The following is a 51543-nucleotide window of genomic DNA, read 5'->3' as shown; positions in this document are numbered from 1 at the left end:
CATTATGTTTGAACGGCATCGCTCGGATCAGACTGATTGGGGTCCAACAGGCCTACTTCCAAACCATTGAAAAAGGATCGATGCACCAAAGCCCATCAATGCGCGTCTTCGATATTGTCGCGCTCAAACCCAGAATCAGGGCCACCGTCGAATGAACCTCGGTGGGCGCCTCGACCTGGAACTCGATCGGCGCACTGTCGTTCTGCCACTTCCATGTCGCCGGCTCTCTGTGTCGTTGATGAACCTGGGCGGGCAGAATGTCGCAAAGCTGCCTTCCCAGTTCGATCAGGAGCGGCTGGAGCGCAAGCGCGAAGACGCATGCATGCGTGATCTGCTGCCGTTCGATCCGGCCCCGGACCTTTTCGGCAAACTGCCGCTGGAGGTTGCTCTGCTGAACCTGCCAATACTGTTCGTCAGCATCATCGAGCGAAAGACCAAGCATCTCCAGATCGATAGTGTCGAAGGACGCCGGCGAGCGATCAGGCTGCATGGCAGCGAAAATGTCCTCCCTTGCAACGAGCGCCTCATTTATGCCGATATTCGCGCCGAAACGGATTACATGAGATGTCCGGTCCGGCTGAATACCAGCTGCGATACGCACCCGCCGCTCATGGTCGTCCTTCATCCGCAGGAGAAGTTCCTTCGGATGATCATCGGGTGCTTCGTCATCGATGAGACGATGGTGTTTCGCGCAGAGCAACATGAGATTTGAAATATCTTTCGCGAGAAAAGCGGACCGGGTCGGATGTCCTCGCGCGCGTTCGGTGAGTCGGCAACAATGTGTGCGACGAAGCCGAACATCTTATCCTCCTTGCCAGACAGCAGCTCCCCAACAAGTTCGCAGTTGCAGCCACGATATTGGCAGCGGCCGGCGGCACGCGCCCAAAGCGCCCGTTGCGTCTTCTGATCGACTTTCGTCTTCGCCATTTACTCAATCCTTTCGCGAAGGGGATGCCGGCGCTGCAAACGGCCCCGGCTAATGCGGCGCTCGACGTCTTGTGGCTCGGGATGCTCTCCTCCACCTCGCCATTCGCCCTCACTTAGCCAGTCCTCGAAGTAAAACAGCCACAGCGACGTCCAGGGGACGATGGTCTGATCCAACCTCATCCAGGGCTGCCATTCATATGTTCGAGGCAGATAAAGACATAGGCGCGTGGGGCTCTGCTCGTAGACGTGAGGAAGTTTCTTTCCACCTGCCAGCAGCACCAGGTCCGGAGTTTCAATGTAAACCCGGGGCGATCGGTCAGACGCAAATTCCAGGCGTGCCCCGTATATACGGGACAATGGAGTCGGCGTGGCGCGGAAGCGCCATTCAAAGCAGCCTGAGCCAAGGGTGCCGTCGCCAGCCGACAGCAGGTTCTTCCTGAGAAGAAGGAACGGTGTTGTCACATAACCCCGCTGTCAGTAAGTGGGGCGTAGAGATAGCGGAATGAAGAATTCAGCTATCAGCTACAAGCGCCACCGTTTCCCGCAACATATCATCGCCCATTCGGTCTGGTTGTACTTTCGGTTCCCGCTGAGCCTGCGCCTCGGCCAGGAATTGCTGCTGGCGCGCATAGTCGTTTCGTATGAAATGATCCGCCGATGGGGTCGGAAATTCGGACCGGCTTACGCGAAGCAAATCCGTCGCCGGCCGCCGTCGCAGCGGGACGTCTGGCGTCTGGATGAGGTGGTGGTTTCGACCGCTGGCCGCAAACACTGGCTTTGGCGTGCCGTTGACCAAGACGGTTATGTTCTCGACGAGATCGTTTAAAGCCGACGCGATACGAAAGCCGCGAGGCGACTGCTGATCAGGCTACTAACGAAAGCAGGCATGCCGCCCAAGCGGATCGTCACCGACAAACTCCGTTCGTATGGCGCGGCCGAGCGTGACGTTATGCCGGCTGTCGAGCACCGGTCCTACCAGGGTCTCAACAATCGAGCGGAAAATTCTCATCTGCCGCTCCGAAAACGAGAACGTACGATGCAGGGTTTCCGATCAGCCGGCAGCTTGCAGCGGCTCATCTCGATCTTCTCGGCGCTCCGAAATCTCTTCGTCACCCCGCATCACAAACGATCCGCCCTGGCCACACACATTCACCGCATCCGCGCAATAGCGCATTGGTTGGAAGGCCGTGACGGGCGCGGTTGCCTGATCTCAGAGAGCCGTGGGCGTAGTTCGATCACCGCTCTATAACGTGACAACTCCGATAGGACACCTGACCGGTGTGCCAGCGGCGGCAACGCGTGAAAGGTTGTTCGGTTCCCGACTGATCGTCGCCCCCAGCGCAGAGGCGATCAGTGTCGCGAAGACCTACGACGGCGCAGGTCGCATCAGAATAAAATCCCCCCGTCTTGAAGCTGACGAGGCTGTCAACGTGGAGGGCGAGTCTGCATTCCCGTCGCCAGCTGTCGGCAAATAGCAGGGCGATGCGGGAGGAATAGCCGGCTTGACGAAACGTAGCGAAACATAAAGAGCTGCCTCGAAGGACCTTGGATGAATAGTCGTGTTGAGGGCCGGAGGAAACGCGAACGAGAATCGCTCCATCCATGAATCTGCCTCAAAACCGTTAGCTGGTCGGGAGACCTTCCGGGCGGTCAGCTTGAGACGGCGGCGATGCAGACACGGCTGCTCTACGCCGGCAAGAACCGTATGACTGCCATGCGGTTGGCAACGCTGGATTTGCCGGAAGGCAACGCCATGCGCGCGCCTGGGGAGGCTCCCGGCATGATGGCGCTCGAGATCGCCATGGACGAGATGGCTGAGAAGCTCGATATCGATCCCGTCGAATTCAGGATCATCAACGATACACAGGTCGACCCGGAAAAACCGGAGCGGCCGTTCTCCCATCGCGATCTTGTCGGCTGCCTCAGGCTCGGAGCTGAACGTTTCGGGTGGAGCGACCGGGGCAGGCCCGCGTCGCGGAGAGAAGGGAATTGGCTCATCGGGCTCGGAGTCGCCGCCGCGTTCCGAAACAACCTGCTCGTTCCATCAGGTGCGCGGGTTCGGCTCGATCGCGAGGGTGTTATCACCGTCGAAACCGATATGACGGACATCGGAACCGGGAGTTACACAATAATTGCCCAGACGGCGGCCGAAATGATGGGCGTCCCCATTGAAAAAGTCGTCGTCCGCCTGGGGGATTCCCGGTTTCCGGTGTCGGCAGGTTCAGGCGGTCAGTTCGGCGCCAACTGTTCTACCGCCGGCGTCTACGCGGCGTGTGTCAAACTCCGGGAAGCCATCGCGCAGACGCTGGGCTTCAATTCAGAGGACGCCATGTTCGAAAATGGGGAGGTCCGGTCAGGCAACAGGTCTGTGCCGCTTGCCGAGGCTGCGGGTTCCGAGGGTCTTGCCGGGGAGGACACTGTCGAATGGGAAGAGCTTGCGGACAGCCACCAGCAGTCGACGTTCGGTGCCCACTTCGTAGAGGTGGGCGTTGATATCGCAACGGGCGAAAGCCGCATTCGTAGGATGCTCGCGGTTTGCGCCGCCGGGCGCATCCTCAATCCGATCACCGCGCGCAGCCAGGTTATCGGTGCGATGACCATGGGCGTTGGCGGTGCACTTTCGGAGGAACTTGCGGTCGATCTCAGGCGCGGCTTTTTCGTCAATCACGATATGGCGGGTTACGAAGTCCCGGTACACGCCGACATTCCGCATCAGGAGGTGATCTTCATGGACGAAACCGATCCGTATTCGTCGCCCATGAAGGCCAAGGGTATTGCGGAGCTCGGTCTGTGCGGAGTTTCGGCCGCCATCGCGAACGCTATCTATAACGCCACGGGTGTCAGGGTTCGAGAATGTCCCATCACCCTCGACAAGCTGATTGGCAGTCTACCTGAGGTGACATGACAACACTGGCGACGCGTCGGTGGGGGCTGGGAGCTCCACGCGGTCTTCCTGCCAAACGGAGAGCTTCCCATTCCACCGGACCCGGTGTTGGCCGCTTTGGATCCGGCTGCGACTTCGTTCGTCAGTTGCTTGATGCGCGCGACGCCCGCGTCACGAAAAAAAGTCGGCTGCGGCGGCCGGCAGTTGCGAGAGTTTCATAATAATGATCACGCCGGAAACGGTGATTTCAGAATTTCGCGGATCTCTTTAACCGCCGACAGCAGCGTACGCACCTTGGCCCCGCCCCTCGCCGGATAGTCCTCCGCCCCTGCGCCAACAATGATTCTGTTCTCTATTTCAAGATCGTCACAGGCGACAAAGAAGCCGCGCTCGGCCTGCGGAGCACTGGCGCGTTTGACCTCGATCGCCACCTTTGGCTTGCCCGCCTGTTCAAACACCAAGTCGATCTCTGCACCGTCGGCGGTTCTGTAGAACAAGGGAGCCACATCAGGCCCAGCCGCTTCGATGAGCGTCTCAATCACAAACCCCTCCCAGCTTGGCCCGACCACGGGGTGTCCCAACAATTGATTGAGCGTGCCGATTTCCAGGAGGGCATGGACGAGGCCGCTGTCGCGGACGTAAATCTTGGGGGACTTCACTAGGCGCTTGCCGAGATTGCCGCTCCATGGCTGGAGGCGGCGAACCAGCATGAGATCAACAAGAAGATCAATGTACCGGCCAATCATGGGAGCGGACACGCCCAGACCCTGGCCGAGCCGCGCGCTGTTAAGTGTATTTCCTTGTCCGTTGGCCAACATCGTCCACAGACGACCAATCATTGCGGCCGGCATGCGCGGAGCAAACATCGGGACATCGCGCTCGAGGTAGCTCCGGACAAAAGCCTGCCGCCAGAGGTAGCTGTCCTCATCCGTTACCGCCGTCAGGCTATCGGGAAAGCCGCCGCGCAGCCACAGCCGGTCGATATCGATAGAAGCCGCTGCAGCCTCTTCCGCGCCAATCGGTGGCATCTCGAGATAAATAATTCGCCCTGCCAGGGTTTCCGATACCTGCTGGATCAGGTCTAAAGATGCTGAGCCTAGCAACAGAAACTGCATGGACCGCTCGCCCCCGGCGCGCCGATCGTCAACGATCCCGCGCAGTTCGGCAAACAGTTCAGGCAGCCGCTGCACCTCGTCCAGCACCGTCAGATGTCCGGCCTGGGCTTGAAGGAATGCTTCCGCATCTTCCAGTTTTCGGCGGTCCGCTATACGTTCCAGATCCAGATAGAGTGTGCCTTTCGCCCGATCTGCGAGTTTGCGGGCAAGCGTGGTCTTACCAACCTGTCGTGCGCCAATTAGCGCGACGACGGGCGCGCGTTCCAGGGCTCGCTCAAGGGCAGCTTCGATACGAGGTCGCGGTATAATCATTGCCGTAAATCGTAAATCATGGTTTTGATTTGCGGTCAATACTTGAGCCGGTTCCCTTGGGCAGGGACCGCTCTACATGAGCCAGGCTTCCCGCCTGCGAAGAGATCGACGACAAGGCTAAGGCCTTTCTCGACAGGCTCATTGAAGGCGACAGGTCCTATCTGTGGATCGACGCCAACCATCTAAAAGTCTGACGCGGCGGGCGTTTCGTCTCGGTGATCTGAGCCCTTCAAACTGGACCGATTTTGGCTGGAGCTTTCCGGGGGTTTTCCTGGCTGGAAAAGCAACGGAAGACGATGAAGGCATCGCAGTTTTCGGACGCTCAGAAAGGCGTTCATCCTGAAGCAGGGTGATGAGGGTGTGTCGGTCGCAGAAATCTGCCGTAAGGCGGGCATCAGCCAGGCGACCTATTTCAATTGGAAGAAGAAGTATGCCGGCCTCCCGACGAGGCGACCTGCGGTGCCGATTGCAGCCCATCCGCGACCGCAGGCGCTGTCGTTCTCGTCGTGTCCTTCCCATGAGAACTCGGCGCAGGGCGATCCGTCGCGTGCACCATAGCGGACTCGAGGAGGCCCTTGAGTGCCCCGAAGGCGTTTTCGGCGTCCGCGGCACCGTCGATGCGCCTCCTCGACGAGATCAAGGAAGCCACTGTCCCAATTGTCCATTTCGACGACGCGCCAGCCGCCGGCGAAGGCGGGCCATTAACCGGTCTCCGCCACCAGTTTCGGCAGCCGAATCAGGTCATAGGCGGCAGCTGCAAAAGTGAAGGCCCAACCGACGCCGCCGGCCTAGCCTTGATCCAGCCGTCGGCGCGGGGCTCGATCATGCAGCGCCGCAATCCTTCCGGCGTGGCCGCGTGCCTCGGTCCGGCAGGCATCTACCAGTAGGCCACGCCGATTCTCCATCAGGCCATGCCCCATGAAACACAGCTTCGTCTCCTTGCCGTTGCCTTTCTTGCAAAGCCGGGCGTCCGGGTCGGTCGTCGAAATGGAAATCTGCCTCTGCATTCCGGCCACCACGTCCGGTCGGCGGCGCGCCCGAACCATCCTTCGGCTTCATGGCCGCCCAAGCTTCAATCAGCGTGCCGTCAACTGAGAAGTGGTCGGTGGACAACAGGCGCCTGACCTTGGGCTGGGATAGGATCGCGCTCAGGAACTTCGCGGAGATGTCGCCTTCGAGCAGCCGGTCTCGGTTCTTCGAGAACACCGAATGGTCCCACGCCGCATCGTCGATGCCGATGCCGACGAACCAGCGAAACAGGAGGTCAGGCGCTCCCGTCAAGCGTATCAAATAGAAGGCCTGCAGCAGCATCGGCGAAGCAACTTCTCAGGCGCGATCGACGGCCGACCGATTGGCGAATCCGCCGCGCATACTCCGTCCACTCTAAAGCGGTCGGCCGCCCCGCCGAGTCGTACGAAGCCTGGGGCACCCAGACGGATAGCCATTGTCGTTTGTCGCGTTCGACATCATTTCCGGGTTGCGAAATGCTCGAGCAACTCGGTGTCGCGGACGCCGTAGCTGTAGAACCGGAGCAACTCCCGTCCGAGGGTCATCGCCCGCTCGCTGTGGGGTTCAATGCGGTGGTGAACTGTCGCCCGGCGAAAGACATGGCGCAGCACGCGCACGTCACTGCGATCGTAGACCGTCGGTTGATGATGGGAATGCCGGTTCATTTGGGCGAAAGTCATGGTTTCCTCCCTGCCTACAGGCGGAAGAAGCCAACTCCCTACCGTCGATGCCTGTTGTCGGAATTATCAATGGTAGATTAATTGTACGCAGTTTCACACAGAAGTCGAGTCGCGCGACGGCTATCTATCTTATTTGCGACGCGCAGTTCAGTCGGCGACTGTTCGAAAACGGCGGCTGGCTGCCTCGCGAGGTGCTATTGGTAGCTATGCCTCCCGAAGCCGACAATAAGGACTGATTTCAGAGCTGCCTCGTTGTGTTCTCCGCTGAGCTGTATGAGCCCTCGGCCCAGCGAACGCGCGCGTTCGCTCTCAAGGGGAAAACGGCAGGCTCGGTCCGCCGCGCTGGGCTAGGCGCCCGCGGCGCTAGGCTTTGAAGAACAGCCCCGCCAGTCGGGGTGCAAGGAAGCTTGGCAACGCCAGACGGCCTCGGCTTGACTAGCGTTTCGGTGGTGCTTCAAGGCAATCCGAGTGCGTCACTTGCATCGACTATGGCGAGGGGCGTGCCCAGGCTATCGGTGATATTGATGCTCAAATATTTTGTGCGCTTGCCAACCGCTAAGTCGTCCCCCATCATTTCGAACAAGCTAGCTCTAGCGTCGGCTACGGCGGCGTCTAGGTCCACAAACGTAAGTTCTCAGAATCAGCTTCCATGCCTTCAGTCGTCCGGATGTGAAAGAAAAAGCGTGGCATTTGAATTGCTCCGATCGGCGACGGCTGATCGGATTGCGCAATCCTCCTCCGCAGTTCGCCTGGTCATCAATTCTAATCCCGGGGTTTGTTCCTGTCCTGTAGAGAAAGCCTTGCTCGATGCTCTGATCGCCAATCTGCGTGCCCGTGACATTGTATCTGCCCGAGAGGTCGATCTAATGCGCTCGACAATCATGCGTGGAGCAGGCGCCCGCCGAGCCGTCCTCGCCGTCGACCGAAGCAAGCGCACGGTCGCAGCGATCCGGCAAACTCCGCACCAACGGAGACGGGGACCCGACCCCCGCCCTCCGGCACTGGCGGCGAAAGCCAGCGCGTGACGCCCCATGGCACGCGACGGCCCCGGCACAACAGCAGTAGGGATAGAGGAGCTGACCCGGCTGGTTACGCTGGGCTGTATACCTGACGGAAAACGCTGCTCTTCCCGGATCGCTCAGGCGGTTCGCAGCGCTCTCATTCAATGCTTTCGCGCAGGTCTCGACCCTGGCCTAGCCGTCCCCGCAGGTCAGCGCAGCAGTCCCTGCCCGCCGTCGATCCACAGCGGCGTTCCGGTGATGTGGCGCGAGGCTGGGGAGACGAGGAAGGCGATCGCCCCGGCCACGTCGCCGGCGGTGCCGGGTGCGCCATCGGTGATCGGAATGTCGCCTTCCGGCCAGATCACCGGGATCTCCGTCTCGTCCGTGTACCGCCGGTCGGTGTTGTCGTCGATGTTGGTCTCGATCGCTCCGGGGCAGACGGCATTGATGCGGATATGGGCCTTGCCGAGCTCGAGCGCGAGTTGCTGCACCATGGCGACCTGCGCCGCCTTGGTCGCGGAATAGGCGGTTGCGCCGGGGGTCGTGAAAGTCCGGGTGCCGTTGATGGAGCCGACGACGACGATGGAGCCGCCGCCGGTCTTCTTCAGGTGCGGCACCGCCACATGCAGGGTCAGGTAGGTGCCGCGCAGGTTGACGGCGATCGTCTCGTCCCATTCGGCAGGCTTCAAATCGTCGATCGGCGCCCACACGCCGTTGATGCCGGCATTGGCGACCACGATGTCGAGCCTGCCTTCCGCCCCGACCAGCCGCTCGACGGCCGCAACCATCTCGTCCTGCCGGGACACATCCGCCTTCAGCACATGGCAGCGCCCGCCCGCGGCCTCGATCTGCCTTCCCGCCGCTTCCAGTTCGTCTGCGGATCGCCCGAGTGCCCCGATGACGGCGCCCTGTTGCGCGAGCAGGATCGCCGTCGCCCGGCCGATGCCCGATCCGGCTCCCGTTACGAGTGCGACACGGCCCGCCAGCTGCATTCCGATTTCTCCCTCACAGTTTGCGGCGGGGCCGGCGCGAGAGGAAGGCGAGAAGCCGACCCTCCTCTGCCCTCAAGCCTTGGGGCGAAGCCGCCTGCCGCCTGCCCGACGAAAGGGGTGCGGCGCGTCCGGAGAGCGCAAGCACGTCGGGATGGATGTAGCTCGAACGGCAAATCGCGGGCGTATTGTGCAGGACCGCGGCGGCGGCTTCGCTCATCCGGCGGATCGTCGGGCGCTCGTTTGCCTCCAACATCCGGCGCGCCTCGGCAAAGGCCGCAAGCGTGCCCGCCCAGGTGCGGAATGTCTTGGCGGTGACCGGCAGGTCCATGTGTTCGGCGAGGTAGGCATTCAGCCGTCCGGAATCGACCGGTCGAACGGCTCCGTCCTCTCCCATCCAGACGAACAGCTGCCGCCCCGGCAGGTCCGAGACCGCCTCGAGGATGCGGTGCAGGCGCGGATTGCGCAGGACACGGCGCACCCGCTTGCCGCCCTTGGCGGTGAACCGCAGTTCGATGCCGTCCTCGGCCAGCCGCACGTGCCGCTTCAGCAGCGTGGTGGCGCCATAGGTGCGGTTTTCGGCGGCATAGGCTGAATTGCCGACTCGCAGGTGCACCTCGTCCAGGAGCGTCACGAGACCGGCCAGGATCGTGTCGGGATCGCTGATCGGTCCCTCGATATGCCGGCGCAGGATGCGGCGCAGCTTCGGCACGGCGAACGCGAACGGCACCAACTGCTGGAACTTGTCGGCACTCCGCAGCGCCTTCCAGTCGCTGTGGTAGCGGTATTGCTTGCGACCGCGCCCATCCAAGCCAGTCGCCTGCAAGTGTCCGTTCTCCAGCATGCAGATCCAGACGTCGCGATAGGCCGGTGGCAATCCGAGTGCTGCGATGCGCATTTTGACGTCTGGATCGTCCACGAGCGTGCCGCACGGAAGGCGATAGCAGAAGCCGCGGCCGCGTTGCTCGCGCCGGATGCCCGGCTCGCTGTCGTTGACGTAGGTCAACCCGATCTTCTGCAGCGTGCGATCGAGCATCGCCGGCGCTCCCGTCTCAGGACGCCGACTGGAATGCAAGGACGCATTCGCCGGGGACCTTTACCGTCTCCTCTGCCGCGACCGGCTCGAAGGGAGCCTGCGCCCCGGTGTCGAGCACGCGCGTCCATGCCTGAGCGCCGTTGACGGCGGGCAGTCGTAGTTCGCATTCGCCGCCGGCGTTGAAGACGATCAGCAACTGGTCGAGGATCTTGCCGGTGTCCCCGTTGGTCCCGACTTTCGCGAGATAGAGGACCACCATGCGGCGGCCGGCCTGGCCCCATGCCTCCTCGTCCATTGGCGCGCCGTCCTCGCCGAACCAGGCGATCTCCCTCGGACCCTCGTTGTCGCCGTTCAGGAACCGCTCCGGCCGCAGGCAGCCGTGCTGCTTGCGGAAGGCGATCATCCGCCCGCAGAAATCGACGAAAGGATCGTCGCGGCCGCTCCAGTCGGTCCAGCCAATCTCGTTGTCCTGGCAATAGGCGTTGTTGTTGCCGCCCTGGCTGTTTGCGAGTTCGTCGCCGCCGAGGATCATCGGTACGCCCTGGCTTAGAAGCAGCGTCGCCATCATGTTGCGGCGCCGCCGGGCGCGGGCGGTGTTGATGCCGTCGTCGTCGGTCGGCCCCTCCCATCCCATGTTGTGGGAATGGTTGGCGGAGTGGCCGTCCTGGTTGTCCTCACCGTTCGCCTCGTTGTGCTTGCCGTCATAGGAGACGGTGTCGGCGAGCGTGAAGCCGTCATGCGCGCTGAGCAGGTTGATGGAGGTGGTCGCGCCGCGGTCGGAATGGTTGAACTGCACGGCCGAGCCGGTCAGCCGCTGCGAGACGCAGGCGATCATCCCCTCGTCGCCCTTCCAGTAGCGGCGCACGTCGTCACGGTACTTGTCGTTCCACTCGCGGAACGGATGCGGGAAGCCGCCCACCTGGTAGCCGCCGTCGCCGACGTCCCAGGGCTCGGCGATCAGCTTGACGCCGGCCAGCACCGGGTCCTGCCGGATCGCATCGAAAAAGCCGCCGTCCCTGTCGAACTCGACATGCCGGGTGCGGCCGAGCGTGGAGGCAAGGTCGAAGCGGAAACCATCGACATGCATGACCCCGACCCAATAGCGCAGGCTGTCGAGCACCATGCGCAGGACCATGGGATGAGCGACATTGAGGGTGTTGCCAGTGCCGGTCGTGTCGTAGCTGTGGCGCTTGTCGTCGGGCGAGAGGCGGTAGTAGCTGAGATTGTCCAGGCCGCGGAAGCTCAGCGTCGGGCCGCGTTCGGACCCCTCGGCGGTGTGGTTGTAGACCACGTCCATGATGACCTCGATGCCCGCGGCATGAAACCGCTTCACCATCGTCTTGAACTCGGTGATCCGGTCGCCCGCCATGAACCGGGGCTGCGGCGCGAAGAAGCCGAGCGTCTGGTAACCCCAGTAGTTTCGCAGACCCTTTTCGAGGAGGTAGCGGTCGTCGGGGAAATACTGGATCGGCAGCACTTCGACCGCCGTGATGCCGAGCTTGGTCAGATGGTCGATGATCGGATCGGAGCACATGCCGAGGAAGGTGCCGCGCAGGTTCTCGGGCACGTCGGGATGCAGCATGGTCATGCCGCGCACATGGGCCTCGTAGATGATCGTGTCGGTCCAGGGGCGGCGGATCGCCAGGTCGCCGTCCCAGTCGAAGTTCGGGTCCTGGACGACGCCCTTGACCATGAAGGGCGCGCTGTCACGCTCGTCGAAGGACATGTCCTCCTCCGCCGCACCGATCCGGTAGCCGTAGAGCGCGTCGTCCCAGGCAAGCTCGCCCATCACCTGCTTGGCGTAGGGATCGAGCAACAGCTTGTTGGGATTGAAGCGGTGGCCGGCGGATGGATCATAGGGGCCGTGGGCGCGGTAGCCATAGACCGTCCCTGGCCTGAGGCCTGCGACATAGCCCGACCAGATGTCGCCCTCGCGCTTCGGCAGCGGCATGCGCGCCGTCTCTTCCTTGCCGTCGGGCGAGAACAGGCACAGGTCGACCTGCTCCGCATGGGCGGAAAAGACCGCGAAATGCACGCCGTCGCCCGTGAACTCGGCGCCTAGCTCGGGCTTGAGAAAGTCGAGTTCGGAAAAGGAAATGGTCATCTTGGTCCCGCCCCATCGTTGCTTGAGTTTGGTGTCCGGCCCCAGGAGTGGAGGCGGCCAGCTGCGGTGCCGGGCACGGGACGTCATCTCTCGGCAGTCCCCTCAGGCCCGGCTGGCCTGCTGGCGCGTCAGCAACGCGACACCGCCGCGAAAGTTCCGCGACCGGACGTTTGCGATGCGGAACCTTTGCGGCAGTGCACCGTTCCGGGACCGATGCGGACATCCGGGGGAGATGGCATGGACTGGTCGGAACTGCCCAGAAGCTGGGGCGCAACCTTTCTGGGCGACGGCCGGGTCCGGTTTCGCCTGTGGGCGCCCGCGCAGGCTTTCGTTTCCGTGGCGTTCGACGACCGCGATGTGGACATGCGCCCCGTCGCCGATGGATGGTTCGAGGTGGACGTCACCGGCCTGACGCACGGCACGGCCTACCGGTATCGGCTCGCCGACGGGACCTGCGTCGCAGATCCCGCCTCCGCCGCCCAGAAAGACGATGTGTTCGGCTGCTCGCTCGTGATCGACCAGCAGCGCTACCGGTGGCAGGACGACGGCTGGCGCGGCCGGCCCTGGCACGAGGCGGTCATCTACGAGGTCCATATCGGCACGTTCACGCCGGAGGGCACCTTCCGCGGCGCGATCGCGAGGCTCGACAGCCTCAAGGCACTCGGCATCACCGCCATCGAGATCATGCCGGTGGCGCAGTTTTGCGGCCGGCGCGGATGGGGATACGACGGCGTGCTCCACTATGCGCCGCACAACGCCTATGGCGGGGTCGAGGATCTGAAGGCGCTCGTGGACGCAGCCCACGCCCGCGGCATCATGGTGTTCCTCGACGTCGTCTACAACCACTTCGGCCCGCAGGGCAATTTGCTTTCGCAATACGCTCCTCAGTTCTTTCATCCGGAGCGGCAGACGCCCTGGGGCGCGGCCATCGCCTTCGAGGAACCGGCCGTCAGGCGCTATTTCATCGAGAACGCGCTGTACTGGGTCGGAACATTCCATCTTGACGGCCTACGCCTGGACGCGACCGGGCAGATGGTCGACCCGAACGACCGGCACATCCTGGAGGACATGGCGCTCACGCTCCGCCATGCCTTTCCTGACCGCCACATTCATCTCGTCACGGAGGATCCCGCCCATCCGGCGCTGTTGCGCCGGGGCAGGGATGGCCGCCCGCCGCTCTACACCGCCGCATGGAACCATGACCTGCACCATGTCCTGCACGTCGTGGCGACCGGCGAGGAAGCCGGTTACTTCGCGCCCTTCGCCCGGGAACGGTGGAGCGCGCTGGAGGCTGCAATCACCGGCCGGGTCCGCGCTTCCTCCACCGGCTCAAGCGATCATGGCCTTGCGGTGCCGCTGGAGCCTTCGATGCAGGTCGTCTTCCTGCAGACGCACGACCAGGTCGGCAACAGGGCGTTCGGGGAGCGGCTCGCTGCGCTGACGGACCAATGCGTGCTTCGCCAGATGACGGCTCTGCTGCTCCTGTCGCCCCAGGTGCCGCTGCTCTTCATGGGCGAGGAGTTTGGCGAAGCCGGCCCCTTCCACTTCTTCCTGGACCAGGACAAAGCGACGTCGCAGGACCTGCGCGAGAGCCGCCTGCGCGAGGCGGAGAACTTCGGCGGCGTGGCCGCGGGCATCATGGCCGCGGACCTGCCGGATCCGCGCGATCCTGCCACCTTCGAGCGCTCCCGACCCGACTGGTCGCGCGCCGATCATCCCGAGGGCCGGCGGCAGGCAGAACTGGTACGGGCGCTCATCGCCTTGCGACAGGCCCATGTTGCACCGCTCATCGCAGACCCCGGAGGCATCGACGCGGAGGTGATACCAACGGCTCCGGGCGTGCTGGCGGTCGACTGGCGGGCCGGCACGACGGTCCTCCGGCTCCGCGCGAACTTCCTGGATGGCGACTGCATAGCGCCGGACGCGCCGGGAACCATCATCTTCGCAACGCCGGGCAGAAGGGGCGACAGCGGCGAATTGCCCGCGCATGGCCTGCTCTTCGCCCTCAAACGGGAGGCTTCGGAATGAGGCCGGAGAAACGCGGATTTCGCGACACGAGCCGGGAACTTTCCTTTCCCCGCGCCATTGGTGGGGCGGAAAGGCAGGTTATCATGATCCCGTCCCATCAAAAACTGAACGTGCACTACGATCCGGCCAGCAGGACCGCGCTGCTTCAGTGCGGAATGCGCAGCAAAGTCCTTCGCGACCTGCACACCCTGCAGACGGCGGAAGATGCGGCGCGCGCATTCGCGATCACTCATTGGGGCTATGTCGACCGGGACGAGGCGGATCCCGGGCAGCCTCGCCCGGCCGGAACCGCTTGAACGAACAACTCGATGGTGCGCGCGTATCGTAAACGCAGTGACCGCTCCGAATTGATGCCGGGCATCGAGCATCGGTCACACAAGGGGCTCAACAATCGCGCCGAAAATTCCCATCTTCCCGTGCGGCGGCCGCGCTGTTCGGACCGCCGGAGCGGATGGGCTGATGAATTGCAGCATCAGTCCGCCAGCGCGGACCGGGGGGAGGAGCGGGGTGCCCGGCGGCGGTGCGAAGCCTGAAGACCGGTGAGCCTGTGGCGCTAGCCGGTGGAAAGACGGCTGCGGCGCTGTCGAACTCTTCAGCCGGCTAAATTTAGGCGCGCTGGAAAATCTTCCGCCCGATTATGCCGTCGCTCGTGCGGACGGACATCATCAGCGCGATCCTGTTCAGGAGGTTCGTCTCGCTCGACCACCTGCCGATTTCGCCGTACCTCGCAGGCTCAATCAGTGACCCCACCGTGGGGGGCTGGCGCTTCCCGGCCATCACGGCCCGCAAAGCGGAGAATGGAGCACGTCGGATGAGCCGCCATCGAATGAGCGGCTGGCGGTCCTGCAATCCGCGGAACGAAGCTGATCCCGCTGCAGCCGATACCGCCGCTCGTTGACTTCGTGTCGGATCAAGGCGCCGATGGTCGCACTTCCGCGGCGTGGGGGTCGTTCACCATTGCGTGCGCGAATGCCTTGGGCTTGTCGCCCGATCCATCGGCCTCCCGCTTGCGGGTCGTCCTGGATCGTGCCGTCCACGAGCGCGGCAAGCTCGCTCCGCATGCCGCATTTCTCGCGGCCCCGTGCCGACCCTGCGCATGGAATGGCGACGATAATGTTCGGCCTCGAAGGTTTGGGTGCCTTCCGGCCAAACAACCATGACAGCGCAGAATTACGCCCTCGTTACAGCCGCATGCGGGGAGGTGGTCCCCGCCAGCGTGGCGGCGCCAATGCGTCCGATGTCTCCGTCGGCCTCGTCGCTTGCGCCCGAAACGCCGATGGCCCCTATGATCTCGTCGCCCACCTTCAGCAGCACTCCGCCATCGAGTGGAATGCCGTTGGGAATGCAAAGCAGGGCGAGGCGGCCGTCGCCTTCCACCACGTCCTGGAATTGCCGCGTGTGGCGGCGGAAAAGCACAGCGGTGCGTGCCTTGAGCGTAGCGATCTCGACGCTGCCGACCTGTGCGTCATCATCGCGATGCAACAGAACGAGATGTCCGCCGTCATCGACGATTGCAATGACGAGCCGCAGGCCCCGCTTCTTCGCCTCCGTTTCACAGATGGCAGCGACGGTCTTTGCAGCCTCAATCGTCAGCTTCGTCTTCGTGGCGAGCATCTTTTCCTCCATCTATGAAATTGCGGTACCGAGCGTCCGGGCCCAGCCAAGCCCGCTGTCCGTGGCGGCGCGGGGCTTGTATTCGCAGCCCACCCAGCCACGATAGCCGAGGCGGTCGAGTTCGCGGAAAACGTTGGCATAGTGAATCTCTCCTTCGTCGGGTTCGGCCCGGCTCGGGACAGCGGCAATCTGGACGTGACCTATGATGGGCAGGTGGGTTGCCAGCTTACCAAAGATGTCTCCTTCCGAAACTCCGACGTGGTAGACGTCAAACATGATTTTGACGTTCGGCGCGTCGACCTCGTTGATGATTTCCGCCTTTTCACCAATCGTGGAATAGAAATAGCCGGGCCTGTCACGTTGGTTGATGCCTTCGAGGACAAGCATCATCTCCGGCGCGCGGGAAGCCGCTTTTCGCAGGTTTTCGACGAGCACCGATCGGCCGGCGTGCTTTTCTTGCGGCGCCACGACACCAGCCATGACATGGATCACTGAGGCGCCAGCCGTGCGGCCCCATTCGAGAGCCTGTTGAAAGCCGACTTCGAAATCGGCCTGGCGGCCGGGGACGGCACCAAGGCCGAACTCGCCCTTCTCGGATTGACCGACCGGCGTATTTAGCCCGAGAAGGACAAGGCCGTGCTCTGCGCAACGGTCCTTTACCCTGTGAGCCGAAACGTCATAGGGCCAGTGCAGTTCGATGGCGCGAAATCCTGCAGCCGCAGCAGCGTCGATACGATCGAGCAGCGGGCGGTCGGGCCAGAGAAAACCGAGATTGGCAGAAAACCTGGGCATGATTCACCGCAACTTGAAGGTGGCGTCGAGGTCGGCGACGGCTTCGGGTGGCAGATGCCGAACCTGCATGCCCCGGGTCAGGAGTGCCAGTTTGGCGGCCTCTTCGAGCTCCTCTATGGCGAAGGCCGCAGCCTCGACAGTCAAGCCCGACACCACCGGACCATGGTTCTCGAGAAGAGCCGCGCTGCTGTTGGCGACGATGCTTGCTACCAGCGGCTTGATGGCCGTCGATCCTGGGCGCGTGTACGGCACGAGAGGAACCTTTCCGACACGCATCACGACATAGGGAGTTATCGGTGGCAGCGCGTCGCGCCGGTCGATGTCCGAAAGGCACGAAAGAGCTGTTGCGTACGTCGAGTGCAGGTGGATCACCGCCCCGCACTGGCGGCCCTCATAGAAAGCGAAATGCAGCGGTATTTCCTTCGTCGGAGGATCTCCGGAGATGTGGTTGCCCTCGACGTCGAGCTTCGACAGGCGTTCGGGCTTGAGGAATCCGAGACAGGAATTCGTCGGCGTCGTGATGAACCCATCTTCGACGCGCGCGGAAATGTTGCCGGACGAGCCGGCGGTGAGCCCGCGTTCGAAGAATGACTTGCCCCAACGGACGATGTCGGCGCGGATGGCGTCCTCGTTCATGCTTGTCCCACCTCGTGCAATGCTTTCTCGAAGAAATCGGGAGCGCCGAAATTGCCGCTTTTTAGCGCCAGGCCCAGCGGGCCGTTGCGATCACCAATGAGCACCGGCACCCCCGGGTCGATTTCGCGGCCAACGCGCATACTGGACAGTTCCAGCGCCTCGACGACCGCGCCCGATGTTTCGCCTCCGCCGACGACGATACGCCGCGTGCCGGTGTCGGCGAGGTGACGGGCAAGATCGGCGAAGAAGCGCTCAATCCGCTCGGCCACGGCGTCTCTGCCGAACCGCGTCTGTGTGTCCGCAATGGTATCGGGTGCCGCAGTGGAGTATACGATGGGAGTCTGCCGTCCCTGGTCACTGATCCATGCAGCGACATCGTGGAGAGGAAGGTCCCCCCGCATGAGCGCGTTTGTATCTACGGCGTAGGACGGATGACTAGCGGCGAAGGTGGCGACCTGTTGCTGCGAGGTGGCGGAGCAGGAGCCGCACAGCACAATTCCCGGGCCTTCCACAGTGGGAACGATTTCTGGCCTCGCGCCCAGCCTGCCTTTTGCGCGAAAATTCTGCGGTAGGCCCTGCGCTATGCCGGATCCGCCGGTGATTAGCTTGTGATCGGCAGCTGCGGCGCCGATCGTTAGAAGGTCCTCGTCGGCTATCGCGTCTGTGACGATGAGGCGGCGTCCGGCATCCCGTGCCGCTCTGAAGGCTCCGCGCAGTGCATCGGTGCCGGCGCGAACGGTATCGAGGGCAATGGCGCCCACCTCGCCCGAGGTCTGATGCGCCAGCCACCGCCGGATGTCGGGATCCGTCATCGGTGTCAGCGGGTGGTATCGCATCCCCGTTTCGGAAAGAAGCTGGTCCCCCACGAAGAGGTGCCCCATGAAGATCCGACGACCGGCACCGGGAAAGGCCGGACACACGATGGCGAGTTCCGTCCCGAGGAGGTCCAGCAGCGCCTCGGCGACAGGGCCGATATTGCCCTGCGGCGTGGAATCGAACGTGGAGCAGTACTTGAAGACAATCTGCTCGCAGCCCTGATTTAGAAGCCAGCGCGCCGCCGCTACAGACTGCGAAACGGCATCGCAAGCGGCGATGGAGCGCGTCTTGAGTGCCACCACACCTGCTTCGCAGTTCGGCACGGCTTGGCCGATGCCGGAAAACTGCACCGTCGACATGCCGCCTTTGGCGAGCGTGTTGGCAATGTCGCTCGCTCCGGTGAAGTCGTCCGCAATGACACCGAGCAACATGTCAGGCGTGCTCCCGGATGCGATTTCCCAGTTCATCCTCGATATGGACGCGGATGATCTCCTCGAACGATGCCTCGCCTTGAAAGCCCAGCGCTTCGGCGCGCCGGGTGTCGAAACCCTGTGGCCAGCCGGCTATGATGCTGGCGATCGCTTCGTTCGGCTCGCGGCGGATGAGTTGCGTGGCGCCATCGCCGGCAACCCGGCGCAGAGCCTCGATCTGGTCGCCGACCGTCGCCGACAGGCCCGGCATGGTGATCGTGCGCAGATGGCCGAGCGATCTCGTATCAATTTCCGCGGCATGCAACAGGAAGCGGGTGGCTGCGCGCGGGCTTGCAAACCAGTGGCGCACCGTCTCACTGACAGGAAGGATGGCCTCCTCTCCGATCAGAGGCTCGCGCAGGATCGACGAGAAAAAGCCAGAGGCGGCCCGGTTGGGCTTGCCCGGTCGGATCGAAATCGTCGGCAGGCGAATGCCGATGCCGTCGAGGATGCCCTTGCGCGAATAGTCGGCGAGGAGAAGTTCGCCGATAGCCTTCTGGGTGCCGTAGCTCGTCAGCGGCGTGACGCAATGGGTGTCGCTGATGATCGGGGGCAGGGGCTCGCCGAACACCACGATCGACGACGTGAAAACGACGCGTGGGGTGTAGGGGCGCTCCATGCCCTCGTGACGGATGGCTTCGAACAGTGAGAGGGTTCCGTCGAGATTGACCCGGTAGCCCTTCTCGAAATCGGCTTCTGCCTCGCCGGAGACGACGGCCGCCAAATGGAAGATTATGTCTGGCCGCAGCGAGATAAGGCGCTTCGCAGCGCCGGGGCGAGAGAGATCGCTCGCGATTGTCTCGATCTCGCCGTCGAAATCAGGTCGTTCAGGTGCGACGATATCGGCGAGCGTCAGATAGCGTATCGGCTTGCCATTGACCGTGCCGGCCTGCAACAGGGCGTGCACCAGCTTGCGGCCGATCATGCCGGCCGCGCCGATTACCAATATTCTCATGTAAGCGGGCTCCCTTACTTTCTGCCGATGGCGTTGAAGGGCACTGCGTCTGCGGGTTTCCTTGCCGCCTCCGCGAGGCCGCCTTCATCGATGGCGCGAGATGTGTCGTGAATTCGAAGGATATGTTCGGAAAAAGCCGCGGCCACCGCTTCCGGATTTCGCATTTTCAGCGCACGCACGATGAACCGGTGATCTTCCAGGCTTTTCTCGATTGCGCCCGGTTCGCCCATCGCAATCCGGCGATGATCGAGCATGTAGGTGTAGAGATCGACGACGAAGTCCGCGAGCAGCTTGTTCGTCGATGCATAGTAGATCGTCAGATGGAACTCGCGGTCGCAGATCAGGAAGCGGACGGGGTCGTCCAGAGCCTGCTCTTGTGCGGCGATCGAATCTTCAAGGCGCCGAATGTCGTCAGGTCCCAGGTTGCGGGCAGCATCGGCGGCGACCGCCGTTTCGACCAGCAGCCTCGCCGCATGCACCGCCGCAAGGCTATATCCGTTGATGGACGTCGGATTGGTAACGCCGATGCGCTGTGTGCTGACTGCGACGTCGATGCGCGAAACGCGGGTGCGTGCGCCCTGCGAGACTTGGACCACGCCCTCGCCAGCGAGAAGTTGTATCGCTCCGCGGACGGTCTCCCGGCTGACTGCCAGCATGGTGGACAACTCCCGCTCGCTCGGCAATTCGTCGCCTCGCTGCAGAATGCCCGACGCGATCATGGAAACGATCTTGTCTCGGATCATTTCCTTGGCTGTCTGCTTGTGCAGCGTCTCGTGTAGAGGGGACAACGGAAGGCTGGGCATTGGCACACCATTACTGGACTGATTTATAGTCCAGTTAAACTATTCGAGCGTGACTGTCACCTCCCGCCTCAAAAAAAATCTCGTGCCTTTCCCTTCGCCACTACCCGGCAGGCGCGGCAAGCAGGAAGGGAGAGGTCGGCCGGAAAGAAGGTGGTCTTGGTTGCAAAATATCCTGTTACAGCAGTTATTTATATTTGCTCGTCTCGTTGCTTCGATTTCGTGGTGGGTCGGCCAGAACGAAGAATCTCGGGCCGCAACGAAAATTCCGGATCTGTAAGATCCGCCGAATAACATTCAGCCTCATCAAAAAAACTTAACTGGCCTGCTGCCTCTACCAGTTGACAAGTTTGTGGACCAACACTAGCGTGCACCTCGTCAGTCGCGAACTCGGGGTTTGCGGTGGTTCGCCGAGGAGTGGCGAACCCTGGCGGGGAGGATTTGGAGAATGGTTTCGATGGTCTTCGGGCGGCCCGTCATGACGGGATCGCCGAGATGAGTGCTGTGCACGCGAATGCCGCTATCGAGCTTGCCGATGGCGAACGGCGGGAAGTCCTGGTGGCCCGTGGAGTGACCAAGTCGTTCCCGGGCGTCCTTGCCCTCGACAATGTCGATTTCGATGTGCGCGCCGGAGAGGTGACCGCGCTCCTGGGTGAGAACGGTGCAGGCAAGTCGACCCTGATCAAGCTGATGGCGGGTTTCTATACTCCGGACCGCGGCGAGATCACCGTTGATGGCGTGCCTCTGCAGGCAGATCCGGCGGCGGCGCACCGTATCGGCGTCGCGACAATTCATCAGGACGCCCATCTCGTGCCCGCTATGTCCGTCGCCGAAAACATCATGCTGGGTCGCTGGCCTGGGCGATATGGCTGGCTTTCCATCCAAAAGCAGAAGCGGAAGGCGCGGGCGGCTGTCGCGCGCGTCGCGCCGCACCTCAATATCGCAACGCCGGCCGGCCGCTTGTCTTCGGCAGACCAGCAACTGGTGGAGATCGCTCGGGCCATTTCGGAAGATTCGAAGATCCTTGTGATGGACGAGCCGACCACGTCGCTCTCGCCGCCGGAAATCGAGCGTCTATTTCGTGTGGTGGACGACTTGAAGGCCAATGGCCTTGGGATCGTGTTCGTGTCGCACTGGCTGGAGGAAGTGTTTGCCATTGCTGACCGCGTCACTGTTCTCAGGGATGGGCGGCTGATAGGAACGAAGCCGATTTCGGAGCTGGATCACGACAAGGTCATCCGCATGATGGTCGGCCGTCAGGTGCATGTAACCAAACATAAGCCACGCCCGGTCGGTGAGGTGGTTTTGCGGGTCAGTAACCTGACGCGTGAAGGCGTGCTTGACAACGTTTCCTTCGATGTCAGGGCTGGTGAAATCGTCGGCATGTCGGGGCTTGTCGGTGCGGGCCGAAGCGAGCTTGCTTCCTGCGTCTTCGGCATCGATCCCTATGATGAAGGGAGCGTCGAGATCGCTGGGACGCGTGTACAACAAAACAATCCCAAGGCTGCGATTGACGCCGGCATCGGCCTTGTTCCCGAGGACCGGCGCCGGCAGGCCCTGGTCGGCCTGATGAGCGTGCGCAGCAACATGACGCTCAGCCTGTTCGACAAGGTTTCTCGCTATGGTTTCCTGTCGAATGCGTTGGAAGACGAGATTGCCGAACGTGAAATGCGCAGCCTCGCGGTGAAGGCGGCCTCCTCGAAGGTGCGCGTGTCCACATTGTCAGGCGGCAACCAGCAGAAGGTCGTCCTCGGGCGCTGGCTTGCGCGGCAGCCGAGACTGCTGATCCTCGATGAGCCAACCAAGGGCATCGACGTCGGCGCCAAGTCGGAAATCAGCGAGCTCATCCTTCGGCTTGCGGAAAGCGGAATGGCGATTTTGCTGATCAGTTCGGAGCTGCCGGAAATCCTATCGTTGTCGGATCGCGTCCTGGTGATGCGCTCTGGGAGGATATCCGCCGCGCTCACCCGTGAGCAGGCTACCAGCGAAACCATCATGAGCTATGCGACAACGGGCTGAACCGGGAGAAATTTGAATGGCACTGGAGAACACACCGATGAGCGATATCGCCCCGGACGCAGGTAACAAACTTCCCGCGCTTCGCGGCCGCATATCCTTCATCGACCTCATGCAGAGCGTCGGACTGCTTGCCGTCATTCTGCTTGGCGGCGGCATCATGAGTATTCTCAGCCCGGTTTTTGCAACCATGCGGAACATCGAGAACGTTCTGCAGTCGGCGACGATCATCGCGGTCGTGGCGATTGGCCAGACCTTCGTCATCCTCGTTGCCGGCATCGACCTCTCTGTGGCGTCCGTACTGGTGCTTTCTTCGGTGCTTTCGGTGGGGCTCGTACAGTTTCAGGGCTTCTCGCCGGAAATCGGCATCCTCGTTGCGTTGATGGCGGGGCTCGCAATCGGCCTGGTCAACGGGCTAGCCGTCACGAAGCTGCGCATCCCGGCGCTGATTGCGACACTTGCCACAATGACGATCGGTCGCGGCCTCGCCTACATCTACTCCGGCGGAACGAACATTGCGCCAGTGCCGGCCTTCTTCGTCGATCTTCAGGCCGCCCGCATTCTTGGAATTCCGGCGGTGATCGTTCTGACCCTTGCGCTGGCGCTCGTTGCCCAGATTGTCCTTTCCCGCACCTCGTTTGGCCGATCCGTCTATGCAACCGGCGGAAATCCACTGGCCGCGCGCCTCGCCGGGATCAATACCGAACGTGTCATCATCATCGCCTTCATGATCTCGGGGTTGATGTCGGCAATCGCGGGGCTCTTGATAACGGCACGGTTCGAGGCGGGTGCTGCGACGGCGGCCCAGGGGCTGGAACTTGCCGTCATCGCAGCGGTGGTCATCGGTGGCGTCAGCCTTTTCGGGGGGGAGGGCAACATGGGAAGCATGCTTCTCGGGGTGCTGCTGCTTGGCTTGGTCCAGAATGCCGTCAACTTGCTCAACGTGCCGCCGAACTGGGACTCCGTCGTCTCCGGATTGGTGATTGCTGCAGCCGCTGCGCTGGATGTTTATCGACGCAGCTATCTGGAAGCGGGAATGCGTAAAAAGGTGATCGCCACCAAAGCTGCCAAATCGCAGAGGGCCTGAAGGGGCGGAGCGGTGGCCGCCGCACCAAGGGCCAAATCAGCGTAACCAAATGAAATGACGCCCTTGCAGGCGAACGGGATCGCTTTGCCTGAAAGCGGGTAGGGCGGGAATGGCAAGCCACCAGAATGTGGTGGATCACGGGTCCAATTGGGAGGAAACAGGATGGACACCAAGACCAGAATGACAGCGACACGCCGTACCCTCTTGCAGCTTGCAGCCGGTACCGCCCTGATGCTGACGGGCGCCGTTGCGCTGCCGGGGCACGCGTCTGCGGAAGACAGCGCCCTGAAGGGCAAGAACCTCGCCTATATCGCCTTCGGACTGCAATACGAATACCAGGTCACGCTCGTCGAGCATGTGAAGAAACTGGCCGCCGAGAAGGGCATGAACATCTCCGTCTATGACGGAAAGGGGGATCCCTCGACGCAGACGACCCAGCTGCTGGACGTGCTTTCGAAGTCGCCGGACATCATTCTGCTCAACCCGGTAGATGCCAAACTTCTCCAGGGTGGCGTCCGCAAGGCCAACGAGGCGGGAATTCCGCTCTTCATGCTCGAAAACCTGCCGCCGGAAGGCGAGTGGGTGGCCTACAATACCTTCGACGACGTTGCCGGCGGCCGGGCCGCTGCCGATGCGGTGGCCAAGCTGACGGGCGGCAAGGGCCGCGTCCTGGAGATTCGCGGGGCGATCGGTTCGGGCCAATCCGAGAAGCGCTACCAGGGTTTTCATGAGCAGATGGAGGCGAAGTATCCCGATATTACGATTGAAACCCTGAAGGCAGAATGGACCGCGGACAACGCGCAGACCCTGACCGTCGACGCTTTTACACGTGATCCGAATGTCGCGGCCATCTGGGCCCACAATGACGAAATGATCCGCGGCGTCGTCTCGGCGCTTCGCCAGATCGACAGACTGAAGCTTGCGGGCGAAGAAGGCCACATCCCGGTGATCGGCTTCGACGGTACCCCGCTCGGCCTGCAGCGCATCCGCGAAGGAACGCAGACGGCCGACGTGGGCCAGAATCCGTTCTCCATGGGCTCCTCCATCATCCAGGAAATGGAGAACCATTTCAGCGGAAAACCGGTGAACAAGAACACCCTGATCCAGCCGGTCATGATCTGGAAGGAGAATGTCGACAGCGAGGAAAACTGGGGCAACATGGTCAAGGGTTGACCTTCTGGAGCAGGCGGGACGCGCGTCGCGTCCCGCCCGATGCAAAATTGAGCGAACGGATTGATGCATGACGACAGACATCATGAAACCCGACCATGCCCGGAACATGCGGCTCATCGGACATTCAGATCAGGGCGGTCGCCGCGATGGCATCCAGGTGATGGTGGAAGGCGGCTTTGCCTATATCGGCCATTTGTTCAGCCAGGGTTTTTCGATCGTTGATGTTCGCGATCCCGCCAATCCGAAACCGGCTGGCTACGTTCGGGCGCCGGCGAACACCTGGAATGTGCATCTGCAGGTGGCCGATGGCCTGCTGCTTGTCATTCACGGCAAGGATGTCTTCGCCGATGCGGCCTTTGCTGACGAAGCCTCCTACTACAAGGCGGCGGCAGGCACGGCGCTGGGGACAGCGGCGCCGACGTCGTCGCGGAATTGGGATGCCGGACTTGCGGTGTACGACATTGCAACCAGTCCCGGCGTGCCGCGCCGCATCGGCTTCATGCCAGTCTCAGGAGGTATTCATCGGATCTGGTGGACGGGAGGCAAGTGGGCCTACGTTTCCGCGCTGCTCGACGGCTATACCGACTTTATCTTCATGACGGTGGACATGTCCGATCCATCCAATCCGCGTGAAGCCGGCCGCTATGCGTTGCCGGGAATGCACCAGGCGGCGGGCGAGAAGCCGTCATGGCCGGCCAATGCGAAGTTCGGCCTGCACCATGCCATTGTCGATGGACATATTGCCTGGGGCGCATGGCGCGACGCCGGTCTTGTGGTGATGGATGTCGCGGACCGGGCGAACCCCTCACTGATCCGTCACGTCAACTGGTCGCCACCCTTTCAGGGCGGAACGCACAATTGCCTGCCGATCGCCGGCCGGGACTTGCTGGTGGTGCTTGATGAGGCGGTACTCGATGATTTCGAGGACGGGCTGAAGAACATCTGGATCTTCGATATCAAGGATCCCGCCAATCCGGTGCCGATCGCCACCATGCCGCCGCCCTCGGATCAGGACTATACCCACAAGGGCGCACACTACGGGCCGCACAACATTCACGAGAACCGGCCGGGAAGCTTCCAGAGTTCCTCGCTGATCTTTTCAACATGGCAGAACGCCGGCGTGCGAGTCTTCGACATTTCCAACGCATACCAGCCGAAGGAAGTGGGTGCTCTTGTGCCGCCCGCGCCTGTCGGACTCATGGACAAGCGGCCGGGCAAGAAACCGATCATCCAGTCCTGCGATATCTTCGTCGACAAGAGCGGTCTCACCTATGTGACCGACTACAACGCAGGTCTCTACATCATGGAATATACCGGCTGAGCTCCGCGCCGGATCAGTGATTTCTTGAAAGGAATAACGATGAACCTGTTTGGCTCTTATGATGTGGTGGTGACCGGCGCCGGTTCCTCCGGAATTGTCGCAGCCATCCGCGCGGCTCGCGAAGGGGCTAGGGTCTTGCTGCTGGAAGGCACCGGTTTCCTCGGCGGGCTGATTACCGGCGGACGGCTGACCAAGCCCACCGGTCTTATCAACTCGAAAATATTCGAGGAGATGCTGGATCGTTGTGTAGGCTATCGCGGCGCCGACGGGCGCATCCGCGAGTCCTATTGGGGCAAGTACACGGGCACTTTCGATGCGGAGGTGATGCAGCGCGTCATCATCGAAATGGTGGAGGAATCGGGGGTCGAGGTCCTGCTGCGTGCCAATGTCGTGCAGACCTTGACGAAGGAAGGCGCAGTCCATGGACTTCTGATCCGCACCAAGTCCGGCGAAAGCATCGTTCTTGCCAAGGCGTTCATCGATGCTTCAGGGGATGGTGACGTTGCAGCGCTCGCCGGCGTGGATTTCATGCTCGGGCGCGAGGGCGACGGGCTTACCCAGCCCATCACCTCCTATTTCCGGGTGCTGAATGTCAACGTGCCAGCCCTTGTCGCCGATTGCGAGGCCAATCGCGACGATATGTGGGAAGTCGTCTATCCGAAGGAGGCGGGCGACCGCAACGAAGACTACGCCATGGCCGTCTTGCTGACGGGCTTCCAGCAACGCATCAAGGACAAGGTGGCCGAGGGGTTCAACTGGATCATTCCCAAGGATCACATCACGATGAAGACCGGCCTGATCCCCGGTGAGATCAGCGTGAACGTCACCCGCTTCCAGGGTAACGGTCTCGACGAACGAGATCTCAGTCGAGCGGAGATCGAAATCCGCAAGCAGGCCTATTGCGCCTTCGACTTTCTGCAGCGGTATGTAGAGGGCTTCGAAAATGCCATCTTCCTCGAGGTCGCCCCGAAACTTGGCGTGCGAGAGACGCGCCGCGTGACGGGCCAGTATGTCTTGACCGAGGCGGACGTTCGCGGCAACCGCCGGTTCGAGGATGCCATCGGCCTGTGCAACTCGCCTGTCGACGTGCACGAGCCCGGCGGCAGCCGCGCCATCATGGATCACGTGGGTGTGGGTTACGGAATTCCCTACCGCAGCCTCGTGCCTATGAAGATCGATAACCTCCTGCTGGCCGGCCGGTGCATCTCCGTGGACGAGATCGCGTTCGGTTCAACGCGAAATGTGCCGGCCTGCACGATGACGGGCGAGGCGACGGCAATCGCCGCTGCCTTGGCCGCCAGGCGTGGCGTGCTGACGTCTGTGATTAGAGCCGAAGAGGTGCAGGCGCGCTTGCGCGAACTCGGCGTCTGGCTTGGGACGCCCGAGGAATCCGTGCCGGACGTCCTCCGCCAGGTGAGCTGAGCGGAGGCAGGCGAGGGCTAGCTGCACAGGAGCGTAACGCTCAGGTTGAATGGCTTGTCGCGCCGATGCATCGAGTCACGATCAAGATTGCGGCCGTGACCGCGCCCAGGAAAGCCTGCGACGTTGATATGCGCGGGGGCTCGCCCGCTTTTCATCGGCGGAAACAGCAGACCCTGGGAAAGCTCGATCCCGATCCCGAGCCCGACCGCTCGGCCCGGGCGAGAGGCGGATCTCGGCGAAAGAGTGCGCTGCGCCGGCCGGCCAAGCCTGACAGCCGCCGGTGGAACCACGCCCACATCGCGTACAGTTCCCGCATATGGCCGAAAAGCCCCAGCATCCGAGGTGATCGGTAGCGAGGCGACGCCCGCGCACGGTACCCCGGACTTTTGCGATCTTGCCACTGACGTACGGGCCGGCATTTAGTCTCCAAAGATTGAGCCGGCGAGAGCCCGGGCCTGGGGCGTGCCGATCGTGGCCAATCTTGCCCCAGGGATCCAGCGCCTGCTGGATGCGTCGATCCGTGCGGTGTTCATGGCGATGATCGCTGCCTCCCTTGCTGAAGGGCTGTCGCTGGAGATCAGCTAATCCGAACGCGCCTCATTGTTGTCGCTACCGTTCTCGGCACACCGGCCTCGTGAAGTGCGCAATTACTATTGTAAATTAAATAATACATGTGTATGGATCGCTGTGTGGGCTTTGGGTTTAGGGAGCAAGCCCCACACGGAGCCCTCGTTCCATCATTCGGGCGGGAAGGAATTTTCGCCTGCTCCAAGGGAGGTCATCATGAAGAAACTTGTCACGCTTCTGGCGTGCGCGGCATTTGCGCTGCCGGTCGCCGCCTGGGCACAGGACGCAATCGGAACCACCAAGAAGGACAGCTATCGCTTCGTCGTCGTGCCGAAAGTCGTGCATCCGTGGTTCGACAAGGTGAACGAAGGCGCGCAGGCGGCCGCTGCCGCGATCAAGGCGCAGACCGGCTCGAACGTCGAAGTCATCTACTCGGCACCGCAGTCTGCCGACGTTGTCCAGCAGAACCAGATCATCGACAGCGCGCTCGCGACCCAGCCCGATGGCCTGGCGCTCGACCTGCTCGACCCATCCGGCAACCGCGCCTCGCTCGAAGAAGCGCAGTCCCAGAACATTCCGCTGGTGATCTTCGATTCGGTCCCGCCGGAAGGCATGGCGATCCCGTATATCGGTTCCGACTTCTGCGAGCAGGCGAAGATTGCTGCCCGCCGCCTCGTCGAAGTTCTCGGCGGTGAAGGCGAAGTCGCAATCATGCAGGGCGTTCCGACCGCACCGAACCACTCGATCCGCGCGGAGTGCCACCGCCAGGTCTTCGCCGAACATCCGGGCATCAAGGTCGTTGCCGAAGGCATCGACAACGACAGCATCGAGACGGCCCAGCAGCAGGCAGCCGCCATCATGCAGGCCAACCCGAACCTCAAGGGTTGGGTCGCGTCCGACGCCGCCGGCCCGATCGGCATCGGCCAGGCAATCGTCGAAGCCGGCAAGCAGGGCAAGGTCACGCTCGTCGGCCTCGACAACCTGCCGGAAATGCTCGACATGATCCGGGAAGGCGTCGCAGACAGCTCGTCCGCCTCGCAGCCGGAACTCCAGGGCTATTGGTCAGTCATGATGCTCTGGGCGCAGGCGACCGGCGCCAAGGTTCCAGGCTATCTCGACACCGGCAACGCCTTCCTCACCAAGGAAAACGTGGACGGCTGATCCTTCACGTGCGGGTTGCCACGAGGCGCGGGCTTTCCGCGCCTCTTCCATCTCAATACGGCGCTGAGGTGCCCAATGGCCTATCTTGAAACCCGCGGCCTCGGCCGGGACTTTCCCGGCGTGACCGCACTCGACAATGTCGATCTCTCGATCGAACTCGGCCGCACTCATATTCTCGCAGGCGAGAATGGTGCAGGCAAATCCACCCTCGTGAAGATCCTGACCGGCACAGACCGGGCGTCGCGCGGCGAGGTCCTGATCGATGGCCGCAACCCGGCCGACGAACCGGACCTCTACAAGAACGTCGCCTACGTGCCGCAGGAGCTCAATCTCTTTCCGCAGATGAGCGTTGCGGAGAACCTGTTCATGCCGTTCAGCCGGACGGGGCATGGCGGGGTTGTCGTCAATCGTGGTGCCCTCGTGGAAGAAGCCGGAAGCTACCTGGAGCGCTTCGGTATCGAAGCCGATCCCCGCGAGCTGGTGGCGAACATCTCGGTCTCTGACCAGCAACTGCTCCAGATCGCACGCGCCTGCACCAACGCAAACATGAAGGTCCTCATCCTCGATGAGCCGACGTCGTCGCTGACGCGCGTGGAGGTGGACCGCGTCTTCAAGGTGATCCGCGGCCTGCTCGACCGCGATCACGCCATCGTCTTCATCAGCCACAAGATGGACGAGGTGTTTTCGATCGGCGACGATTACACCGTCCTGCGCAACGGCGAGAAGATCGAGAGCGGCAGGATCGCCGATATCTCCGAGGCAGAGCTGATCCGCGCCATGTCCGGCCGCGACATCACCTTCGACGAACATTTCCGCCCTCAAGTCGCCGTTGGCGACACGATCATGAATGTGCGCGGGCTTTCCGGCGCGCGTTTCCGGGATGTCAGCTTCGAGCTGCGCCGCGGCGAAATTCTGGGCTTTGCCGGGCTCGTCGGCGCCGGTCGGTCGGAAGTGATGCAGACGATCTTCGGATACCTCAAGGCCAAGGCCGGCGAGGTTACGGTTGAGGGCAAGCCGTGGGCGCTGAACGACACGTCCGCCTCCGTTGACGGCGGCATGCTGTATCTCTCCGAAGAGCGCAAACATCACGGCATCTTCCCGCTGCTGTCGCTACGCGAAAACATCGGCATTTCGATCCTGTCCCTGACCAGGGGATCGCTTGGCATCAGCGGGACCCGGGAGCGTGAAGCCGTCCAGAAGATCATCGACGACTACGGCATCCGCACATCGGGCATGGGCAAGCGCATCTCGCAGCTCTCCGGAGGCAACCAGCAGAAGGCGATCATCGGCCGGGCCATGGCCACACGTCCGCGCGTACTGATCTTTGATGAGCCCACCAAGGGCATCGACATCCGCACCAAGACCGAGATCTACAAGATCATGAAAGGTCTGGCCGAGGAGGGCGTCGGCGTCATCCTCGTATCCTCGGAGCTCGACGAATTGAAGAAGTGCGCAAGCCGCATCATCACGATGCACCATGGCCGCATCACCGGCGCGTTCGACACCGCCGAGACAAACAATGAAACACTCGTAGGCGCCATCTTTGGCACGGAGGCGAAAGCCGATGCAAACTAAACCCCTGGCACTCCTGACGCGCAGCCCGCTCGCCGGCGTCTTCGTCGCGCTCGCCGTCATCTTCACGCTTTCCGCGCTGATTTCTCCCTATTTCCTCACGCCCTATAACCTGTCGGTCATCGCGCGCGGTCTCGCCTTTGTAGGCCTCATCACCATCGCGCAGTCCATGCTGATGGTGCTTGGCGAACTCGACCTGTCGCTCGGCGTGATCGGCGGCCTGTGCGGGGTCATCTCCGGCATCCTGATGGTCCGGCTCGGCCTTGAACCCTACTCGGCCATGCTGCTTGCCATTCTGCTTGGCGCGTGTCTCGGTCTTATCAACGGCTTGCTGGTAACCGTCCTGCGGCTCCATTCGCTGGTCTTGACGATCGGCACTGCCGGCATCTTCGGGGGCGCAAACCTGGTGCTGACGCGTGGCGTCGCGATCACCGGCATTCCGCGTGACGTACAGTATCTGGGCCGCGGCGACTTCCTCGGCATGCCGGTTCCCTTCGTGATCATGCTCGTTGCCCTTGCGGTTGCCACCTTCGTGATGCTGAAGACGCCCTTCGGCCGTTACATGTACGCCATCGGCAACAACCAGGCCGGCGCGCGCATGCTCGGCATCAAGGTCGACAAGATCCGCCTTCTCGTGTTCGTCGCCGCCGGCGCAATCGCAGCCCTTGCCGGCGTGCTGATGGTCGCCCGCCTTGGCACCGCACAGCCTTCGATCGGCGAGACCTGGGTGCTGGCGCCTATCGCGGCCTCGGTCATCGGTGGCGTTGCCACGACCGGCGGCATCGGCAGCCCGATCGGCGCGATTTTCGGTGCCGGCATCATCGCTATCATCGAGAACATCATCGTGCTTTTCGGCGTCTCGCCCTATTGGCAGGGCATCGTCTCGGGTGCGATCGTCGTGCTTGCCATTTCCTTCGACGCCATTTCCCGCCGCTATCTTCGCCGCGACGCTTGACGCAGCCGGCCGCATCGATCTGACGAGAGACAAGAGAATGAACCAGGAAGTCAAAACCAAGAAGCTGATCAACGCGCCGGAAAACATCATCGCGGAGATGATCGAAGGCATGGTGGGCGCCCATCCCGAAATGCTGCGCGTGGAGGGGCAGACCGGCCGCGCGGTCGTTGCGGTGGACGGCCCCCGCGACGGCAAGGTGGGCATCGTCGTCGGTGGCGGTTCCGGCCATGAGCCGGCCTTCGCCGGCTATGTCGGCCGCGGCCTTGCCGACGCCGCAGCCGTCGGCAACGTCTTTGCCTCGCCCTCTCCGTCGCACATCGTAGAGGCGGCCCGGGCCGTGGATGGCGGCGTTGGCGTCGTCATGCTTTACGGCAACTACACGGGTGACGTCCTGAACTTCACCATGGCGGCGGAAGAGCTGGAACAGTCAGGCGTCCCCGTGCGTCACGTGGCTGTTGCGGATGACGTTGCCTCCGCTCCGATCGAGCGCAAATCCGAACGGCGCGGCATTGCCGGCGATTTCTTCGTCTTCAAGGTCGCCGGTGCCGCCGCAGATCTTGGCGAACCGCTGGCGCGGGTCGAAGCGCTTGCCCAGGCCGCCAATGCCGCGACCCGCTCGATGGGGGTCGCGCTCAGCCCCTGCTCCCTGCCGCAGACCGGCAAGCCGAACTTCATGATCGGCGACGACGAGATGGAAATCGGCATGGGCCTCCATGGCGAGCCCGGTATCCGCCGGCAGAAGCTGGCGCCGGCGGACGAAGTGACCGACGAACTTGTCGATGCGGTGCTCAAAGAGCTCGATGTTAAGGCGGGCGAACGGGTTGCCGTTCTGGTCAACGGTCTCGGCGCCACCTCGCAGATCGAACTCTACGTGATTTTCCGTCGCGTCAAACAGCGTCTCGACGCGCTCGACATCCAGATTCATGCCTCGTGGGTTGGCGAGTATGCAACATCGCTTGAAATGGCCGGCGCCTCGGTGACGCTGATGAAACTCGACGATACGCTGCAGGCGTTGCTCGATCATCCCTGCCGTACGCCGGCGCTTGTCGTCGGCGCCTTCGAGAAGACCGACGACGTTGCGGCGCGTAGCCGCAAGGCTGTGAAGGTGGCCGAGAGTGCAGCAGCGGTGCAGGAGAAGCCGCGCGTCCTCATCACCGAGGGCGACGTGACGCCCGCAGTCTTCAAGACAATGATGCACGCGGTCGGTGACCAGATCATCGCCGAGAAGAACTGGCTTTCCGAACTCGACGGCGTGATCGGCGATGGCGACCACGGCGTGACAATGGAAATCGGCTGGAAGGCCGTCCAGCACGCGCTGGAGGACACGCAGGAGGACGAGACGATCGAGGCGATCTGCAAGCGCATGGCGAAGGCGTTCCTCGATGCGGTCGGCGCCTCCTCCGGCCCACTTTATGCCACCGCCTTCCTGCGCGCCGGCACGGCAGTCGGCGACCGGCTGAACCTTGATGGCACCGGGATGGCCGAGTGGCTCAGCGCAGCCTGCCAGGGCATCCGTGATCGCGGCCGCGCCGAGCCTGGCGACAAAACGATGATCGATGCCTGGGTGCCGGCAGTGGAAGCTGCGACGCAGGCAGCCAAGAGCGGGGCGACGTCACTTGAGGTCCTGGTCGCCGCGCGGGACGGTGGCGAAGCGGGCATGAAGGCGACGGCGGCGCTGGAATCGCGCCGTGGCCGCTCCGCAAAGCTCGGCGAACGCTCCATCGGTCACATCGACCCCGGCGCGGCTTCGACCTTCGTCACGCTGCGCGCCATGACCGAAGCCCTGCGGAAGGCGCTCGGATAAAGGGCGACTTCAGCGCGGGCCTTGCAGAAGGGCCCGCGCGACACCTTCGTTGGTCACGAGCCGGTTGACGTATCCGGCCCGCAGGACCGCCCGGATGATCGGGATCTTGCGGATACCACCGGAAACCAGCACGGAAATGGGCTTGAGCTTCATCTTGTCGGGGGGGAGGGCGATGATCGAATCGTTCAGGAAGTGATCGATCGGCTGGCCGCGCGCGTCCAGGAACCATCCCATGAATTCCCCGACGGCGCCGCCTTTCAGCACCGCGTCGAGATTGTCCTTCACCACGCGGATCTGTGTCAGTGATGTATCCTGCGTCAGCGCCCCGCAGGATACGATGCCGATATCGGCGATCTCGGTCCGTGCAAGGACATCCGTCAGTTCGTCGTTGAGAAGGATCGCGTTCCGGCTTTCGGGATTGGCGCAATAGATTGGTGCGGTCAGATAGTGACATTCGACGCCAAGCGCCCGCGCGAACGCGGTCGCGACTTCGAAAGTATTGGTGGCCGAGCCGCTGGTGACGCCGCCGGTCAGGCCCACCACCCAGCTTTCGGACTTGGGCCGGGCGCGCAGGCTGCGGACCGCAAAGCTCAAGGTGCGCCCCGAACCAATGCCGACACCCATGTCGCGACCTTCGATCAATTCGCTCGCAAGTGATCCGGCGGCTTCGCCGATCACCCGCTTCTGCTCCAGATAGTCGTCGAGATCGGGCACCACGACGGTGCCGGCCAGGCCGTAGCGGGCAGAGACCTTTTCAGCGAGTTCGATACAGTCCGTCAGAGGCAGGCTGACATGGACCTGCACGCTGCCGGACTCCCGAACCTGGCCGATGATCTTGTTGACCTTCAGCCGGGTGATGTCCATGCGCTGGGCGATTTCCTGCTGGGTTTGTCCGCCGATGAAATAGAGCCAGGCGACACGAGCGCGCTCCAGGTCTTCGTCGAAGTGTCCCCAATCCTGGCTCATGCAGCGCGCTATCCCCTCACGTTTGTTTCCTTTTCGATACGCCACTTATGATGGGATGGGCAACCGGGTTCTCGGTAACGATCGGGGAAGGGGCCCCGGATCAAGCCGGAGCGCCTTTTCGTCAGGGATGAATAAGGAAAAGCCAAGGCCAGTCTTCTCCCCCTTGATCGTTGCCGCCATTCGTCGAAATGCCATTTGCCGACGCACGCCGCATCGCCCAGCCCGTTATGCGCAGGTTTTCCGGCAGCATTCAGCCTCGGCAAAAATCGCTTGGTATAAAGGTCAGACGCGTGGGTGAGCTAGCCAGGGACGTGAGCTTGGCGAACAAGCTCGTGCTTGAGACCTGCCGTCTCCAGCCCCAGTTCGATGAACCGGTGGGCATGGCGGGCAAGTGCGACATTGTCGTCCCACAGGTTGCGCCAGATGGCGGTCTTGAGTGACAGGTCCCTGTCGACAATGGTCGACGAGAAGGATTCAAACGTCACGTAGTCGTCCCAGCCGATTGACGCCAGCGCATCGAAGATTGCCCGGAAGTCGATCGTGCCCGTGCCCAGATAGCCGCGATGGCTCTCGCCGATGTGAATGTAACCGATCTTGTCGGCGGCGTGGCGGATCGCGAGACCCACGTCGGCCTCCTCGATGTTCATGTGGAACGTGTCGAGATGGAGGAAGACGTTCGAGGCGCCCGTGTCGCGGATATAGGCCAGGCCCTGCGCGGCCGTGTTGAGCATGTTGCTCTCGAAGCGGTTGACGATCTCGAGATTGAGCGTAACGCCTGCCGCCTTGGCGCGCTCGGCCACCTTCGCAAGTGCTGAAACGCTGGTGTCCCAGCCCTTGCGGGTGAGGGCGTGTTCCTGCTTGCCGTGCGCGGAACTCAGGATGCCAGCAAGCTTGGTGCCGCCAAGGTCGCGCACGAGGGCCACGGCGCGGTCGAGAATGTCGATGCCGTTGGCGACGATCGTGGCGTCGTCGCTGGAAATGTCGCCTTCCGGGGGCAATCCCATGCTGACGGCCACGTCGAGGCCAAGTTCGCGGATGCGGTCGGCAAGCCAGGCGACGTCGACCTGGCTGGGGTCGAGATAGGAGAATTCGATAAGCTTGTAGCCGAGCTTATGTGTGTTCTCTAGCGCCGTTTCGAGCTCGTCGCGCGAGGAACCCGCGCTCCAGACGAAGGAATGTACACCGATCTTCGACATATGCCGGCCACTTTCTGCAGGGGATTGAAACGGGACGGTCGGGCACCCCGCCGAAGCCGGCGTACCCGACCGTCTGGGAGGAATGTCAGCGGGCCGCGGTCCAGCCCTTGTAGTCCTTCACGTTGTCCGCCGTGATGAGCTGCGGATCCAGCAGGACGACCGGTTCGGCCGGCTTCTTGCCGTTCAGCACCTCGACCCCGAGCTCAAGAGCCTGGCCGGCCATGACGTAGGGATCCTGCGAGGCCGAAGCCTTGATCATCGAGTTGCCGCTTGCGAGCGACTTTTCGATGTCGGGTGCGCCATCGACTGCGGTAAGGAAGAACTCGCTGCGGTTCAGCTGCTTGGCGGCGAGTTCCGCACCGATCGCCGTCGGGTCGTTGATTGCGAAGACCGCGTCGATCTTGTCGAAGCGGGTAAGCAGGCCCTGCATCACCGCAAGGCCGCCGTCGCGCGAGCCCTGGCCGTTCTGGTCATCGGACAGGATCTTGATGTCGGCGTGTTTTCCGAGCGCCTCCTTGCAACCCTGGACGCGGTCGAGGATCGAGGAGGAGGCCGGACCGTTGATGATGACAACGTCTCCCTTGCCGCCGAGCTTTTCGGCGATGTAGTTGCAGGCCTCTTCGCCGGCCTTGACGTTGTTGGTCATGACGGTGACGTCGGCACCAGGCGCCGAGACGTCGAAGGCGGCGACCACGACGCCCGCGGCCTGGGCCTTCTTGACGGCTGGCGCAATGGCTTTGGCGTCAACGGCGTTCAGCATGATGATGTCCACGCCGGCGGCGATGAAGCTGTCGATCTGCGAGACCTGCTTGTTGAGGTCGTAGTCGGCGGAAACGGAGATGACTTCGACGTTCGGGTTGATCTCCTTGGCGCGGTCCTCGATGCCCTTGATCGTGGCGACGAAGAATGGGTTGCCGAGCAGGCCGACCGAAATGCCGATCTTGTTCAGGTCCTTGGCGGCAGCGGGCATGCAGAGTGCTGCGGCCATGGCGGTGCCGACGAGCAACTTGGACATAAGACGCATGTTTTCCTCCATTGTGGCGCGTTTGGCGCCGTTGTTTCCGGTCGCCGACCGGTTCATTCAGCCGGACCTCACGTCCGGCCAAGCCCCTTGAGCCTGTATCGATCGAGGCCGACGGCGACGATGATGACGAGGCCCTTGATGATGTACTGCCAGATGTCCGAAACCCCCACGAGAATGAGGCCGTTGGAGAGCACGGCGATGATGAGCGCGCCGATGAGCGTGCCCCAGATTGAGCCGACGCCGCCCACGAAGCTGGTGCCGCCGAGAATGACAGCTGCGATCGCGTCGAGTTCGTAGGCCTGGCCGAGTTGCAGGCCGTTCGCTGCATAAAGCCGGGCGGCCGACATGGCCCCGCCAAGGCCGGAGAGCAGGCCGGACATCGAATAGACGAAGAGCAGCACCAGCGGCACCTTGATGCCGGTCAGCCGCGCGGCTTCCGAATTGCCGCCCACCGCGTAGATCCAGGTGCCCAGCACGGTACGCTTGAGAACGAACCAGGAGACGAGGATCGTCGCCATGGCGATGACCGCGAGCCAGGGAATCCCGAACAGCGTTCCATTCCCGATGAAGTCGAAGGGCAGATCCGCATTGAAGACGGTCGTATCGTTGCCGAGCAGGCGCGCCACGCCGCGAATGGCGGTCAGGGAGCCGAGCGTGACGATAAAGGGCGGCAGCTTCAGCCATGCGATGATCGCGCCGTTGAGGAAACCGCAGGCAAGGCCGGCGGCGATCGCCGCGGGGACGCCGAGCATGCCGAAATCCGGCACCAGTGAAACGATCACCGCGATCATGGCGGAAGCGGCAAGGATCGAGCCGACGGAGAGGTCGATGCCGCCCGTCAGGATGACGAAGGTCATGCCGGCGGCGAGCACCGTGTTGATCGACGCCTGCTGCATGACTATGGACAGGTTGTTGACGGAAAGGAAGCGGCCGCTGAGCAGATGGAACCCCACCGCCAGCAGAACGAGGACCGGCAGCATGCCGAGCGCCGTCAGCGTAGAGCGCAGTTTGAGCTTGTCCGTCCGGGCCTGTTCGGTATCGATTGCGCTCATGATTCCGTTCCGTCTTCTTCCGTTGCCTTTTTCACGCTGCGTGGCCGGCGGTGCCAGTTGCCAGCGCCATGATCGCTTCCTGCGCGATGGGTGCCTCTGCCGAACCGAGGATCTCGCCGGCGATGCACCCCTCGCGCATGACCAGGACGCGGTCCGCAATACCGAGGATTTCCGGCAGGTCGCTGGAGATGACGACGATGGCAACGCCGTTCTGGGCGAGCTCGTCGATGATGCGGTAAATTTCCGACTTGGCGCCGACATCGACCCCGCGCGTCGGCTCGTCGAGGATGATGACCTTGGGCTTCGTCTCCAGAAGGCGCGCGAGCAGGGCCTTTTGCTGGTTGCCGCCCGAAAGTGCGCCCACATTGACCTGCGTGCCGGCCGTGCGGATCGACAGCGACTTCACCGCATCCGCCGCCCGCTCTCTTGCCTTCGCGAAGTCGAGCACGCCTCCGGTTTTCGCATCACCGGCGATCACGCCGATGTTGATGTTGTCGCTGATCGACATGTCGAGGAAGAGGCCGAGCGTCTTGCGGTCTTCCGTGAGGTAGGCGATGCCGGCGTCGAGCGCATCGCGCGGAGAGGTGATCGCGAGCGGCTTGCCATTCAACGAGATCTCGCCCGAGGTCTTGCGGTCGGCGCCGTAGACAAGGCGCGCCAGTTCCGTGCGACCCGAGCCCACGAGGCCGGCAACACCCAGCACTTCGCCTGAGCGCACGTCGAAGGAGCACGCGTGCACCTTGACGCCGTCACCGACATTTCTCGCCGAAAGCACGGCGGCGCGTTCGCCTGTCACCTGCCGGTGCTCCTTCTTGTAGAAGGACGAGAGGTCGCGGCCGACCATCATCGAGACGAGCTTGCTCGCTGAAAGCTCGGCGCGCTCAAGGGTGCCCACATAGGCGCCGTCGCGCAATACGCTCACCCGGTCGGAGAGCTGGTAGACCTCCTCCATGCGGTGGCTGATGTAGATGATCGCGATACCGTCCGCCTTCAGGCGCGCGATGACGTCGAAAAGCTTGTCGGTCTCGCGGCTTGTCAGCGAGGTCGTCGGCTCGTCCATGACGATGATGCGCGCACTGGTCGTCAGCGCCCGGGCGATCTCCACCATCTGCCGTTCCCCGAGCGAAAGCTCCGCCACGCGCCGGGCGGAATCGAAGCCGATGCCGAGCTGTTTGAGGATCGGTTCGGCGCGTCGGGCCATTTCCGCCCGGTCCGCAATGCCGAAACGGGACGGCTCGTTGCCGAGAAACATGTTCTGAGCGACCGTCAGGTTCGGCGCCAGCGAGAGCTCCTGGTAGATGACGGCGATGCCATATGCCTTCGCCCGCAGGGGATCTCCGAGCACGACCGGTGCGCCGTCGATGAGCACTGAGCCTCCCGGATCCGCTGTATAAGCCCCCGACAGTATCTTCATCAGCGTCGACTTTCCGGCGCCGTTCTCTCCCATCAGCGAATGCACTTCGCCGGGGTGGACGGTCAGGCTGACATTGGAGAGCGCCTTCGACGCCCCGAACGTCTTGCTGATATCGCGCATTTCGAGGAGCGGATGCTGCTGGTTCGCCGTTCCGGTCATGCGCGCTTCTCCTTTGCTCCGTACCGCTGACCGGCGGTCATCGCATCGACGTGCCGGCGCCATTCCCTCCGATAATTCTCAAGGCCTGCGATGGTCGCCGGGTTGGCCGCGGCGCAGTCGTTGACGAAGGGGTTGCGGCCGGCGGCGTCGAATACGAGGGCCGCTGCGCCGAAGGCGCTGCCCTCCGGGTTGGCGCTGGTGTGCACGGCCTGTCCCGGTCGCAGAGCTGCGAGCACGGAGGCATAGAGGCCCGTCTTCACCAGTCCGCCATCGATGACGATCGTGTTTTTCGAGCCGATGAGGTCGAGCGACAAGTCGGTCATCAGTGCGACATAGAGCATGGCGACGGCGGCGCGTTCCTCGCCATCGACATGAGGGCCGATGAAGCGGCCCTCATGGCCGGGCATTGGACCGCCGGGGGCGAAGGACGGCAGGGCGTAAGCTCGCTGGGCGATGACCGACGCGACGGCTTGCGCGGAGACCGGCTTGGCCCAGCCGCCGCTCGCAACGTCGTATTCCCGCCCGCCCATGAAGCGGATGGTTGCGACCGGCTGGTGGTCCACCGTAACATTCGCCAGCATGTCGCGGGCCGCATCGAGCGTTTCGAGCGGGCTTGCCGGGTTGAAGATGATGACCCAGGTGCCCGTCGATACCAGCGTGAAATCGGAGAACTCGAGCGATCGGTAGAAATAGAGCGCCGCGTTGCTGTCATGCACGCCATTGTGCACGGCGACGTCAACGGTACGCCCGTCATCGAGCCGAACGGCATGGGTGCCGATTGCGCTGCCCGCGCGTGCGAAGTCCGGCATCTTGCGGCGCCAGCCCATGCGGTCGACGAGGCTGCTGAAGTCGTCCTTCAGCGGCGCCCAGAGATTGGAATGGCAGCCCAGATAGGAGACTTCGCAAACCGCGCGGCCGGAGAATTTCCAGCTCCAGAACTGCGGGTAGGACAGGATGGCATCCGCCTTTCCGATCAGTGCCGGATCGCGCGCTTCGAGCCACAGGAGATGCCGGCCGTAGTTGAACCCGAGAGGCAGGGGCGGTGAAAAGGTCTCGCCGAAATCCGGCGCCATCGTATCGATGCCGGCGGCGATATCGGCCGGCGGCTCCTGCTCGTAGTCCAGGATGGCGTGGAGGAGCCTGTCACCGGACGTCAGCGCGAAGGTACAACCATGGCCGGAGAACATGATGCGATCGACGCCATGCGCCGCGACGACGCGGGCGAGTTCCCCCGTCATCCAGTCGAAGAGCGCGGCCTCGTCCAGTACGCGCAGGTCGGCTTCGATGCGCCAGACAGGGCGGGTGCGCGCCTCATCGATCACCTGGCCGTCCGCAGAGATGACAAAGAGTTTCGAGTTGGTCTTGCCGAGATCGAACACGGCGACGGGGTTTTGGCTCAACCTGCGCCTCCCGTCGTCGCGATCGTGATGGTGACACCCGCCTCTTCCAGCATCTTGGCAGCGACATCCGTAAGGCCGTCGTCGGTGATGATGGTGCCGATGCGCGAAAGGGCCAGCACGGTGTTGCGCGGCTGGATGGAGAATTTCCGGCTGTCGGCGAGCAGAACGATTTCGTCGGCGCAGGCGGCAAGCTCGCCGATCACCTTGACGAGCAGGGGGTGGGATTCGAGCAGGCCCTTGCTGCTGATGCCCTGCGTGCCCACGAAGAAGCGCGAGGCGAAGAAGGCCGGCGAGCCGGCCGCCGCATCGTGGATGATGCCGGGCTCGCGGTAGAGCTCGCCGCCAGCCAGCGAAAGCTGGCAGGTGCCATGCTCGCCGAGATAGGCGGCAAGCGGCATGGAGTTCGTCCAGATGCGCAGGTTGCGTTGCGCCAGCAGGATGCCGAGCTGGTAGCAGGTGGAGCCCGCATGGACGATGATGGAATCGCCGTCGCGCACCAGACCGGCCGCCATGGCAGCAATCGCCCGCTTCGCCTCGACGGCGATATCCCTGTTCTCGTCGTAAGGCCGCGCGGACAGGCGTGCGCTGTCGCCGGCGTCGATGGCGGAAATACCACCATAGACCTTGCGGGCACGGCCCAGCTCATGAAGCTTGTCAATGTCGCGGCGGATTGTGGCGGGAGACACACCGACGTGCTCCTGAAGATCCCGCACCGAGGCAAACGGGGTCTCGCGCAGCAGGTCGATGATGGCTTTGTGGCGCTCAGTGTCGTTCACGGCCTCTCCTCCCGGCGTCTCCCTCGCCAGATGAATGAAGATAATCACAGATGATTGGTTTTATCAACATATGTGACGATAATTATTCACGGTTGACGATTCATGATCATGAAAATACCATCACATGCAAAGTTCGATCACTCCTGCAGCCAGGCGGGATGTCGCGGAACGAAGGTTCAAAGGGAGGAGGCCTGCATGGCTTCGGGCATTCGGTCGGAGGACATTCCGGCCTTCGAGGCATTTCTCGATCTTTCGCAGCAGATCGGCAGCGATATGCTGAAAACGCAGGGCGCTGGCGGCAATACTTCCTTCAAGCGCGGCGACGTGATGTGGGTGAAGGCATCGGGCACTTGGCTTGCCCATGCCGGCGCGCGCGACATCATGGTGCCGCTGACGGTGGCGTCGCTGGTGGAGGCGTTGCAGCAGCGGGATCCGCGCGCTGAAAAGGCGACTGACTTCATCGTCTCCGACCTGAATGCCTCGGGGCTGCGGCCGTCGATCGAGGCGAGCTTCCACGCCGTGCTGCCACAGGCGGTCGTTGCCCACTATCATTGCGTCAATGCCATTGCGCTGTCGGTTCTGGCCGAACGGGAGAAGCTCATCGCCGAGCGTCTTGCGACGCTGCCTGACCTGACTTGGGTGACGATTCCCTACCGCCGCCCCGGCACGCCGCTTGCCCGCGAGATCGCGAGCGTTGCCGCAAGCCGCCCGGATATCCTGGTTCTCAACAACCATGGCATCATCGTCACCGGCGAAACGGTGGAGGAAGTGAGCGAGCGCATCGCACGCGTCACCTCCGCCCTGTGCGTCAAGGAGCGCCCAGCCGCACCGGCCAACCCTGCGGCCCTGAAAGCCCTGGCGGAAGGATCAGACTTCCACGCCGCAGAGGATGCCGAAAGCCACAAGACGGCACTGAGCCCGGCGAGCATCGCTTACGCCACAGGCGGTTCGCTCTACCCCGACCACGTCATCTTCCTCGGCACTGAAATCGGCGTGCTCGGCCCCAGCGAAACGGCAAAAGACTATTGCCAGACGCGCCGTGCGCAGCACCGCGCCATCCCCAAGATGCTTCTCGCCCCCGGTCTCGGTGTGTTGCTGGCGAACGAACTGACCGATGGGGGACGCGTCATGGCCCGGTGCCTTGCAGAGGTCGTCGCCCGCATTCCCGAGGAGGCGGCCGTCGTCTACCTCGGGCCGGAGCAGGAGCACGAATTGACCCATTGGGAGGCGGAGCAATACCGCCAGGCGCTCGACCGCAAGGCGAGCCAACGGGCATGAGCGCGACGGCGATGCCCGCAACCGCGCTCGGGATCGATCTCGGCACGTCCGGGGTGCGCGCGGCCGCGCTTGCTGCGGATGGCACGCTTCTCGACATGGCTGCTTTCTTATTTCCTAGCGCGGACGCGGGACGCATGCCGGCCATCTGGTGGACGGGCGTGCAGTCCTGCCTTGCGGAGCTTTCTGCCCGCCTGTCGTTCGCCGCTATCGAAGGCTTGGCTGTCGATGGCACGTCCGGCACGGTGTTAGCGCTCGATGCTGACGCCCAGCCGATCGGCGAGGCGCTGATGTACAACGATCCCTGTCCGGAGCAGGCAATCGTCGAACAGATCGCCGCACAGGCGCCGGCTGATAGCCCGGCCCGCGGGGCAACGTCCGCGCTTGCCCGCGCCATCCACCTGTCGCGTCGGCGCGGCGTACGCAAGGTCGTCCATCAGGCGGACTGGATTCTCCTGAAACTCGGGCTCGCCGCGCCAACGAGCGACGAGAACAACGCGCTGAAAACCGGCTTTGATCTCGCCAACGGCCGCTGGCCGGACTGGCTGGAAGCCTGCGGCATGGACATCGCCTTGCTGCCCGCTGTCGAGCGCGCCGGCATGCCCCTCTCGGCGGTCGGGCCGGCGGGACGGGCGTTCGGCCTTCCGGCCAACTGCCGCTACCATGCCGGCACGACCGACGGCTGCGCTTCCTTTCTGGCGACGGGCGCCTCGGCCATCGGCGACGGCGTCACCGCCCTTGGCTCGACCCTGGTCGTCAAGCTGGCCGCCGCCCGGCCGATCGACGCCGCCGGCTACGGCATCTATTCACACAGGGTCCTCGATTTCTGGCTCGCGGGCGGTGCGTCCAATTCTGGCGGCGCTGTCATTCGCAGTTTTTTCGACAACGAACAGCTGGAGGCGATGACACCCCTTCTGCGGCCGGATGTGCCGACCGGCCTTGCCTATTATCCGCTTGCAAGGCCCGGCGAGCGTTTCCCCGTGAACGACCCCTCCTATCGCCCGCGGCTGGAGCCGCGCCCGGCCGATGACGTCGTGTTTTTCCAGGCGATCCTCGAAGGCATCACCGCCATCGAGAAATTCGGTTACGACCGCCTGGTCGAGCTCGGCGGCCCCGAGGTCCGCTCGGTGCGCACGGTCGGCGGCGGAGCGGCCAATTCCGCCTGGACGAGAATGCGGGAAAAGGCACTCGGGGTGCCCTTCCTCGCCACCCGGTCGGCTGAAGCGGCCGTCGGCACGGCCTCACTGGTTCTTGCCGGAAAGGCCCGGTGGTCATGAGCCTCGCACCATGGACGACCCTCGCCACCCTTGCCGAACGCTACGATGCGTTTCTCGTGGACCAGTTTGGCGTGTTGCGGGATGACGAGCGGCCGTATGCCGGTGCCAACGAGGCTTTGCTCCGGCTGAAAGCATCCGGGAAAACCGTCATCCTCCTCTCCAATTCCGGCCGAAGCGGCGACTACAATGCCGAACGCCTCGTGAAGCTGGGCTTCGACCGCGCGGGCTTCGACCGTTTCCTCACCTCAGGCGATGTCGCCCGCGATATCCTTGCCCACGAGACGGCGGGCTCGACAGCGACGCGTTGCCTGACCATCTCGAGCGGCGGCGACCGCAACCTCTCAGACTCGCTCGGCTTCCAAAGCGTCGAGGACGCAGCGCTTGCCGATATCGTGATCATCTCGGGCAGCGAGGCGGAAAGAACGCCACTCTCCGCCTACCGCAAGCGGCTGGAGCCAGCCGCGCGGCGGGGCGTGCCTTGCTACTGCACAAATCCCGACCGCCACAAGCTCGTCAAGGGTGGCGTCACCGCACCGGGCGCCGGCAGTATCGCGCTCGCCTATCAGGATCTCGGCGGGCCCGTCCGCTGGTTCGGCAAGCCCTATCCCGAGATATACCGGCAGGCCCAGTCTCTGCTTTCCGATATCGCCGACCATCGCATCATTTGCATCGGCGACAGCATCGAGCACGATATCGCCGGCGCCTGCAGGGCAGGTTTGGCCTCATGCCTTGTTCGGACGGGCGTACTCGCGGGCAGCTCCGAAGAAGACCTGGCTGTGATCTCCGAGACGCATGGCGCACGTCCCGGTTTTCTAATGGAACGCTTTATCGTTTAAAGGGTACGCGGCGAACCGGGTTGCGGAAGAGCAGGGCGGGACATGGCGGCGTCGCTCACATCTGGCGGTGCGGCGGAGCGCGCGGGGTGTGATGCGCTTAAGATCTGCAGCGCAATGCGAGCGTTCGGTCTCAATTCGCGGCCTCAACCCGTTTCTTGCGAGCTCAGCCTGAATTTCACCTGCCGCAACCTTATCACGACCTTCCCAAGCTAAGGCGCTTCAGAGCGGAGCTTGCGGACGCACAATTTGCACTTTACGCTGCCACCGGCATGCAGCCTCGGATGTGGTGCGAAGAGCCGAACAGGATGAACTGGTCAACCGGCTTGTCAGCGTCGTCACAGCAGATCCCGGATCAAGTTGCTTCGCTTGCAATCTGCCAACCGTGAAAAGACACACCACCCTCCATCGAGACGGTCATGACATCAGAACCAGGTGCTGTCATTGCGATCCCCGCCCTGCCAAATCTGCGAGATTTGGGTGGTTGGCAGGCCGCTGGCGGTCGTCGCGTGACTTTCGGAAAGGTATTTCGTTCGACTGATCTCGATAGGCTTGAAGAACAGGGCCTGGTCGCATTTGCTCGGCTTGGCGTGAGAACTGTCGTCGATCTACGCACTGCGGCAGAGCGTAAAGCAAAACCGGATCGTCTGCCTCGGGACGCCGCGAGCTCGTCTGTGATGTATTGGGCGATGCCCCGAATGCCGCGCCTGCACTACTGCCGGAGACAATGGCTGATCCGAAGAGCGCGGCGCGGATACTCGGTGGCGGCAAGGCAGAGGCGATGTTTGTGCGGGGGTATCGCGACCTGGTTTCGCTCCCGAGTGCGCTGGAAGGATATAAAATGTTCTTCCATACGCTCGCGGACGGCGCGCTTCGCCCACTTCTTTTCCATTGCACCACAGGCAAGGATCGAACCGGATGGGCGGCAGCGGTTCTTTTGACCGTTCTCGGTGTTCGCCCGGAATACATTCACGCGGCATTCGAAGAGGTGCAAAGTCGCTTTGGCTCGATGGACAACTATCTTTCTGACGGGCTTCGACTGAATCACGAAATGCAGTCTCATATCCGTGACGTGCTGACAGAGGTCGCGATATGAGCGAGTTGACCGCCATCGATATTCTGATCAAGCCGGATCAGAGAGCCCTTGATCACGCAGCCGCACAAAACAGGCTTCTGAGGGCGGGATACGCGGAAGGCTTCGCGCTGGACGATAGCCATCAACCGCACATCACGCTGCTTCAACGCTATGTGCGGTCGACGGAACTCGAAGCCGTCTTCAGCGCGATCGAGCGTCTCCTGCGGACGCACGACGTCAGTGCGTTGTCGTTTCGCGCCACCGCACTTCGCCACATGCCTGTCGGCGCGTTGCCCGGAGTAGGAATTGCCGCCATCGTCGTGTCGCCGAGCCCCGAAGTCTTGGAAATGCAGCGTGCTCTCATTGACGCCCTCAAACCATTCACGGCATCCGGTGGCACCGCCGACGCGTTTGTGGTCACTCCACAAGATCGGCAAATCAATACCGACACGCTTGCCTATGTGGAGAAATACGTCCCGGACCATAGCGGCCCCAACTACATTGCGCATCTTACCGTGGGGCTGGCGCCGCTCGACCTGCTCGGCCAGATCGAAGCCCAGCCTTTCGAGGAGTTTGCCTTTTCCCCATCTGCGATCGCCGCCTTCAAGCTCGGCAACAACGGAACAGCGCGGAGGGAACTCAAGGCATGGCCTGCAGTCCCTTCTTTTCCGGGAAAGACCGGCCGCGATCCTACCTGAGGGACACAGCCGAACACCGAACGCCGTCACGATGTTTCCGTGCGCGAAAACGCATTGTGGCCAGTGACGCCCTGGTCTGCCCCAAAGATACGTAAAGGTCTTCGACCGCTGTGTCTGGGAACGTCTTCCGGACGCGAGGGGGCGGCGTGTCATTCTTGTTGATCGATGGGCTTAAACGGCGCTTAGGGCCGGAAGAAAAAAGCCTCTCCGCCACGAACGAATAATACTTGACTCCGGTTGTCATGATACCATAGCGTGCATTTTGGTTCCATGACGCGCCCGGGACGCGTGTACGGCAGTGCCGCGCCGACGTCCTCCCGTTCGTGGGAATCGCAGGCATTGCAATCCTTGATTGCATCAGAACTATTTCGCGCGTATGTGGGCGCAAGGAGGAGCCGCATGGCACATCAGAAGGCTGTCTCGCACCGTATCGTCTTAGCTCCGCATGCCCAATTGCGGTGTCGCTAGGGTCCTCGCGGACCTATAGCCGACACCGGCCAGGGCCCGGGCCGGTCATGAAGTAACTCTCAATCGATTGGCGCGCCGCATGGGCGCCATCACAGGAGCTTATGAAATGGCTAACATTACGATCGATGCCAGCAGCGCAGGCAGTGCCGGGCTTGATGTGAACAGCTACCTTGCCGACTTTGGTGGTGGCTTCGGTTCTATGAACCGCGGCTGGTTCGAGAACCTGACGGGCCCGCATCCGAGCTTCGGTTTCCAATCCGGTTCCGGCTTCACGGGCGCGTTTGTGGCTGAAGGATCCTTGACCTATGATCCCTTCGGCGATCACGTTCTGAAAGGTAGCTTGGATTCGATCGATTTCGGCAGCACGCTGAATTGGGGAACGGGAGCCGGATGGACGGTGTTCGTCCCGCCGGAAGTAAACTCCGGAAACGTGTTGACGATCAGCGGGCTCGACATTACCGGCTCATCCACGGCGACCGATCCAGCCCACTCCATCGTGTTCGGCCTCGCCGCTGGCGATGATACGGCGCTCAGCAACTACCTCTTCGAGACCACGGCCAACACCCTGACCTTCATCGGCAGCACAGGTGCCGATTCTATTACCGGCGGCGGCGGCGCTGACACCTTCACCGGAAACGGCGGTGCGGACAGCTTCATCTTCGCCGATGCCGCGCATGCGAACGGTGACACCGTCACCGACTTCGTCAGCGGGACCGACAAGATCGGGCTCGGATGGAATTTCGCATGGGATAGCGCGCTCGATGACGCGGGAGACGTCTACTACGACTCCGGCGTGCTGATGGGCTTCGATGCCTCGAACGACTACTTTGAACTCGCGCTTGCCACGGTCGCTTCGACAGATCTCTTCAGCGCCTAACTATTTTTAATATCGACATTTTTCAGCCCGTCAGAGTGCGGGCTGGATTTTCGCTGTCCGCACCAACCTTCATGAGAAGGCGGACCCATCCTGGAAAATGAGAGGGAGTGAGCCGCCATGGCCGCAGGAAATTCCATTGTCACGATTGAACCATGGCCGCTGGTCGTAGAGGAAAACACCGCAGTCGGAACTGTTGTTGCAACAGTGACGGTGTCGGATCCCGATGGCGTGGCAACCAGCGCCGTTGGCCTCCAGGTCATGAGCTCGCCCTACTTCACAATTGAACGGACCAGCGCGACAACCGGCAATCTGGTTGTCAAGGGCCCGATCGACTACGAAGCTTTGGAAAGCGGTACGATCAACATCGATATCCGGATCCGCGATACCGGATCGCCCGCAACCTTCGACATTCATCCCTTCACGATCTCGATCTCCGACCAGCTCAATGAGGGGGATCAGCCGCCGCACAGCGTGACTTTGACAAAGGCTGTCGACCGGACGGACAACGGTGTTGCCGCCAACAGCATTGGCGAAGATTTCATAGTCGGCAATGCAATTGCGACCGTCTCCGCCGTCGATCCCGAAGGCGGAGCACTGAGCTACACACTCGACCCTTCAAGCTCGGACAAGTTCGAGCTTCAGATGCGCGGTGGCGTTGCCACCCTCGTTCTGAAAAGCGCCGTCGATTACGAGACCGCGACAACCCACACCATCATCATCAACGTCCAGGATGAAGCGGGAAACATCACACAGAAGACGCAGGAGATCGGCATCGTCAATGTGAACGAGGTGTCCGGGCCGCAGCTTTCCGCCGATTCGGTGGCTGAAAATGCCGCGGTCGGCACGGTCGTCGGCACCCTCGAAGCCACGAATGCGGCTGGCCTTCCGGTCACCTATTCGATTGTCAACATCGCCGGCAACCCGGTCGCCAACGCCTTCTTCACGGTGGTCGGCAATGAGTTGCGCGTCGCTGGCGGGCTGGATTTCGAGACGCTTGCGAGCCACAAGCTTTCGATCAAGGCTTCTGCCGGCGCAGACTCCGTGATTTCGGACTTTACGATCAATGTAACCGACGTCAACGAAGCGCCGATCGATATCGCGCTTGACCTTTTCCGGCCGGTCACCGAGGCAGACCGCACCGGCGCTGTTATCGGTACGCTGTCGGCGACCGATCCGGAGGGAGACGCGATCACCTGGTCGCTGCCAACACTCAACACCGGAAGCAACCTGACCCAGGATCAGAGGAACGAGAACAACACGCTCTCCACATTCAAGCTGGTTGAGAACGAGGACGGAACGGTCGGCGTCCGGCTGCTGAAGCCGCTCGACTATGAGCAAGGGACCAGCAACGGCCTGCTCGGAAACGGTCAATATGCGCTTGTCGTGATCGCCACCGACAAACAGGGCAACCAGACCAAGCATACCCTGTATGTTCAGGCGGAGGATGAGCACGTCAAGTTTACCGGCGCGCCGACAGGCAAGGACTATGCCGGTGTGGTCGAGAACGTGGAGGCCGGCACCGAACTAGGCTACGTCAAATCGTTCGATGGCAGCTTCACGCCGGTCAGCGTTGAATTGACCGACGATGCTGGCGGCATGTTCGAGATCAGGAGCCGACTTGTCGGCAGCGAAACGCGCTACTATGTCGTCACCAACGGCGTGATCGACTACGAGGCCGAAGTCAGCCATTCCATCACGGTCAAGGCGACCGACAGCAGCGGCATCAGCCACGAAAAGACGATCGACATCAAGGTCATCGATGCCGCCGAGGCGGGCGACACCGCGCGCGGTACCATAACCATCGATGCCGACACGGCTCTGATGGCTCAAGACGGCGGCGTCAACTGGGATACCTACCTGGACGAGATGTATGCCAGGACCACCGGCGGCCTTCCCGCAGGCGTGACCTTCGCGCCCGCGACATCAAGCGAATATGTCTACAACACGAGCTCGGACGGCACCCTGATATCGCTGAAGGGCAACGATCTGACCTACTGGTGGACTGACCCGGTCACCGGCGAGGATGTCCATGTGGTCGGCGGCACCGTCACAGAACTGACCTTCGGAAATGGCACCTATGCGGGCAACGTCGCCGAGGTCAGCGATAAGGCCCTCAGTATCACCGGGCTCGACGTCTCCAACGGTTCAGGTCTGATGGAGCGGATCTACGGCGAGGCCAATGCGTTCGCCGCCGCCTGGATGCACGGCGCCAACAACGCCGATAATCCCGCCGAGATCGCCTTCGTCAAGGCGGTCCTCGCGTCATACGCCCAGACGTTTAAAGGTTCTGCCGGCGCCGACACGTTCACGGGCAGCATCTTCAACGACACGATCAACGGCAACGGCGGCAACGATGTCCTGTCCGGCGGTCTCGGCAACGACAAGATCGATGGCGGTGCGGGCACCGACACGGCGGTCTATGCGGGCAAGTCTACGGACTATGCGCTGAAGCTTTCCGCCGACGGCAAGACGCTCACCGTCACCGACAAGCGCATGAGTGAGGTCAACGAAGGCATCGACACCCTGACCGGCGTCGAGCGGCTGCAGTTCTCCGACAGGACCATCGATACCCCGGTCAATGCCGCGCCGACCGGGCTGTCGCTGTCGTCCACGGCTGTCAAGGAGAACGTCGCCGTCGGCACCACGGTCGGCACGCTCTCGGCCAAGGATCCGGAAGGCAAGGCGCTGACCTACACGCTGACGGACAACGCCGGCGGCCTGTTCAAGCTGTCCGGCAACAAGCTGGTCACCGCCAAGGCGGTCGACTACGAGACGGTCAAGTCCGGCAAGGTCACCGTCGCGGTCTCCGACGGCGTCAACAAGGTGGCCAAGACCTTCACCATCGGCGTCCAGGACGTCAACGAGGCCCCGACGTCGCTTGCGCTCTCGAAGTCGAGCGTCAAGGAGAACGTCGCCGTCGGCACCACGGTCGGCACGCTGTCGGCCAAGGACCCGGAAGGCAAGACGTTGAGCTACAAGCTGACCGACAATGCCGGCGGCCTGTTCAAGCTCGATGGCAACAAGCTGGTCACCGCCAAGGCGGTCGACTACGAGGCGGTCAAGTCCGGCAAGGTCACGCTCGCGGTCTCCGACGGTGTCAACACGACTTCCAAGACCTTCACCATCGGCGTCCAGGACGTCAATGAGGCCCCGACGTCGCTTGCCCTGTCGGGCACCAGCGTCAAGGAGAACGTCGCCGTCGGCACCACGGTCGGCACGCTTTCGGCCAAGGATCCGGAAGGCAAGACGCTGACCTACACGCTGACGGACAATGCCGGCGGGCTGTTCAAGCTCGACGGCAACAAGCTCGTCACCGCCAAGGCGGTCGACTACGAGGCGGTCAAGTCCGGCAAGGTTACCGTCGCGGTCTCCGACGGCGTCAACAAGGTGGCAAAGACCTTCACCATCGGCGTCCAGGACGTCAACGAGGTCGACAAGGCGCCGACGTCGCTTTCGCTGTCGGCCACGACGGTCAAGGAGAACGTCAAGACCGGCACCACGGTCGGCACCTTCTCGGCCAAGGATCCGGAAGGCAGGACGCTGACCTACAAGTTGACCGATACCGCCGGCGGGCTGTTCAAGCTGTCCGGCACGAAGCTCGTCACCGCCAGGGCGGTCGACTACGAGAAGGTGCAGAAGGACGCCGTCACGGTTGCCGCGTCGGACGGCGTCAACACGGTGAGCAAGATCTTCACCATCACCGTTGCCGATAGGGTCGAGACGATCGCCGGCACGGCGAAGGCGGAGACGCTGAAGGGCGGCCTCGGCGCCGACCTGATCAAGGGCGGGGCCGGCAACGACACGCTCT

General features: G+C 62.6%; 39 protein-coding genes and 7 pseudogenes. 23 read left to right on the top strand and 23 right to left on the bottom strand.

Annotated features, from left to right (window positions below):
- Positions 1–52: 52 nt before the first annotated feature.
- A complete protein-coding gene (locus CRO48_RS33110) occupies positions 53–625 on the bottom strand; it encodes an SAVED domain-containing protein (RefSeq protein ID WP_245423694.1) in 573 nt (190 codons plus the stop codon).
- Positions 622–927, bottom strand: coding sequence for a hypothetical protein (locus CRO48_RS33105; RefSeq protein ID WP_245423693.1), 306 nt, complete (start codon positions 925–927; stop codon positions 622–624). The genes CRO48_RS33110 and CRO48_RS33105 overlap by 4 nt, the downstream gene beginning before the upstream one ends.
- Positions 928–1429: 502 nt before the next feature.
- On the opposite strand from CRO48_RS33105, the pseudogene CRO48_RS27955 reads away from it, so the two are divergent.
- Both CRO48_RS27955 and CRO48_RS27950 read left to right on the top strand, forming a co-directional pair.
- Positions 1430–2135, top strand: a pseudogene (locus tag CRO48_RS27955) (IS6 family transposase).
- A gap of 416 nt (positions 2136–2551) precedes the next feature.
- A pseudogene (locus tag CRO48_RS27950) lies at positions 2552–3832 on the top strand (molybdopterin cofactor-binding domain-containing protein); the annotation flags it as partial.
- 206 nt (positions 3833–4038) lie between these two features.
- Here the strand turns inward: CRO48_RS27950 and CRO48_RS27945 are convergent.
- The gene (locus tag CRO48_RS27945; RefSeq protein WP_097142974.1) at positions 4039–5238 is read right to left on the bottom strand and encodes an ATP-binding protein; all 1200 of its coding nucleotides are present in this window, start codon (positions 5236–5238) and stop codon (positions 4039–4041) included.
- A gap of 296 nt (positions 5239–5534) precedes the next feature.
- On the opposite strand from CRO48_RS27945, the pseudogene CRO48_RS27940 reads away from it, so the two are divergent.
- A pseudogene (locus CRO48_RS27940) lies at positions 5535–5679 on the top strand (transposase); the annotation flags it as partial.
- Here CRO48_RS27940 and CRO48_RS33100 read toward each other — a convergent pair.
- The 7 genes and pseudogenes from CRO48_RS33100 to glgX all read right to left on the bottom strand — a co-directional run bounded on the left by CRO48_RS33100 (position 5646) and on the right by glgX (position 12056).
- Positions 5646–5903, bottom strand: a pseudogene (locus tag CRO48_RS33100) (hypothetical protein). The pseudogenes CRO48_RS27940 and CRO48_RS33100 sit on opposite strands and share 34 nt — an antisense overlap.
- A 36-nt stretch (positions 5904–5939) precedes the next feature.
- Positions 5940–6596: pseudogene (locus tag CRO48_RS27930) on the bottom strand (transposase); the annotation flags it as partial.
- Positions 6597–6704: 108 nt separating this feature from the next.
- Positions 6705–6926, bottom strand: a complete 222-nt coding sequence (locus CRO48_RS27925) for a hypothetical protein (RefSeq protein WP_097142973.1) — start codon at positions 6924–6926, stop codon at positions 6705–6707.
- 454 nt (positions 6927–7380) lie between these two features.
- Positions 7381–7548 carry a DUF6894 family protein gene (locus CRO48_RS33585; protein WP_407071961.1) on the bottom strand — a complete coding sequence of 56 codons (168 nt, stop codon included), beginning with the start codon at positions 7546–7548 and terminating at the stop codon, positions 7381–7383.
- Between the two features lie 588 nt (positions 7549–8136).
- Entirely contained in the window at positions 8137–8919 is a 783-nt protein-coding gene (locus CRO48_RS27920) for an SDR family oxidoreductase (RefSeq protein WP_097142972.1), read from the bottom strand.
- 13 nt (positions 8920–8932) lie between these two features.
- On the bottom strand, positions 8933–9952 hold the full coding sequence (locus tag CRO48_RS27915; protein WP_097142971.1) for a DNA topoisomerase IB: 1020 nt from the start codon (positions 9950–9952) through the stop codon (positions 8933–8935).
- A gap of 16 nt (positions 9953–9968) precedes the next feature.
- Positions 9969–12056 carry a glycogen debranching protein GlgX gene (glgX, locus tag CRO48_RS27910; RefSeq protein WP_097142970.1) on the bottom strand — a complete coding sequence of 696 codons (2088 nt, stop codon included), beginning with the start codon at positions 12054–12056 and terminating at the stop codon, positions 9969–9971.
- 237 nt (positions 12057–12293) lie between these two features.
- Here glgX and treZ point away from each other — a divergent pair, with 237 nt between their 5' ends.
- The 3 genes and pseudogenes from treZ to CRO48_RS33580 form a co-directional block, all read left to right on the top strand.
- On the top strand, positions 12294–14084 hold the full coding sequence (treZ, locus tag CRO48_RS27905; protein ID WP_176526927.1) for a malto-oligosyltrehalose trehalohydrolase: 1791 nt from the start codon (positions 12294–12296) through the stop codon (positions 14082–14084).
- Complete coding sequence (locus CRO48_RS27900; RefSeq protein WP_097142968.1) at positions 14081–14380, top strand: hypothetical protein; 300 nt, start codon at positions 14081–14083, stop codon at positions 14378–14380. Before treZ ends, CRO48_RS27900 begins: the two co-directional genes overlap by 4 nt.
- Before the next feature lie 42 nt (positions 14381–14422).
- A pseudogene (locus tag CRO48_RS33580) lies at positions 14423–14509 on the top strand (IS6 family transposase); the annotation flags it as partial.
- Between the two features lie 745 nt (positions 14510–15254).
- On the opposite strand, the gene CRO48_RS27890 reads toward CRO48_RS33580, so the two are convergent.
- Genes CRO48_RS27890 through CRO48_RS27865 form a run of 6 tightly spaced genes read right to left on the bottom strand, consistent with a single transcriptional unit; the run spans position 15255 to position 20170 of the window.
- Entirely contained in the window at positions 15255–15698 is a 444-nt protein-coding gene (locus CRO48_RS27890; protein WP_097142980.1) for a GlcG/HbpS family heme-binding protein, read from the bottom strand.
- Between the two features lie 12 nt (positions 15699–15710).
- Positions 15711–16490 (bottom strand): hydroxypyruvate isomerase family protein, encoded by a 780-nt coding sequence (locus tag CRO48_RS27885; protein WP_097142966.1) that lies wholly within the window; start codon positions 16488–16490, stop codon positions 15711–15713.
- Between the two features lie 3 nt (positions 16491–16493).
- Entirely contained in the window at positions 16494–17126 is a 633-nt protein-coding gene (gene otnC / locus CRO48_RS27880) for a 3-oxo-tetronate 4-phosphate decarboxylase (RefSeq protein WP_097142965.1), read from the bottom strand.
- Positions 17123–18373, bottom strand: a complete 1251-nt coding sequence (gene otnK / locus CRO48_RS27875; RefSeq protein WP_097142964.1) for a 3-oxo-tetronate kinase — start codon at positions 18371–18373, stop codon at positions 17123–17125. Before otnK ends, otnC begins: the two co-directional genes overlap by 4 nt.
- 1 nt (position 18374) lies before the next feature.
- Entirely contained in the window at positions 18375–19367 is a 993-nt protein-coding gene (gene denD / locus CRO48_RS27870) for a D-erythronate dehydrogenase (RefSeq protein ID WP_097142963.1), read from the bottom strand.
- 14 nt (positions 19368–19381) lie between these two features.
- A complete protein-coding gene (locus tag CRO48_RS27865) occupies positions 19382–20170 on the bottom strand; it encodes a FadR/GntR family transcriptional regulator (RefSeq protein ID WP_097142962.1) in 789 nt (262 codons plus the stop codon).
- Positions 20171–20584: 414 nt separating this feature from the next.
- Here CRO48_RS27865 and CRO48_RS27860 point away from each other — a divergent pair, with 414 nt between their 5' ends.
- From CRO48_RS27860 to dhaL, 9 genes are all read left to right on the top strand, one after another.
- Entirely contained in the window at positions 20585–22186 is a 1602-nt protein-coding gene (locus CRO48_RS27860; RefSeq protein ID WP_245423692.1) for a sugar ABC transporter ATP-binding protein, read from the top strand.
- Positions 22187–22202: 16 nt separating this feature from the next.
- Positions 22203–23270, top strand: coding sequence for an ABC transporter permease (locus CRO48_RS27855; protein WP_245423691.1), 1068 nt, complete (start codon positions 22203–22205; stop codon positions 23268–23270).
- 162 nt (positions 23271–23432) lie between these two features.
- Positions 23433–24443 carry a sugar ABC transporter substrate-binding protein gene (locus CRO48_RS27850; protein WP_097142961.1) on the top strand — a complete coding sequence of 337 codons (1011 nt, stop codon included), beginning with the start codon at positions 23433–23435 and terminating at the stop codon, positions 24441–24443.
- Between the two features lie 67 nt (positions 24444–24510).
- Positions 24511–25764, top strand: coding sequence for an LVIVD repeat-containing protein (locus CRO48_RS27845; RefSeq protein WP_176526925.1), 1254 nt, complete (start codon positions 24511–24513; stop codon positions 25762–25764).
- 39 nt (positions 25765–25803) lie between these two features.
- Positions 25804–27186, top strand: coding sequence for an FAD-dependent oxidoreductase (locus CRO48_RS27840; RefSeq protein WP_097142960.1), 1383 nt, complete (start codon positions 25804–25806; stop codon positions 27184–27186).
- Between the two features lie 783 nt (positions 27187–27969).
- On the top strand, positions 27970–28914 hold the full coding sequence (locus tag CRO48_RS27835; protein ID WP_097142959.1) for a substrate-binding domain-containing protein: 945 nt from the start codon (positions 27970–27972) through the stop codon (positions 28912–28914).
- Between the two features lie 75 nt (positions 28915–28989).
- Entirely contained in the window at positions 28990–30489 is a 1500-nt protein-coding gene (locus CRO48_RS27830; protein WP_097142958.1) for a sugar ABC transporter ATP-binding protein, read from the top strand.
- Complete coding sequence (locus CRO48_RS27825) at positions 30479–31441, top strand: ABC transporter permease (RefSeq protein ID WP_097142957.1); 963 nt, start codon at positions 30479–30481, stop codon at positions 31439–31441. The genes CRO48_RS27830 and CRO48_RS27825 overlap by 11 nt, the downstream gene beginning before the upstream one ends.
- Before the next feature lie 37 nt (positions 31442–31478).
- On the top strand, positions 31479–33245 hold the full coding sequence (gene dhaL / locus CRO48_RS27820; RefSeq protein ID WP_097142956.1) for a dihydroxyacetone kinase subunit DhaL: 1767 nt from the start codon (positions 31479–31481) through the stop codon (positions 33243–33245).
- Between the two features lie 9 nt (positions 33246–33254).
- Here dhaL and CRO48_RS27815 read toward each other — a convergent pair whose 3' ends face one another.
- The 7 genes from CRO48_RS27815 to CRO48_RS27785 all read right to left on the bottom strand — a co-directional run bounded on the left by CRO48_RS27815 (position 33255) and on the right by CRO48_RS27785 (position 41232).
- On the bottom strand, positions 33255–34211 hold the full coding sequence (locus tag CRO48_RS27815) for a sugar-binding transcriptional regulator (RefSeq protein WP_097142955.1): 957 nt from the start codon (positions 34209–34211) through the stop codon (positions 33255–33257).
- A gap of 299 nt (positions 34212–34510) precedes the next feature.
- Positions 34511–35407, bottom strand: coding sequence for a sugar phosphate isomerase/epimerase family protein (locus CRO48_RS27810; RefSeq protein WP_097142954.1), 897 nt, complete (start codon positions 35405–35407; stop codon positions 34511–34513).
- Positions 35408–35492: 85 nt separating this feature from the next.
- The gene (locus tag CRO48_RS27805; protein WP_097142976.1) at positions 35493–36431 is read right to left on the bottom strand and encodes an ABC transporter substrate-binding protein; all 939 of its coding nucleotides are present in this window, start codon (positions 36429–36431) and stop codon (positions 35493–35495) included.
- Positions 36432–36499: 68 nt separating this feature from the next.
- Positions 36500–37483, bottom strand: coding sequence for an ABC transporter permease subunit (locus tag CRO48_RS27800; RefSeq protein ID WP_097142953.1), 984 nt, complete (start codon positions 37481–37483; stop codon positions 36500–36502).
- Between the two features lie 31 nt (positions 37484–37514).
- Complete coding sequence (locus CRO48_RS27795) at positions 37515–39056, bottom strand: sugar ABC transporter ATP-binding protein (protein ID WP_097142952.1); 1542 nt, start codon at positions 39054–39056, stop codon at positions 37515–37517.
- Entirely contained in the window at positions 39053–40456 is a 1404-nt protein-coding gene (locus CRO48_RS27790) for an FGGY-family carbohydrate kinase (protein ID WP_097142951.1), read from the bottom strand. Before CRO48_RS27790 ends, CRO48_RS27795 begins: the two co-directional genes overlap by 4 nt.
- A complete protein-coding gene (locus CRO48_RS27785) occupies positions 40453–41232 on the bottom strand; it encodes a DeoR/GlpR family DNA-binding transcription regulator (protein ID WP_097142950.1) in 780 nt (259 codons plus the stop codon). Before CRO48_RS27785 ends, CRO48_RS27790 begins: the two co-directional genes overlap by 4 nt.
- Before the next feature lie 195 nt (positions 41233–41427).
- Here CRO48_RS27785 and CRO48_RS27780 point away from each other — a divergent pair, with 195 nt between their 5' ends.
- The 8 genes and pseudogenes from CRO48_RS27780 to CRO48_RS27750 form a co-directional block, all read left to right on the top strand.
- On the top strand, positions 41428–42510 hold the full coding sequence (locus CRO48_RS27780) for a class II aldolase/adducin family protein (protein WP_097142949.1): 1083 nt from the start codon (positions 41428–41430) through the stop codon (positions 42508–42510).
- A complete protein-coding gene (locus tag CRO48_RS27775) occupies positions 42507–43784 on the top strand; it encodes an FGGY-family carbohydrate kinase (protein WP_097142948.1) in 1278 nt (425 codons plus the stop codon). Before CRO48_RS27780 ends, CRO48_RS27775 begins: the two co-directional genes overlap by 4 nt.
- Positions 43781–44620 (top strand): TIGR01459 family HAD-type hydrolase, encoded by an 840-nt coding sequence (locus tag CRO48_RS27770; protein ID WP_097142947.1) that lies wholly within the window; start codon positions 43781–43783, stop codon positions 44618–44620. The genes CRO48_RS27775 and CRO48_RS27770 overlap by 4 nt, the downstream gene beginning before the upstream one ends.
- A gap of 416 nt (positions 44621–45036) precedes the next feature.
- Positions 45037–45219 (top strand): annotated as a pseudogene (locus CRO48_RS33575) (tyrosine-protein phosphatase); the annotation flags it as partial.
- Between the two features lie 125 nt (positions 45220–45344).
- Positions 45345–45713 (top strand): tyrosine-protein phosphatase, encoded by a 369-nt coding sequence (locus CRO48_RS33320; protein ID WP_280952701.1) that lies wholly within the window; start codon positions 45345–45347, stop codon positions 45711–45713.
- A complete protein-coding gene (locus CRO48_RS27760; protein ID WP_097142946.1) occupies positions 45710–46390 on the top strand; it encodes a hypothetical protein in 681 nt (226 codons plus the stop codon). The genes CRO48_RS33320 and CRO48_RS27760 overlap by 4 nt, the downstream gene beginning before the upstream one ends.
- 547 nt (positions 46391–46937) lie before the next feature.
- Positions 46938–47735: a heme acquisition protein HasA gene (locus CRO48_RS27755; RefSeq protein ID WP_097142945.1), complete on the top strand. Its 798-nt coding sequence runs from the start codon at positions 46938–46940 to the stop codon at positions 47733–47735.
- A 117-nt stretch (positions 47736–47852) separates the two neighbouring features.
- The coding region (locus CRO48_RS27750) for a cadherin domain-containing protein (RefSeq protein WP_210202035.1) at positions 47853–51543 on the top strand (3691 nt) is incomplete at its 3' end.

Origin of the sequence: Rhizobium subbaraonis, assembly GCF_900220975.1 — a bacterium.
In the GTDB taxonomy this organism is placed as follows: domain Bacteria; phylum Pseudomonadota; class Alphaproteobacteria; order Rhizobiales; family Rhizobiaceae; genus Mycoplana; species Mycoplana subbaraonis.
This window is presented reverse-complemented; position numbering and strand designations above follow the sequence as displayed.

Coding starts and splice junctions, on each gene's coding strand:
- CRO48_RS27770 (WP_097142947.1), top strand. CDS start 43,781: ATGAGCCTCGCACCATGGACGACCCTCGCCACCCTTGCCGAACGCTAC.
- CRO48_RS27810 (WP_097142954.1), bottom strand. CDS start 35,407: ATGTCGAAGATCGGTGTACATTCCTTCGTCTGGAGCGCGGGTTCCTCG.
- CRO48_RS27825 (WP_097142957.1), top strand. CDS start 30,479: ATGCAAACTAAACCCCTGGCACTCCTGACGCGCAGCCCGCTCGCCGGC.
- CRO48_RS33105 (WP_245423693.1), bottom strand. CDS start 927: ATGGCGAAGACGAAAGTCGATCAGAAGACGCAACGGGCGCTTTGGGCG.
- CRO48_RS27835 (WP_097142959.1), top strand. CDS start 27,970: ATGAAGAAACTTGTCACGCTTCTGGCGTGCGCGGCATTTGCGCTGCCG.
- CRO48_RS27795 (WP_097142952.1), bottom strand. CDS start 39,056: ATGACCGGAACGGCGAACCAGCAGCATCCGCTCCTCGAAATGCGCGAT.
- CRO48_RS27915 (WP_097142971.1), bottom strand. CDS start 9,952: ATGCTCGATCGCACGCTGCAGAAGATCGGGTTGACCTACGTCAACGAC.
- CRO48_RS27755 (WP_097142945.1), top strand. CDS start 46,938: ATGGGCGCCATCACAGGAGCTTATGAAATGGCTAACATTACGATCGAT.
- CRO48_RS27885 (WP_097142966.1), bottom strand. CDS start 16,490: ATGCCCAGGTTTTCTGCCAATCTCGGTTTTCTCTGGCCCGACCGCCCG.
- CRO48_RS27925 (WP_097142973.1), bottom strand. CDS start 6,926: ATGACTTTCGCCCAAATGAACCGGCATTCCCATCATCAACCGACGGTC.
- CRO48_RS27760 (WP_097142946.1), top strand. CDS start 45,710: ATGAGCGAGTTGACCGCCATCGATATTCTGATCAAGCCGGATCAGAGA.
- CRO48_RS27865 (WP_097142962.1), bottom strand. CDS start 20,170: ATGCCCAGCCTTCCGTTGTCCCCTCTACACGAGACGCTGCACAAGCAG.
- CRO48_RS27945 (WP_097142974.1), bottom strand. CDS start 5,238: ATGATTATACCGCGACCTCGTATCGAAGCTGCCCTTGAGCGAGCCCTG.
- glgX (WP_097142970.1), bottom strand. CDS start 12,056: ATGACCATTTCCTTTTCCGAACTCGACTTTCTCAAGCCCGAGCTAGGC.
- otnC (WP_097142965.1), bottom strand. CDS start 17,126: ATGAACGAGGACGCCATCCGCGCCGACATCGTCCGTTGGGGCAAGTCA.
- CRO48_RS27855 (WP_245423691.1), top strand. CDS start 22,203: ATGGCACTGGAGAACACACCGATGAGCGATATCGCCCCGGACGCAGGT.
- CRO48_RS27775 (WP_097142948.1), top strand. CDS start 42,507: ATGAGCGCGACGGCGATGCCCGCAACCGCGCTCGGGATCGATCTCGGC.
- CRO48_RS27890 (WP_097142980.1), bottom strand. CDS start 15,698: ATGCTCGCCACGAAGACGAAGCTGACGATTGAGGCTGCAAAGACCGTC.
- CRO48_RS27850 (WP_097142961.1), top strand. CDS start 23,433: ATGGACACCAAGACCAGAATGACAGCGACACGCCGTACCCTCTTGCAG.
- CRO48_RS27800 (WP_097142953.1), bottom strand. CDS start 37,483: ATGAGCGCAATCGATACCGAACAGGCCCGGACGGACAAGCTCAAACTG.
- CRO48_RS33320 (WP_280952701.1), top strand. CDS start 45,345: ATGGCTGATCCGAAGAGCGCGGCGCGGATACTCGGTGGCGGCAAGGCA.
- CRO48_RS27830 (WP_097142958.1), top strand. CDS start 28,990: ATGGCCTATCTTGAAACCCGCGGCCTCGGCCGGGACTTTCCCGGCGTG.
- CRO48_RS27900 (WP_097142968.1), top strand. CDS start 14,081: ATGAGGCCGGAGAAACGCGGATTTCGCGACACGAGCCGGGAACTTTCC.
- CRO48_RS27845 (WP_176526925.1), top strand. CDS start 24,511: ATGACGACAGACATCATGAAACCCGACCATGCCCGGAACATGCGGCTC.
- otnK (WP_097142964.1), bottom strand. CDS start 18,373: ATGTTGCTCGGTGTCATTGCGGACGACTTCACCGGAGCGAGCGACATT.
- CRO48_RS27920 (WP_097142972.1), bottom strand. CDS start 8,919: ATGCAGCTGGCGGGCCGTGTCGCACTCGTAACGGGAGCCGGATCGGGC.
- CRO48_RS33110 (WP_245423694.1), bottom strand. CDS start 625: ATGAAGGACGACCATGAGCGGCGGGTGCGTATCGCAGCTGGTATTCAG.
- CRO48_RS27815 (WP_097142955.1), bottom strand. CDS start 34,211: ATGAGCCAGGATTGGGGACACTTCGACGAAGACCTGGAGCGCGCTCGT.
- denD (WP_097142963.1), bottom strand. CDS start 19,367: ATGAGAATATTGGTAATCGGCGCGGCCGGCATGATCGGCCGCAAGCTG.
- CRO48_RS27840 (WP_097142960.1), top strand. CDS start 25,804: ATGAACCTGTTTGGCTCTTATGATGTGGTGGTGACCGGCGCCGGTTCC.
- dhaL (WP_097142956.1), top strand. CDS start 31,479: ATGAACCAGGAAGTCAAAACCAAGAAGCTGATCAACGCGCCGGAAAAC.
- CRO48_RS27780 (WP_097142949.1), top strand. CDS start 41,428: ATGGCTTCGGGCATTCGGTCGGAGGACATTCCGGCCTTCGAGGCATTT.
- CRO48_RS27805 (WP_097142976.1), bottom strand. CDS start 36,431: ATGCGTCTTATGTCCAAGTTGCTCGTCGGCACCGCCATGGCCGCAGCA.
- treZ (WP_176526927.1), top strand. CDS start 12,294: ATGGACTGGTCGGAACTGCCCAGAAGCTGGGGCGCAACCTTTCTGGGC.